Here is a 54839-nt window from a genome sequence, read left to right on the forward strand (position 1 = left end):
CGGTGTGTTCCTAGACAGCTCCACCACATCGGAGGTCTTCGCCATGTTCAAGACCCACCAGTGTCAACAACGCTCGTGATCAATACACCTAGGGCCTGTCGATGTGATCAGAACCGCCCGGCGATGTCCAGCGCCGCCGCATAGCCGAACGTCATGGCCGGGCCGATGGTCGAGCCCGCGCCCGCGTAGCTGTGGCCCATGACGGCGGAGCTGGCGTTTCCGGCCGCGTAGAGGCCCGGGATCACCGAGCCGTCGGGGCGCAGGACCCTGGCCCGGGCGTCCGTGATCAGGCCGCCCTTGGTGCCGAGGTCGCCGGGGACGATGCGGAAGGCGTAGTACGGCGGCAGCCACAGCGGGGCGAGACAGGAGCTGGGGAGGACGGCCGGGTCGGTGTAGTAGTGGTCGTAGGCGCTGTCGCCCCGGTGGAAGTCGGTGTCCTTGCCCTTGAGGGCGAGGGAGTTGAATCGGTCGACGGTGGACCGCAGGGCGGCGCCGGGTACGCCGATGGCGGAGGCGAGGGCGTCGAAGCTCCAGGCCTTGTGGACGGCGCCCGCGCGGTACCAGGCGTCGGGGAGGGGGAACGTCGGGGCGACGTCCCGGAACAGGTACCGGTTGCGGTAGTTCTGGTCGACGATCAGCCATGCCGGGATGTCGGGGTCGGTGGGGTCGCGGTCGTACATGATGTGGACGACATCGCTGTACGGCGCCGCCTCGTTGACGAAGCGGCGGCCGGCCGCGTTGACCATCAGACCGCCGGGCAGGGTCCGTTCGGAGAGGCAGAAGTACGGCTCGTCGGGCAGCGGGACGGCCGGGCCCCACCAGGCGTCGTCCATCAGACCGAGCGCGCCGCCGACCCGCTCCCCGGCCCGGATCCCGTCCCCGGTGTTGGAGGCGGCGCCGACGGTCCACCCGGTGCCGATCGGCTGGCGCTGGTACTGCGCCCGCATGGCCGCGTTGTGCTCGAACCCGCCGGACGCGACGACCACCCCGTGCCGCGCCCGGACGAGCCCCGCGCCGCCGTCCCTGCTGACGACGGCCCCCGTCACCACCCCGCCCTCCACCAGAAGGTCGGTGAGCGGGGTGGAGAGCCACACCGGCACCTGGGCGTCGATCAGTCCCTTGCGCAGCCCGGCGGCGAGCGACTGCCCCATGGTGAGCGGCTTCTGTCCGAGCAGGGCGGCCTTGGTGCCGCGGGCCAGCGCCTCGGCGGCGACGGCGGCGCCCTTGAGGTTGACCACGGCCAGGTTCAGCCACTTGTAGTCGGCGCTGAACACCACCATCCCGGCGGGCACCGGAATGTACGCCGGGTTGAGGTGGGCGAGCTCCGCGCCGAGCAGGTTGCCGTCGAGCTGGTCGGGCTCGATGGACCGGCCGCCCGGCAGCCCGCCCGGCAGCTCGGGGTAGTAGTCGCTGTAGCCCTCCATCCAGCGGAACCGCAGCGGGCTGTTGGCCATCACGAACGAGATCATCGCGGGTCCGTGGGCGAGGAACGCCTGTTGCCGTGCGGCGGGCACGTCGGTTCCCACCACGGCGGCGAGATAGGCGGCGGCCTTGGCCGGGGTGTCCGGCACTCCGGCGGCCAGGATGACGGGGTTGTTCGGGATCCAGATCCCGGCACCGGAGCGGGCCGCGGACCCGCCGAAGACGGCTGCCTTCTCCACCACCACACAGCTGAGGCCTTGCTTCGCCGCGGTCAGCGCGGCGGTCATCCCGGCCGCCCCCGCCCCGATGACCACGACGTCGTAGGTCCCGATGACGGGCACGTCGGCGGCGCTCGCGCGCTGCGGTATCCCGGCCGTCGCGAGCGCCACCCCGGCGCCCGCGGCGGTGCCGAGCACATGTCTGCGGGTGGGTGAACCGGTGTGTCTCGCGGGCATGGCGGGTCCCTCCGCAACGGGTTCCGGGGGACCGGAATGTCGCGCGAGGGTCTTGTGAAGTCAAGGGCTACGCGTCGGCCAGTACGGCACGGCAGTCCCGCCGGGCGGGTTCGCTCAGCAGCGCCCCGAACCGGGTGAACAGTTCCAGCAGACCGGAGCCGTGCTCCGCGCGGAAGGCGCGGTCCCGGCGGGCGAGGTCCAGTTCGTTGGCGGCGGTCAGCTCGGCGAAGTCCCGGAAGATACCCGGGTCCTGGGGGCCCGCGTCGCGGCCCGTGAAGCGGTCGCGGAACGGGGCGCCGGGGTCGGTGAGCGCCGGGTAGGTGGCGGCGCGGTCGCAGCTCGCGTAGAAGTACACGATCTCCTCGGCCTCGGCGCCGATCACCGAGCGGAGTTCGGCGCGGCGGTCGAGCGGGAGCAGGGCGGACGGGAAGCCGTCGGTGCCGTAGACGGCGTGGCACAGACCGGCGAGCCGGAGTGCGGGGCGGGCACCCCACTCCGCCAACTGGTCTCGTACGCGGCCGAGATGGGCGAGCAGGGTGCCGCCCGGATGCGGGACGTCGGCGGCGCCGAGTCGTCGCAGCAGTTCCGTCGCCTGTGTCGGTGCCGGTGCCGGTGCCGTGGCGCGGTCATCCATGGCAGAAGTCCCCTTGATGTCCGTATATCTGCATGTGTCCGTATGCCGAGGTAAGTCTGGGGTCGACACCCGCTCCCCTCCCCCCGGGGGGAGCGGGTTGCCGCCTGGGCCCGCGGAAAAGCTTCGTACGTGCCCTCGGCACAGTCAATCCTTGGGATTTGTCACCAACTCCAAGTGCTAGCTTGGGACTTGTGACCCTCGATGATCTCCGTGTGTTCGTTGCCGTGTGCCGGGCCGGCAGTCTCAGCGCGGTGGCCCGGGATCTCGGGTGCACCCAGTCGGCGGTGAGCCAGCATGTGAAGCGGCTGGAGCGGGAGACCGGCGTCGCGCTGCTGGAGCGGCAGCCGCGCGGGGTCGCGCCGACGCAGGCGGGGCGGGTGCTCGAAGGCGCGGCGGCCGAGGGGATATCGGGGCTGGACCTCGCGCTGCGGCAACTGCGTGACCTGGTCGACGGGCACAGCGGCTCGGTGCGGGTGGCCACCGGCGCGACGACGGTACGGCATTTCATGTCGGAGGCGGTGGTCACGTTCCGCCGCCGGCACCCCCGGGTCAACCTGGAGTTCCGGACCGTGAGTTCGGGCCGGGGCAGCTTCGACGCGCTGGCCGACGGCACCCTGGACCTCGTCTGGATCACGCTCGGGCCACCGGTGCGCGGGATCGAGCAGCGGGCGGTGGTGGAACTCCCCTGGGTTCTCGCGGTGCGCTCCGACGACCCGCTGGCCGACCGCACGTCCCTGACCCCGGGCGAGCTGACGGGCGTACGCCCCATCCGGCTGCCGCCGAACTCCACGTCCGCCGCCCAACTGGAGGCCGCCTGCGCCGAGTCGGACGTACGTCTCGGGTACGACACCAGCGTCGCCGACTGGGACACGGCCCTGCTGCTGGCGGAACTCGGTGTGGGACGGGCCGTCGTGCCCGCCCTGCCGGGCCTCACCGTCCCCAGTGGCACCCGGCTCAGGCTGATCCCGCTGCCCGGCCTGCGCCCGCTGTCCGTCGGCTGGGCGGTGCGCCGCTGGGAGGCCCTCAGCCCGCCGGCCCGGGCCTTCGCCGACACCGTCCTGGACAGCGCCGGCGCCCGGCCGGCCTGAGGGACCCGCCGCCGCGGACGGGCGCCCCGCACCCAAGCCGTCGGGTACGCCCGCGCCCAAGCCGCCGGGAGGAGCCGATGGGCCACCTCCCGGCGGTTGTCTCACCAGGCGACGGGGAGTTCGTGCGGGAACCTGCGGATCGTCTTCTGGTCCCAGGGAACCTGCTCCGGGGGTACCGCGAGGCGCAGGCCGGGGAAGCGCTCCAGCAGGCGGCCGATGGCCACCTCCAGTTCCGCCATGGCGAGCGGGACGGCGATACAGCGGTGGCCGCCCCAGCCGAAGGTCATGTGGGGGGCGCTGCGCCCGGGCAGGTCGGGGTCGATGATCTCGGGCTGCGGATAGCGCGCCGGGTCGCGGTTGGCGGCGAGGTAGGACACGTGGACGTACTCCCCGGCGCGGATCTTCATGCCGTCCAGCTCCACGTCCTCCATCGCAACCCGGGGGATGCCGACGCCCTTGCGGAAGGGGATGTAGCGGAGCATCTCGTGGATGCTGTTGGAGAGGTTCTCCGGGTGGCTGCGGACGTAGTCCATCAGCTCGGGCCGGGTCAGCAGCAGATAGACGATGTTGCTGATCTGGCAGGTCGCCGTGTCCTGACCGCTCAGCATCAGGGTGAGGCACATGACGGCCAGTTCCCTGTCGTCGAGCTGGTCCTGGCCGTCGCGGGCCGCGGCCATCGAGCTGATGATGTCGTTGCCGGGGGTGCGGCGGCGCTGCTCGACCACGGCGGTGAAGTAGTCGGTCAGGTCGGTCTTGACCCTGGCCGCCGCCTCCTTGCCGTCCGCGCCGGTGACCAGGAGCTTGTGGACCAGTTCGTGCATCCGGTCCCACTCGTCCCGGGGGATCCCGAGCAGATGGAGGATGGTGTGCTGCGGGAACGGGTCGGACAGGTGCCGTACCAGGTCGGCGGGCGAGCCGTGCTCGGCCATCTCGTCCAGCAGGGAGTCCGCGAGCAGGACGATCCGGTCCCGCATCCCGTCGACCTGCTGCTGGGTGAACGCCTGGGACGCGAGGCTGCGCACACGGGTGCTGTGCGGCGGGTCCATGACGTTGACGGACTCCGGCGAGACGATCGGCTCCGCGGTCAGCCGGGGGTAGTCCTCACCGATGATCCCGGCCCGGCTGAGCCGCTGGTCGATGGTGACCTGCTGGACCGAGCGGAAGCCGGTGACCAGCCAGGCGTCGGACTCGCCGTAGGGGAGCCGGATACGGGTGAGGGAGTCGCGTTCCATGATCGCCGCGAGTTCGGGGTCGAAGTCGAGGGCCACGCTGTAGTCGAAGGGACAGGTCTTCGGCTCGTCGAGCTGTCGGTCGTCAGTCATGTGATATGCCTCCTGGCGCGATGGAAGCACGGGAGCGGTCCCGGACCCGTGATCTCCACCGGCAGGTGGGGCCAGGTGGGCTAGGGCCTGAGCGTGTCAGGAGTACAGCTCCTCCACCCACGCCGCGAAGTCGTGCGTGATCGCCTCGCGGCGCAGCTTCATCGACGGGGTGAGATGCCCGGCCGCCTCCGTGAAGTCGGTCGGCAGCACCGCGAACCGCCTGATCGTCTCCGGGCGGGACACCAGCCGGTTCGCCTCGTCCACCGCCCGCTGCAGCACCGCCCGCAACTCGGCGTCGTCGGCGAGGAGCTCCGGCGGCACCGGGTGCTTGCCGTTCATCCGGCGCCAGTGGGTGAGGCCGTCGGGGTCGAGGGTGAACAGGGCGGTGACGTAGGGACGGGCGTCGCCGACGAGCATGCACTGGGATATCAGCGGGTGGGAGCGCAGCCAGTTCTCCAGCGGGGCGGGGGCCACCGACTTGCCGCCCGCGGTGATGATCAGTTCCTTCTTGCGGCCGGTGATCGTGAGGTAGCCCTCGTCGTCCAGTTCGCCGAGGTCGCCGGTCGGCAGCCAGCCGTCGCGGGTGGCGGGGACGACGCCGCCCGCCGCCGGGTCCCAGTAGCCGCGCAGTACGTGGTCGCCCGCGACGAGGATCTCGCCGTCGGCGGCGATGCGGACCTTCGTGCCGGGCAGCGGCCAGCCCACCGTGCCCAGGCGGGGCTTGAGGGGCGGGGTGACGGTGGTGGCGCCGGTGGTCTCCGTCAGGCCGTAGCCCTCGAAGACCCGGATGCCCGCGCCCGCGTAGAAGGCGGCCAGGGTGCGGCCCAGCGGGGAGCCGCCGCAGATGGCGTACTTGACGCGGCCGCCCATCGCCGCGCGGATACGGCGGTAGACCAGGGGGTCGTAGAAGGTGCGGGCGGTCTTCAGGGAGCGGCTCGGGCCGTTGCCGGTGCCGGTCTGCCGGGCCTCGACGGCCTCGCCGTAGCGGCGGGCGACCGAGGCCGCCCGGTCGAAGGTGCCCGCGCGGCCGTCGGCCTCGGCCCTGGCGCGGGCGCTGTTGTACACCTTCTCCAGCATGTAGGGGATGGTCAGCAGGCAGGTCGGCCGGAAGGCGGCGAGGTCCGGGAGCAGGTCCTCGGCCCTCAGGCTGGGGGCGTGGCCGAGTCTGACCCGGGCGCGGACGCAGGCGATGGCGACCATGCGGCCGAAGACGTGCGACATGGGCAGGAAGAGGAGCACGGACGCGTCCTCGTCCGGGCGCGCCCTGAAGACGGGGTGGAGGAGTTCGATCGCGTTGTCGACCTCGGCGAAGAAGTTGCCGTGCGAGAGCGCGCAGCCCTTGGGGCGGCCGGTGGTGCCGGAGGTGTAGATGAGGGTGGCGAGCGTGTCGGGGCCCAGCATGCCCCGGCGTACGTCGATCTCGGCGTCGGGTACCGGCGCGCCGAGTTCGGTGAGCCGTTCGACGTGCCCCTTCTCCATCACCCACAGATGGCGCAGCCCGGGGAGGTGTTCGAGTTCGGGGCCGATCGCGGCGACCTGCTCGGCGGTCTGGGTGACCAGGGCCTGCGCGCCCGAGTCATGGAGGATCCAGCGGGTCTGGAAGGCGGAGGAGGTGGGGTAGACGGGGACCGTGACGAGCCCGGCCGCCCATGCGGCGAAGTCGAGCAGGGTCCACTCGTAGGTGGTGTCGGCCATGATGGCGATGCGGTCGCCGGGCGCCAGCCCTTCCGCGATCAGCCCCTTGGCCACCTCCCGCACCTGTGCCGCGAAGTCGCCGGCCGTCACGTCCGTCCAGCGGCCGTCGGTGGTACGGCGGCTGAGGACCACGGCGCCGGGGTCCGTGTCCGCGTTCTCGAACGGCAGGTCCGCCAGCGAGCCGTGGGTCACCGGCACGGCGAACGGCGGTACGGCGGCCTCGCGCACGGCGCCGTCGAGGCGGCGCACGAGGGGTTCCACGAGGACGGGCGCACCGTCGTAGTCGGTCGCCGCGACCGTGGCACCCGAGGCTGCGGGGGCTTGGTTCGGGTACGGACTGGACACGGGCGGCTCCTCGGGCGTGCAGCGGCGGACTGCTTGCCGTATGTCGTACGTACCTCGCGCACCGAGGTGTTCAGCGGCGGCCGGTGGCGGACCCGCCGGGCGAGAGTACGGCGCCCGTGTGGGGGGCGTGTGCGGTTTCGGGGATGGTCCGGGGACGGGGCTGTGCAACCTCGCACATCAGGCTTACCTCCGGTAACTTTACTCCCGGGTAAGCAGACTCGGTAAGCAGACACGCTAAGCAGATCCGACCGGCCTCGCGGGAGTTGGAGACATGGCCGACCACCAGCACGCCCGCGCCGGCACCCCCGACGTGGTCCTCGCCCGCTCCCCCGCCCTGGGGCCACTGCTCGCCCGGGGCGCCCTGCGCTCGCCGTTCCGGCGGCCCCGCCCGGACGCCCGCGTCCCGCGCACCCGGCTGGTGCTGCCCGGCGTGCGCGTCGACCTGGCGCGGCTGGCCGCCTACGAGCGCGTGTGCGGCTTCGCCACCGGCGAGGACGCGCTCCCCGTCACCTATCCGCACGTCCTCGGTTTCCCCCTGGCCATGCGTCTGATGAGCGGCCGGCACTTCCCGTTGCCGCTGCTGGGGCTCGTCCACACGTCGATCGAGATCACCCGCCGCGCACCGCTGCCCGCCACCGGCACCTACGACCTCTCGGTACGGGTGGCCGGGACGGCGCCGCACCGCCGGGGCACCGAGGCGGCGTTGGTCACCGAGCTGCGCTGCGCGGGAGAGCTCACGGGACAACCCCTGTGGGAGTCCCGGAGCACCTACCTCGCCCGCCACCGCACCGGCGCAGCCGCACCGGCCGCGGCCCCGACGGCGGGGGAACCGCTGCCCGGTGTGGCCGAGTGGCGGCTCGCCGGGGACGTCGGGCGCCGCTACGGCGCCGTGTCCGGCGACCGCAACCCCATCCACCTGTACCCTCTGACCGCCCGCCTCTTCGGCTTCCGCCAGGCCATCGCCCACGGCATGTGGACCGCCGCCCGCTGTCTCGCCGCCCACGGCACACCCGACGCGGTGCGCGTACGGACCGAGTTCCGCTCCCCCGTCCCGCTGCCGGGCACGGTCCGGTACGCCGCCGACGGCACGGGCCGCTTCGAACTGCGCCGCGACGACGGGCCGGGAGCGCATCTGACCGGCGAGGTGCTGCCGCCCGCGACCTGAAGCAGGTCAGTCGGCGGCCGGCGGCTGGAGCCAGGGGCGGCCCTCCAGGAGGTTGCCCAGGCCCGCCCAGGCGAGGTTCATCAGGGTCGCCGCGGACTCCCGGGCCGTGACGCCCGGGGTGGTGTTGGCCCAGGTGGCGAGGGACTCGGCGGCGCCCACCAGGGCCTCGGCCACACCGGCCACCCCACGCTCGGGCAGGTCCGGGTCCTGGTGCGCCGCACGCGCGGCGACCACCAGCAGATGGGTCGCGAACGCCACGAGTTCCGCCCGCATCGCGGCGACCTCGGCGGCGAACGGCTCACCGTGGGTGCGGGCCTGGAGATGCAGCACGGACCAGCCGTCGGGATGCTCGGCGGTGTGCGCGAAGAACGCCCGTAGCCCGTCCCAGAGTTGCCGGTCGGCGGGCAGATCCGTCCGCACGGCGCCCCGCACCGCCCGGACCAGCGCCGCGGCCTCCCGCCGGATGCACGCGGTGAACAGGCTTTCCTTGGAGTTCAGGTACAGGTACACCAACGGCTTGGACACACCCGCCAGTTCGGCGATCTCGTCCATCGACGCGGCCATGTACCCCCGCCGGCCGAAGGTCCTCACGGCGGCATCGAGCATCTGCTGCTCCCGTACCGCCCGCGGCATCCGCTTGGTCTTCACGGCACCCATGGGGAAAGACTAGTTGGGCCACGGGTGCCCGAAGTCGCGGAAGGCTACAGGGAGGCGTCTTCCTGGGTGCGGTTGGCCTCCAGGTTCGCCTTGACCCGGTCGACCTTGCCGGCGACCTGGACGGCCGCCCGCTCCCGCTCCTTGCGCAGCACCACCCAGCTGATCGGCGCGGAGAGCACCATGGCGAGCAGCAGCACCCACAGGAAGTTGGAGTCGCCGAAGCCTCGCGGGAAGATGCCGGAGTAGACGGCGCCCCAGACGACCACGAGGCAGCCCGCGAAGATCCCGAGGCGCATCAGCGTGTAGCGGAGCATCTCAATCCAGTCTTCCGGTTCCGAACAGGGTCGACGTCCAGTGAAGCACGGTCCGGACCCGATCTTGGCGGCGGGGTCGGCGGGGTGGCCGGGCCACCGGTCACAGCAGCGGGAGCAGCATGCTGACGTCGTCCCGGTCGTCCCCGGGTGCCACCCGGATCGCGGCGGGCACCCGCCCGACCTCCTTGTAGCCGCAGGAGCCGTAGAACCGCTCGAGTCCGGCGCCGCCGCGGCAGGTGAGCCGTATCGCCTCGACGCCGTCGAGGGTGCGGGCCGCGTCGGCGGCCGCGTCGAGCAGGTCCCGGCCGTACCCCTTGCCCTGGTGGCGGGGGTGCACCATCACCGTGTACAGCCAGATCCAGTGCCGCATCAGCCGGTGGGTGTTGTGCGCGAGGAACGCGGCCGCGACGACCGTCCCCGAGCCGTCCCGGCCCACCAGCAGCCGGGTGCGGCCCTCGGCCATGGCGACGAGGTGCCGGACCAGCTCGGGGCGGACGTCCTCGACGGTGACCGGGGGCACGAAGCCGACCGAGCCGCCCGCGTTCGACACGTCCGCCCACAGGGCGAGCAGGTCGTCCCGCAGGGCGCGGGAGACGGCCGGGTCCAGCTGGAACGACAGGGTCACCGGCTCACACCCGCATGGGCTGCGGCGACTCGCGGAGCAGCGGGTCCGGGCCGTCGTACTCGCGGATGATCTCGTACCGCGTGTTCCGCTCCACCGGCCGGAAGCCCGCGTCACGGATCAGCTCCAGCAGGTCCTCGCGGGTCAGCTTGTTCGGCGTGCCGTAGTTGTCCGCGTCGTGCGTGATCTTGTACTCCACGACCGAGCCGTCCATGTCGTCCGCGCCGTGCTGGAGGGCGAGCTGGGCGGTCTGCACGCCGTGCATCACCCAGAACACCTTGACGTGCGGCACGTTGTCGAACAGCAGCCGGGAGACGGCGAAGGTCTTGAGCGCCTCGGCGCCGGTCGCCATCTGGGTACGGGCCTGGAGGGTGTTGCGTACCTTGCCGTCCTTCATGTCCACGAAGTCGTGCTGGTAGCGCAGCGGGATGAAGACCTGGAAGCCGCCCGTCTCGTCCTGGAGCTCACGCAGCCGCAGCACGTGGTCCACGCGGTGGCGGGGCTCCTCGATGTGGCCGTACAGCATGGTGCACGGGGTCTTCAGCCCCTTCTGGTGCGCCAGCCGGTGGATGCGCGACCAGTCCTCCCAGTGGGTGCGGTGGTCGACGATGTGCTGCCGGACCTCCCAGTCGAAGATCTCCGCGCCGCCGCCGGTGAGCGACTCCAGGCCCGCGTCGATCAGCTCGTCGAGGATCTCCGACGCCGACAGTCCGGAGATCGTCTCGAAGTGGTGGATCTCCGTCGCCGTGAACGCCTTGAGCGAGACGTCCGGGAGGGCCGCCTTCAGCTCGCGCAGGGAGCGCGGGTAGTAGCGCCACGGCAGGTTGGGGTGGAGCCCGTTGACGATGTGCAGCTCGGTGAGGTTCTCGCCCTCCATCGCCTTGGCGAGCTTCACCGCCTCCTCGATGCGCATCGTGTACGCGTCCTTCTCGCCCGGCTTGCGCTGGAACGAGCAGTAGGCGCAGGACGCGGTGCACACGTTGGTCATGTTGAGGTGACGGTTGACGTTGAAGTGCACGACGTCGCCGTTCTTGCGCGTCCGCACCTCGTGCGCGAGCCCGCCCAGCCAGGCCAGGTCGTCCGACTCGTACAGCGCGATGCCGTCCTCGCGGGTCAGCCGCTCACCGGAACGGACCTTCTCCTCCAGCTCGCGCTTGAGCCCGACGTCCATGCCCACACCTTTCTTAGACAGCCTCGCCCACGTTACTCCCCCACCCTTCGGGCGGCCGGTACCCCCATACGGCGCCGAAAGCGCCTACACCTCTTCGGGCAGCTCTCCGACCCGGTTCTCCCACTTCGTGGACAGCACGATCGTGGTACGGGTGCGTGAGACGCCCTTGGTGCCGCTGAGCCGACGGATGATCTTCTCCAGGCCGTCGACGTCCGTCGCCCGCACCTTGAGCATGTAGGAGTCGTCACCCGCGATGAACCAGCAGTCCTCGATCTCCGGCAGGTCCTTCATCCTGCGGGCCACGTCCTCGTGGTCGGCGGCGTCGGAGAGCGAGATGCCGATCAGGGCGATGACGCCGAGCCCGAGGGAGACGGCGTTCACGGTGGCGCGGTAGCCGGTGATGACACCGGCCGCCTCCAGCCGGTTGATGCGGTCGGTGACGCTGGGTCCCGACAGACCGACGAGGCGCCCCAGCTCCGCGTAGGAGGCCCGGCCGTTCTCCCTCAGGGCCTGGATGAGCTGCCTGTCCACGGCGTCCATGCGATCGAAGCCTTCCTGGAAATGTTCTGCGTGATGACGTTCAGAGGTGTGGGTTCACGAGGTGCGGGTTCCGCCGCCGAGTTCGCCCTCCCAGCGGCGATAGAGCCCGTGCCGGACGCCCGCCGCGTCGAGGACCCGTCCGGCGACGAAGTCCACGAGGTCCTGGATGTGGGTGGCGCCCGCGTAGAAGCCCGGTGAGGCGGGCACCACGCTGGCGCCCGCGTCGTCCAGGGCGACCAGGTGGCGCAGGGTCTGCCCGTTCAGCGGGGTCTCCCGCACGGCGACCACGAGTTTGCGGCGCTCCTTGAGGGTGACGCTCGCCGCCCGCTGGAGCAGGTCCTTCGACAGCCCGAGCGCGACACCGGCCACGCAGGCCGTGGAGGCGGGCACGATGAGCATCCCCCGGGCGCGGTACGACCCCGAGGACGGTCCGGCGGCGAGGTCGCCCGCGCTCCAGTACCGCACCCCTTCGAGGTCCCCGTCGGCCACGGCGAAGGTCCCCGGCTTGCCGTCAGCGCCTCGGGCCAGCCATTCCCGCAGGTCGTCCTGCCAGTGGGCGTCCCGGAAGGCGATCCCGGTCTCGTCCAGCAGCGTCAGCCGCGAGGCCCGCGACACCACCAGGTCGACGCGCTCACCGGCCTCCAGCAGTGCCCGCAGCACGGCGGCGGCGTATGGCGTACCCGATGCCCCGGACACCCCCACGATCCAAGGCTCGCGCTGCGTTTCTCCTGCGTTCACACCTTGAGCGTACCGGTGGGACGGGGAGTGTTCAGGACCGGTCGGCCGTCGCGGACGTACCAGGTCCTCACACGGTCAGACCACGCACCGCGAGATCGAGCAACGCGCACACGAACAGGGCAATACCGATGAACCCGTTGACGGAGAAGAACGCCCGGTTCACCCGGGACAGGTCGTGCGGCCGCACGATCGTGTGCTCGTAGACGAAGGCGCCCGCGACGATCACCAGGCCCAGCCAGAAGAGCGGGCCGGCACCGGTGCGGACCGCGTACCAGACCAGCAGGCCGGTGGTGATGGCGTGGCACACCCGCGCGCCCCGGATGGCCGCCGGGATGCCGAAGCGGGCCGGAACCGACTTCACGCCGATCTCCCGGTCGGTCTCCACGTCCTGGCAGGCGTAGATCAGGTCGAAGCCGCCGATCCAGACACCGACCGCGAGGCCGAGCACGACCGCGTCCCAGGACCACTCGCCGGTGACCGCGAGCCAGCCGCCGACCGGCCCCATGGCCTGGGCCACGCCCAGGATGGCCTGCGGGAAGTTCGTGAAGCGCTTGCCGTAGGGGTAGACCACCATCGGGATCACGGCGACCGGGGCGAGGGCGAGGCACAGCGGGTTGAGCAGCGCCGCCGAGCCGAGGAAGACCACGACCGCGATCAGCGCGCCCGTCCAGGCGTGCTTCACGGACATCGCGCCGGTCACCAGTTCACGCTGGGCGGTCCTCGGGTTCCGCGCGTCGATCTCCCGGTCGATGATCCGGTTGACCGCCATCGCGAAGGTCCGCAGGCCGACCATGCAGACGGTGACCAGCAGCAGCCGGCCCCAGTGGACGTTCCGGTCCAGCTGGAACATCGCGGTCAGCGCCGCGATGTAGGCGAAGGGCAGCGCGAACACGGAGTGCTCGATCATCACCAGGCGCAGGAAGGCCCGGGTGCGTCCCGGCTGCGGGAGCGCGGCGGAGGCTGAACTCACAGTCCGTATTCCTTCCAGCGGCGGTCGACCTTCGCCGCCGTATCCGGGTCCGGGAGGACCATGTCGGGCCAGCCGCCGTCGCGGGTGTAGCCCTCCTCGGGCCACTTCCGCGTCGCGTCGATGCCTGCCTTGCCGCCCCAGAACTGCTGGTAGGAGGCGTGGTCGAGATGGTCGACCGGGCCCTCGACCACGGTGAGGTCGCGGGCGTAGTCGGTGTTGCCGAGGGCCCGCCAGGCGACCTCGTGCAGGTCGTGGACGTCGCAGTCGGCGTCGACGACCACGATCAGCTTGGTCAGGGACATCATGTGGGCGCCCCAGACGGCGTGCATCACCTTCTGGGCGTGCTTCGGGTACTTCTTGTCGATCGAGACGATCGCGCAGTTGTGGAAGCCGCCGGCCTCGGGAAGGTGGTAGTCCACGATGTCCGGGACGATGATCTTCAGCAGGGGGAGGAAGAAGCGCTCGGTCGCGCGACCGAGGGGACCGTCCTCCGTCGGGGGGCGGCCCACGACGATCGACTGGAGCAGCGGCCGCTTCCGCATCGTCACGCAGTCGATCTTCAGGGCGGGGAAGGGCTCCTGCGGGGTGTAGAAGCCGGTGTGGTCGCCGAACGGGCCCTCGGGCAGCATCTCGCCGGGCTCCAGCCAGCCCTCCAGGACGACCTCGGCGTTCGCCGGGACCTGGAGCGGGACCGTCTTGCAGTCGACCATCTCGATGCGCTTGCCCGCGATGAACCCGGCGAACAGGTACTCGTCGATGTCGCCGGGCAGTGGGGCGGTGGAGGCGTAGGTCACGGCGGGCGGGCAGCCGAAGGCGATGGCGACCGGCAGCCGCTCGCCCCGGCGGGCGGCCACCTGGTAGTGGTTGCGGCTGTCCTTGTGGATCTGCCAGTGCATACCGATGGTGCGCCTGTCGTGGCGCTGGAGGCGGTAGAGCCCGAGGTTGCGGATCCCGGTCTCCGGGTCCTTGGTGTGGGTGAGCCCGAGGTTGAAGAAGGAGCCGCCGTCCTGCGGCCAGGTGAACAGCGCCGGGAGCCGGTCGAGGTCGACGTCGTCGCCGTGCAGGACGACCTCCTGCGCCGGGGCGTCCTTGACCTTCTTCGGCGGTACGTGGGTCATCGCGCCGAGTTTGCCGAAGGCCTCGCGCACGCCGACGAAGCCGTGCGGCAGCTCGGGGCGCAGCAGCCCGCCGATCTTGTCGCTGATCTCGCCGTACGACTTGAGGCCCAGCGCCTTGAGCAGACGCCGGTCGGTGCCGAAGACGTTCATCGCGAGGGGCATGGCGGAGCCCTTCACGTTCTCGAAGAGCAGCGCCGGGCCGTCGGCCTTCTGCACCCGGTCGACGATCTCGCCGACCTCCAGGTACGGGTCGACCTCGGCCTTGATGCGCTTGAGGTCGCCCTCGCGCTCCAGCGCCCTCAGCAGCGAGCGAAGATCGTCGTAAGCCATGCCCACCAGTATCGGCCACCCGGTGCCGGGGACCGGGCACCGGGTCACCCGATAGCCTGGCCCGGTCACCATGACCGTCCAAGAGCGCGGGGGGACCGCACCACCATGCTGAGGTATCTGCCTTTCCTGCTGATCCTGGCGCTCTGGATCTACGCCTTCGTGGACTGTCTGAACACTCCCGAGGACGAGGTGCGCCATCTGCCGAAGGTGGCGTGGGTGATCATCATCCTGCTCTTCGGCGAGGTGCTGGTCGGCCCGGTCGCGTGGCTGTTCGCCGGGAAGGTGCGCCGGCCGAGGCAGACCTGGGTCGCCCCCGACGACAACCCCGAGTTCCTGAAGTCCCTGGGCGAGGACGCCTGATGGAGCTGCGTCTGCTCGTGACGTTCGAGCGGGTGGCCACGCTGCTGAGCTTCACCCGGGCGGCGGCCGAGCTGACGTACTCGCAGTCCAGCGTGACCGGTCAGGTCCGCTCCCTTGAGACCTCCCTGGACGTGGCGCTGTTCGACCGGCTGGGCAGCCACATCCGGCTGACGGAGGCGGGCGAGCGGCTGCTGCCCTACGCGCGGCGGATGATCGAGCTGGCCGAGGAGGCCCGGGCGGCCGTGGGCCCGGCCGAGCAGCCGGCCGGGACTCTCGTGGTCGGCACCATGGAGTCGCTGAGCTCCTATCTGCTGCCGCCGCTCGTCGAGCTGTTCCGGCACCGCTATCCGAAGGTGCGTCTCTCGTTGCGCACCACCATCGGTGACGAGACCCGGCAGGCGCTGCGGCAGGGGACGTACGACCTGGGCTTCCTGATGGAGGAGGAGACCGAGCACAGCGGCCTCGAGGGCGTGGTGCTGGGCGAGGAGCGGCTGGTGCTGGTGGCCGCGCCCGGCCATGCCCTGGCGGACGGCCGGGTCGCCACCGTGGAGCTGGTACGGCAGACGCTGCTGGCGCCCGAGCCCGGCTGCGCCTACCGGGACCTGTTCGAGCGGGAGCTCACCGCGGTCGGCCCGGTGGAGTTCACCGAGTTCGGCACACTGGAGGCCACCAAGCGCGCGGCGGCGGCCGGTCTCGGGATCTCGCTGCTTCCCGAGGTGACGGTCGCCGCCGAACTCGCGGAGGGCTCCCTCGTGGTCCTGGCGTGGGAGCCGCCGTTCACGCTTCGGACCCAGCTCGCATGGCGGGCCGGGAAGCGGCTTTCGGCGCAGGCCCGGCTGCTTGTGGAGCAGGCCCGGCGGCTGACCGCCGAGCGAGGGTGACCTTCAGGCTCGCGGTCACGATGAGCGGTACGCCGAGGGCCTGCACGAGGCCGATGCGGTGGCCGTACACGGCCCAGTCCATGAGCATCGCGACGGCCGGGTAGACGAACGCGAGGACGGCGATCTTCGCGGTGGCCAGCCGGGCGTAGGCGGCGTACATCAGGACGTACATCAGCCCGGTGTGGATGAGCCCGAGCCCGGCCAGCCAGCCCCAGCCCCAGCCGGTCCCGCTCATCGCGCCGAGGTCCGCGAACGGGAGCAGCAACGGGATGCCGGTCAGGACCTGTACGAGGGCGATCAGATGCGGGCGGACTCCGGTGATCCGCTTGGTGACGAGGGTGGACAGGCCGTAGAGCAGGGCGGCGAGCAGGGCCTGGCCGATGCCGGTGAGGTAGGCGCCGCCGCCGGTGAAGTCCGCGGGCCGTACCCCGGAAACCAGGATCAGGCCCGCGAAGGCGACGGCGATCCAGCCGGTCCTCGCGGCGGTGAGCCGCTCCCGGAACAGCAGGGCGCCGAGCAGCACCACGTAGAACGGCTGGGTGTGGTAGACGACCGTCGCCACCGAGATGGACGTGTTCGCGTACGACTGGAACAACAGCACCCAGTTGAGGACGATGAGCACCCCGCCCAGTACGGCGAGTGAGAGGGTGCGCGGGGTGAAGCCGTGGTCGCGGAACAGGCCGCGCGCGGTGACGTACCCGCCGAGCGCCAGGGCGCCGAACAGGACGCGGAAGAAGACGGCGTTGAAGGGCGAGGCGCCCGACTCGGTGACGAAGACACCGAGGGTGCCGGAGAGCACCATCGCGGTCGTCAGCTGAAGTGTGCCCTTGTGGTCCGGGCGATCCGAGTGGTCCGAGGTCATGTCGACGACGCTACGAACGTGGCGCCGGGCCGGTCCACGCGCCAGTGGGGCATCCTGCCGATGGGGCCATCGGCAGGGCCGATGGGGCCGACGCTGTCCCTGCCGTGAGGAGACCGATGTCATGAAGTTCCTGGACGAGGCGACGGCCCGGGCGTGGCTCGGCATCGCGCTGGAGGAGGCGCGCGGCGGGCTCGCCGAGGGCGGTGTCCCCGTCGGCGCCGCGCTCTACGCCGCGGACGGCGCGCTGCTCGGCCGGGGCCGCAACCGGCGGGTGCAGGACGGGGACCCGTCCACGCACGCGGAGACCGCCGCCTTCCGCGCGGCGGGGCGGCAGCGGTCGTACCGGGGCACGACGATGGTGACCACGCTGTCGCCCTGCTGGTACTGCTCCGGTCTGGTCCGGCAGTTCGGGATCTCGCGGGTCGTGATCGGCGAGGCGGTCACCTTCCACGGCGGCCACGACTGGCTGGCCGAGCACGGTGTGGAGATCGTCGTGCTGGACGATCCCGAGTGTGCGGCGGTCATGCGTGAGTTCATGGACACGCACCCGGACCTGTGGAAGGAAGACATCGGTGAGTGAGCGTCCGCCCCGCATCCCGACCATTGATCTGCGGCCCTGGCTGGACGGCGGCGACGAGGAGCGGGCGGACGTCGCCCGGACCGTCGACCGGGCCCTGCGCACCGCCGGGTTCCTGCTCGTCACCGGGCACGGGGTCGACCCCGCGCTGCGCGCCGCCGTACGGGCCGCCGCCCGCCGGTTCTTCGCGCTGCCCGTCGCGGCCAAGCAGGCGTACGCGGCACGGGTCGGCGGGCGCGGGTGGCTCGGGCCGGGGGCGGAGGCGAACGGGTACTCGGAGGGGACCGAGACGCCGCCCGACCTGAAGGAGTCGCTGACCTTCGCGACGGACGAGCCGTTCGAGGACCCGGTCGTCAACGCCGAGTGGTACGCGCCCAATGTGTGGCCGAGCGAGGTTCCCGAGCTGCGGGCGCTGTGCGAGGAGTACCTCCGGGAGATGGCCCGGCTGGAGACGCTGCTGCTGTCGCTGCTCGGGCAGGCCCTCGGGCTCCGGCCCGACTTCTTCAGCCGGCACATGGGGCATCCGACCTACGGCTTCAACATCAACTGGTATCCGGGCACCGACGTGCTGGGCGAGCCCCGTCCGGGACAGTTCCGGATCGGGCCGCACACCGACTTCGGGACGGTCACCATCCTGGACCGGCAGGCCGGCAAGGGCGGACTCCAGGTACACACGGACGACGGAGGCTGGCAGGACGCACCCCACGATCCCGCCGCCCTCACCATCAACATCGGTGACCTGATGGCCCGTTGGACCGGGGACCGGTGGCGGTCGGGGCGCCACCGGGTGCTGCCGCCGCCGCTGGACGCGCCCGCCGAGGAACTCATGTCCCTCGTCTACTTCGGCGAGTGCACCCCGGGCACCCTGGTCGAGTCGGTTCCGGCGCCGGTGGGGCGAGTGGCGTATCCGCCCGTCGATTCCCATGTTTATCTGCGGGAGAAGCTCGACTCCATCACCGTCGAGTGACACCAGTGACTGCTGTGAACCGAGTGACGGAACCCGTTCAACACGCGCTCTAGTAAGGAGCAACTCCCCCTTCCTACACTGGGATCAAGGGGGGAATCGGTGCACAGACGTCTGCATGGACGCGGTGCCCTGTTCGACGCGGATCCGGCCGGGCTGGCTCCGCGACTCGTGGGCCTGCGTCCCTATCAGCACCGCGCGCATCCGTTCGAGCATCCGGCGGAGCCGCCCTTCGTCGTGCTCACCGGCGCGCGCGGACTGGGCAAGAGCGCGGTGCTCGCGGAGCTGCGCGAGGCCTACAAGGGGCACACTCCGGTCGCGCTGGTCGACTGCGCGGACGAGCAGTTCGCGGGGCCGCCCGCGGACCGGCCCGCCGAGTCCTGGTCCCCGGTGGCCCAGGCGCTGCTCGTCATCGCCGAGCAGCTCGCGGAGCCGGTGACCGGCGCCGGGCGGATCCAGTTCCCACGGCTGATGACGGGCCTGGTCGCGGTGGCCGCGGGCGGCTGGCGCGACGCGGACTCGGAGCGGATCCGGCGCGAGGTGGAACGGATCCTGCTGCTCAACGAGAGCGGTTCGTGGGTCGGCGGCCTCGCCGGGCGGTGGGCCGGGAAGGTGGCGGCGAAGGTGGTCGCCGCGGCGACCGGCAGCGGGCCGATCCTGTCGGGCGCGGTCGAGGCCACCCTGGAGTCCGTCGCGGAGGGGTTCGCGAACCGCCGGCACCACAAGGCGTCGGTCTGGTACCGGACCTACCCGAACGCGGGCGGGCACGCCCAGCGCGGGCTGATCCTGCTGTCCGGGCACTTCCGGGCGGGCGGCACCTCCCGGGAGCACGCCGAACGCCATCTGGTGCGGGCGCTGCTCGCCGACCTGACGGAGGCCTACGCGGGTGTGCTGCCGCGCATGAAACGGCTCGGCCGGCCGCTGGTGCTGCTCGACAACGCGCAGGACGCGCCCGGTCCCGGGCTGGTGGAAGCGGTGCTGCGGGACCGGTCGGAGGGGATCGCCGACCAGGTGGCGTTCATCGGCGCGCTGCGCGGCGACGGCCGGGAGGTCCTGCGCAACGCCGTGCGGCACGCGCTGCCCGAGGTGGCCCGGCGCAGCGGATGGGCGCCGGACGTCGCGGTGCCGTCCTCGCGGGCGCTGCTGGTCGCGCTGCCTGCGCTGTCTCCGGACGACACCCTGCACATCGTCGGCGCGGTCTGCGACGAGGTACCCGTCCCGCCCCAACTCCCGCACGCCACACACCGGCTGACCGGCGGCAACCCGCTGGGCATCGCGCTGCTCGCCGAGTCGGCCGCGCAGCACCTGCCGGAGGCGACCTCGCTCGGCGCGCTGCTCACCGCGGACGTGCGGCTGTACGAGGACCACGACGGCTCCCCCGCCTACCGTGAACTGCTGGACCGGCTGGTGCCCGCCGACCGGCTGGACGAACTGACCGTGCTGGCCGCCGCCCACGACCACGACTCGGCCTGTGCGCTGGCCGCGGCCCTGCTGCCGGACGACTTCGGTCCGTCGGACGTGCGGGCGTTGCAGACCCGGCTGGCCCGTGAGGGGCTGCCGGGCGCGCCCGGCCAGTTCGTGGGCGACCCGTTCGTACGGACGCTGCTGCTGCTCCGACTGCATGTGTCGGGCACCGACCACGACCGGTGGCGGGCGGCGCACGAGACGTTGATCGCGCACTACACGGGTTCCGCCGAGCACGCGGACGCCTATCGGCTGCACCACGAACTCTCCCTGGGGACCACGGAGTCGGCGGTCGCCCAGTTGCGTGACACCTTCCCCACCCTCGGCACCCGCGACTGGCTGCGCACGCTCCGCTTCGTCGCGTCGGCACCCTACTTCCACGCCCACAGCGCCGACGGGCGGGACTTCACCGGCCACGGCGACCGGCGCGCGGCCGTGGCGCTGGGCCGTACGGACGCCGCGCAGGTGGTGCCGGACGGTGTGGACGCCGTACTGCATCTGCGGATACGGCGGCTGCTGCACGCGGTGTGGCAGCTGGCCGACCCGCTGGTGCTGCCCGACCCGAGGGTGTGCGACCGGCTGCGGTTCGAGCTGGAGCAGCTGTCCAATCTGCGGCCCGCGGGCAACGCGCTGCTGTGGCGGGCGTCGCGGGACTGGCCGGCGGCCGCGCTCGCGGGACGCCCGCTGAGCGCCCCCGGCCGGGGGGACGACGAGGGCGACACGGACGACGGGGACGACGGGGACGACGCCGACGACCGGAGCGGGGTGGCGTGATGGCGTTCAGGGGGCTGGGCACTCGGCTGCGCGAGGGGATCTGGGAGATACCGCTGCGCCGCTATACGGCGCTGCTGGCCGTGGCGGCCCTGGTGGCCGGTCTGGTCTTCGCGGTGCGCGCGCTCGCACGGGACGACCGGTCGTGCGCGCCCGGGGTGACGCGGCCCGCGGGCAGCGACGAGTGCGTGGGTGTGGCGACGGGGGCGTACGACTTCGGCCATCCCCAGCTGCGGCAGACGGTGGCCGCGATCGAGCGGGAGAACAGCGGTCTGAAGTCCGGGAGTTATGTGACCGTCGCGCTCATGCTGCCGTACACGGCGACGGCCCGGTCCAGCGTGAGCGACATACTGCACGAGCTCCAGGGCGCGTATCTGGCGCAGTACGAGGCGAACCACAACGCCAACGGGGAGGCACCGGCGATCCGGCTGGTGCTGGCCAACCCGGGAGCGACCAGCACCCACTGGGAACTGACGATCGATCAGCTCGGGCGGATGGCGCGGGGTGCGGACCGGTTGCGGGCGGTCGTCGGGGTGGGGCAGAGCACCGACAGCAACAAGCGGGCGGTGCGTGAGCTGACCCGGCTGGGCGTTCCGGTGGTCGGCTCCTCCATCACCGCGGACGACCTGGCCAACGGGCAGGGCGGCAAGGACCCCTATCCGGGGCTCGCCCGGGTCGCGCCGACCAACACGGACGAGGCCCGCGCGCTGGCCTCGTTCGCCAGGGTCAGCGCGGGCCGGGCGCTGCTGGTGTACGACAAGCCCGGCGACCCGTACACACGGACGTTGCAGAACTCGTTCGCCGCGCTGATCAAGGGATCGCCGTACGAGCCGCAGCCGTTCACCCCGCCCGCGGACCGCAGCAAGGAGGGCACCACCGCCAACACCTTCCGGCAGATCACCCATCTGCTGTGCGACACCTCCGCGGAGACGGACACGATCCTGTTCGCGGGCCGGCACACCCAGCTGCGGCAGTTCATCAACGCGCTGGGCGGCCGCGGCTGCCAGGATCGGGCGTTCACGCTGCTGACCGGGGACGAGGGGTCGTATCTGACCGGCGAGAAGGACCTGGACCGCACCGCCCTGGAGCACCGTCTCACCGTCCGGTACACGGCTCTCGCGCACCCGGACGCGTGGGCGGGGACTCCCGCGAAGACGGGCGGTTCACCGGCGGACATGCGGACGCTGCGCACCCTGCTGGCGAGCGCCGGGCGGGAACCGGCCGGGCCGATCGGTCCGGTCGAGCTGGAGGACGGGCAGCTGATCATCGCGTACGACGCGGTCCGGCTGGCCGTGCACGGCATCCGCGAGGCGGTCCCGGACGGCGGCCGGATCCCGGCACTCGCGGACGTGGGCCTCCAGTGGCCCCAGGTCAAGGGCTCGCTGCGGGTGAACGGCGCGAGCGGCTGGATCTGCCTGGACGCCCACGGCAACCCGTACGACAAGGCCGTGCCGATCGTGCAGCTGGCCCCGGAGGGCGGCTCCCGCTTCGTCCGCATCGCCTGGCCGGAGGGGAAACCGCCGACGACGGAGTGCCTTCCGCCGTCCTAGGGCGGACACGCCCCAGTGGTGTCCGCGCCCCGGGTGAGCGCCGCGAGTTCCGTGTTGGCGCGCTCGGTCACCAGGGTGAGGACGCGGCCGGCGGCGGCCAGGTCCTCGGCGGGGATTCCGCCCCAGACGCGGGCGGTGACGGGGGCGGTCTCCGCGCCGACGGCGGCGAGCAGCTCGCGGCCCGCGTCCGTGGGGCGGATGTGTCCGCCGTCCGCCGTCAGCAGTTGCTTGGCGAGCAGTTCGTCGAGGGTGGCGCGGATGTCGGCCGGATCCTCCTTGAGGGAGTGCCGGACCTGGGTGACGAGGTCCTCCGGTGTCCGCGGGGTGTTGGCGGTGACGGCGGCGCGCAGGGCGACCTGCTGCGGGAACGTCATGCCGTGCCGGGCCAGGACGTGCAGCAGTACACCGCGCGCGGCGTAGTGGGCCAGGCCGAGGGCGCGGGCGTCGGCCACGGGTGCGGTGGAGGACGCGGTGGTGGACTCGGTGGTGGTCATGGTGTCTTCCCCTGTGTGCTCTCGTCGTTGTCCGGTACGGGTGGAGCGAGAGGTGCGTCGAGGAGGGTCGTCAACTCGTCGGTGAACGCGCGGGTGCGCGGGGCGTCGAGGCCGCCGAGCGGCTCCAGCAACTGCTGGAGCAGTTCCTGGACCAGCGTGATCGCCTGCCGCGTGACGTCCTGGCCCCGCTCGGTGAGGGCGAGTTGTACGGCGCGCGGGTCACGGGGATCGCGGGTGCGCTCGATCAGGCCGGCCGACTCCAGGGCGCGCGCCAGCTTGGAGACGTACAGCGCCTCCAGGCCGGTGTGGTCGGCGAGCCGGCGCTGACTGGGCCGTTCGCCCGCGCGCTGCATGGCGTGCAGTGACGCGACCAGTGAGTACTGCGCGTGGGTGAGCCCCAGCGGGGCCACCGCGCGGTCGACCGCGACACGCCATTTGTTGGCGAGCCGCCACACCAGGAAGCCGGGCGTGGGGCCCGGAGAACCCTTGCTCATGAAAAATAGAGTACATGGCGACTATGTACATGGCTACTATCTAGTAGGCACCACAAAGAGCCGCTATCCCGCAAGGATTTCGATCAGACGTTCGAAACGGGCCCGCCAGGCCGGCTCCGACTCGCCCTCGCCCTGGTACTCGTGGGTGAAGCGCAGCACGCAGCCCGCGTCCCCGTCCCGCTCCAGATGGAAGCGGAGGCGGCCGCTGCCGTCCACCGTGTACTCGGCGACCCGGTCCACGTCCCACGCGGTGACCTGCCCGCTGCCCAGCTCACCCAGGGTGACCGAACCGCCGAGCCGGGGCTCGAGGACGTCGGCGGAGGTGAACCAGCCCGCCAGCCCCATCGGCGTGGACACGGCCGCCCAGACCAGGCCCATGGACCTGGGCAGCCGCACCAGGAAGTGCAGGATCCGGGTGTTCCCGTGGGTCTGGCTCATGCCCTGTTCGATGGAACCGGTCATGCCTCCAGTGTCACCGATCGGGCCCCGGCCCGTGCGGTCAGACGCCCGCGTAGGAGTGCTTGCCGCTCACGAAGATGTTGACGCCGTAGTAGTTGAACAGCCAGCAGGCGAACGCGAGCATCGCGAGGTAGGCGGCCTTGCGGCCCTTCCAGCCGGCCGTGGCACGGGCGTGCAGATAGCAGGCGTAGCCGATCCAGGTGATGAAGGACCAGGTCTCCTTGGGGTCCCAGTTCCAGTAGCGGCCCCAGGCGTCGCCCGCCCAGATCGCGCCCGCGATGATCGTGAACGTCCACAGCGGGAAGACCGCCGCGTTGACCCGGTAGGCGAACTTGTCCAGCGAGGCCGAGGCGGGCAGTCGCTCCAGCACGGAGGTCGCGAACGCACCGGGCCTGCCGCCGCGCTCCAGCTTGTTCTCGTACGAGTCCTTGAACAGGTAGAGGATCGTCGAGACCGCGCCCACGTAGAAGACCGCGCCGCAGAAGATCGCGGTGGAGACGTGGATGTACAGCCAGTACGAGTGCAGCGCGGGGACCAGCTGGTCGCTCGCGGTGTAGAGGACGGTGACCGCGAGCCCGAGGTCGAGCAGCACCGAGGTGATGAGGAACAGGCCCATCCAGCGCACGTTCTTGCGCAGCGCCAGCAGCCCGAGGTACACGGCGACGGCGACCGTGGAGAACGTGATGTTGAACTCGTACATGTTGCCCCACGGCGCCCGACCCACGGAGGCCGCGCGGGCGACGACACCGGCGAGTTCCACCAGGAAGGCGAGCACGGTGAGGGACACGGCGACACGGCCGTACAGGTCGCCCTGCTCGTCACCGCCGTGGGCGCCAGGGCCGTCCGGTACGTCACGGGCGCCGACCGAGGACCGGACGACGACCTTGGGCCGCTCGAGAACGGCGGTGCCCCCGGCCGACTTCACGGTGACCGCGGGACCGGCCGCCTTCTTCGCGGCGGCGGCACCCGCGGTGAGCGCGGCGGCCGTGCGGCCGACCTTGCTGCGGCTGCCGAGGAGCCACTCCGCGATGTACGCGAAGAAGGCCAGGGTGTAGACGGCCATCGAGGAGTAGATCAGCGTGTTGCTGATGCTCGCGAGATGCTCGTTGGTCGCGACGGCGAGTGTCACTGGTCAGCCCCTTCGGCGGGTACGACTTCGGGGTCGGGGGTGGATTCGGGTTCGGCGTCGGGTGCCCCCGGCGCCTGGTCGTAGAGGAGCCCGGCGAGCGCGCCCAGCTCCTCGGGCACCTTGGCGGACTCGCTGCGGCCGAGCCCGGCCATCTCGACGACGGTCACGCCGTCGGCGCCGCGGACGGCCCGCACCCACACGCGGCGGCGCTGGATGAACAGGGAGGCGGCGAGACCGAAGATCGCGCCGAAGGCTCCGCCGAGCGCCCAGCCGCCACCGGGCTCCTGGACGACCTCGAAGCCGGCCCACTCCTTGACGTCCTTCTCGAAGGTCACCGAACCGGCGCCGTCGGGGAGGACCGTGGTCTGGCCGGGCCTCAGGTTCACCCTCAGCTGCTTGTGGCCCTTGGCGTCCTTGGGGTCCTTGAAGTCCTTCATGTCGGTCTTGTCGAGCTGGTACACGCTCTGCGACAGACCGGCGTTCACGCCGCCCAGGTCGCCGTGGTACGGCTCCAGGTTCAGCATGGGGCTCAGCAGCGCCGGGAACGCCGAGGCTGCCTCCCTGCCCGGTCCGGCGTAGGTCGGCAGCAGGGTGGCCCTGATGCCGAGCTGCTCCTTGACGCCCTTGGCGTTCCGGTAGCCGTCCATCACCTTGATCACGCCGATCGAGGTGACGTTCCCGTCCAGCGGGAGCAGCGGTACGGCGCCCTTGAAGACGACGTTGCCCTTGCCGTCCCGCACGGTCATGACCGGCGCGTAGCCGTGGCTGACGAGGTAGACCTTCGCGCCGCCGATCTCCAGCGGCTCGTTGACCTTGACGGTGGTCGACCGCGCCTTGCCGTAGGCGCCCTCGTTGTAGGTGAGCTTCGCCTGGAAGGTGCGCGGGGTGCCGCGGTTCGGGCCGGTCAGCTCGTAGGTGCCCTGGAAGTCCTTCAGGTCGAAGCTGAACGGCACCAGGTCGTCGGTGCTGAAGAGGCTGCCGGACTTGAAGTCGTCGTACTGGGTGATCGAGTTGGCGAACCCGCCCCCCTCGACGACCAGCTTGTTGCCGTCCGACTTGTACAGCTGGCCCCAGGCGAACGCGACCAGCAGCACGATCAGCGCGATGTGGAAGACCAGGTTGCCCAGCTCACGGACGTAGCCCTTCTCGGCGGCGACGGCGTCCCCGGCGACATGGGCGCGGAAGCGGCGCCGCTTCAGCAGCGCGAGCGCGGCCTCGCGGACCTCCTCCGGGGCGGCCTCGGTGCGCCAGGTGGTGTAGGCGGGCAGCCGGGTCAGCCGCTTGGGCGCGCCCGGCGGCCGGCCGCGCAGCTGACCGACGAACTGCCAGGTGCGCGGGATGATGCAGCCGATGAGGGAGACGAACAGCAGGATGTAGATCGCGGAGAACCACACCGAGCTGTAGACGTGGAAAAGGCCCAGTTTGTCGTAGATCGGCGCGAGGAACGTGTGCCGCTCACGGAAGTCGGCGACCTTGGTGATGTCGGCGCCGGTCTGCGGGATGAGCGAGCCGGGGATCGCGCCGAGCGACAGCAGCAGGAGCAGCAGCAGCGCGACCCGCATGGAGGTGAGCTGCCGCCAGAACCAGCGGATCCAGCCGATGACGCCCAGCGAGGGGAGGCCCGGCAGCTCTTCACTGGGGGCGGTGGACAGCTGGGAGCCCGCGGCGCCGAGGTCCTGGTCGTCGGCGCCGGCGGCGGAGTTGTCGGCGGTGGTCTTGCTCATCGGTCAGATCCCCACAGTGAAGCCGTTGGACCAGGTCTGCATCTCGTTCACGAGACTGTCCCACGCCCCGGTCAGCAGCAGCACACCGGTCACGATCATCATCGTGCCGCCGATCCGCATCACCCAGACGTAGTGGCGCTTGACCCAGCTGAAGGCGCCCAGGGCCTTGCGGAAGGCGACGGCCGTGAGGACGAAGGGCACACCGAGGCCGAGGCAGTAGGCGACGGTCAGTATGGCGCCGCGGCCGGCGCTGGCCTGCTGGGAGGACAGGGCGACGACGGAGGCGAGGGTGGGTCCGATGCACGGGGTCCAGCCGATGCCGAACAGCGCGCCGAGGACGGGTGCGCTCACCAGGCCCGCGGCCGGGCGCTTGTGGAACCGGAACTCACGCTGGGTCAGCCAGGGCATCAGCCCCATGAAGAAGATCCCCAGCAGAATCATGAACACGCCGAGCACCTTGGACAGGGTTTCCTTGTGTTCCTGGAGGCTCTGCCCGGCATACCCGAACAGCGCTCCGGTGGAGACGAACACGGCGGTGAAGCCGAGCACGAACAGCGCGGCGCCCGCCACCATCCGGCCGCGGCGGGCCTCACCCAGGTCGGTCCCGGTGACCCCGGTCACATAGGAGAGATAGCCGGGGACCAGCGGCAGCACACACGGCGAGAAGAACGAGACGAGACCGCCGAGCACCGCGACGGGCAGGGCGACCAGCAGCGCGCCGTTGAACACGGTCTCGTTGCGGCCCACCACCTCGGCGGCCAGCGGGACGAGCGCGCTCACGCTACTTCTCCGCCAGGACCGGCTTGATCATCTTGACCAGGCCCCCCTCGTCGAGCCCCTGGAGGGCTCGCGCGGCGATCTTCCCGTCCCGGTCGATGACGAGGGTGGAGGGGATCAGCTGCGGGTTGAGCGTGCCCCTCTTGAAGCGGAGCATCATCTTGCCGGACGGGTCGTACAGGCTCGGGTAGCCGATCGCTTGGTCCTTCTCGAAGGCGACCGCCTGCGTGAGGGCGGTGTCCCGGGTGTTGATGCCGACGAACTGCACACCCTTGTCCTGGTACTCCTTGGAGACCTTGGCGAAGTACTTGCCCTCGGAACGGCACGGCCCGCACCAGGAGCCCCACACGTTGACGACGACGACCTTGCCCTTGTAGTCGGCGACGTCGAGGTTCTTGCCGTCGATCGTCCTGCCGGACAGGTCGGGGGCCGCGGTCCGGTGGCCCCGGGCCACGGTGTCGATGCCGTTCTTGCCGGTGACGAAGTTGGTGTCGCCGCCTCCGCCGGAGGTGCCGCCCGGGCCACACGCGGACAGAGTGACCAGGGCGGCCGCGGCGGCCGCGGCGGCAGACAGAACGCGGCTACGGGTGCTCATGTGAAAAGTTTCGCATGCCCGTTCTGGGGATCTTGCCCACCCCCCTCGGGCACGGAAACCAGCACTTCACGCCGTATGTCGCGAGGGCGTGCGGGTGTGCGAGCGCGAGGGTGTGGGGCCGCGGGTCTGGGGCCGCCGGTGTGGGGCAGCGGTCAGCTGGTCTTCGGGGCGGCGGGCGACCCGGAGCGGGTGCCGGCGGGCGTGCCGCCGAGGAAGGTCTTCCAGCCGCCGCTCGGCTGCTGCCCGACGTTCAGCGTGCGCAGCTTTTCGAGCGCCTCGGGCCGCTGGACGTCCATCCAGTCGGTGAACTGCCGGAAGGAGACGATGCGTACGTCGGCGCCCTTCTCCTTCTCCTGCGCGATGTGCTTGAACGCCGCCTCCACGGCGTCCATGTAGATGCCGCCGTTCCACTTCTCGAAGTGGTTGCCGATGAAGAAGGGGGCGCGGTTCGTCTCGTATGCCCGCCGGAATCCCTTGATGTACGCCTGCGTGGCCTGCTGCTTCCAGCCCGGGTAGTTGTGGGCGGGCGCGTTCGTCGAGTTGCCCGACTGGTTGGCGAGGATGTTGTAGTCCATCGACAGGACCTCGAAGCTGTGGCCGGGGAAGGGTATCTGCTGAAGCGGGAAGTCCCAGATGCCCTTCTTCTTCCGCGGCCATGTCTGGGTGCCGCCGGGCGAGGAGGCGTCGTAGCGCCAGCCGAGTTCGCGGGCGGTGGGCAACAGGTTGTCCTGGCCCTTCAGACAGGGCGTGCGACCGCCGACGAGTTCCTTGTCGTAGTCGAACGGCAGGGAAGGCAGGTCGGTCCACCCGGAGTTGGTCCGCCACTTCTTGACGAAGTCCTTGGCCTGCTGGATCTCGCTGCGCCACTGCTGCGGGGTCCAGTGCTCGACGGAGCCGGAGCCGCCGCAGAAGTGCCCGTTGAAGTGCGTTCCGATCTCGTGGCCCTCGAGCCAGGCCCGGCGCACGTTCGTCAGGGTGGCCTTGACGTGGTCGTCGGTGAGGTAGCCGATGTCGGAGGCGCCGCGCGGGTTGTTGGGCGGGTCGTAGAGCCGCTTCTTCGCCTCGGGGAGCAGATACAGCCCCGAGAGGAAGAAGGTCATGGCCGCGCCGTGCTCCTTGGCGAGGTCGAGGAAGCGCGGGAAGAGGCCGTTTCCGACCTCGCCCGCGCCGTCCCAGGAGAAGATCACGAACTGCGGCGGCGCCTGCCCGGCCTCCAACGGCACCGGCTTGGCCGGCTGGTGGGGCTGCTTTCCGGTGAAGGAGGTGGAGCCGTCGCCGATGGGCTTGGCGGCCGGCGCGGCATCGCCGCCCTTGCCGTCACCCTTGCCGTCGCCGTTCTTGCCGTCGTCGGAACCGGAACCGTGCCCGCCACCGTCCGATGACGACAGGGCTCCGCATCCCGCGAGTCCGGCGGCAGCCGCCGCACCCGCGCCGAGCCCGATTAGTCCCCTGCGCGTGCGAATGCGCATCGCGTCCCCGATCGTCGCGTCCTCCGGTTGTCACTCAGTCAGAGGGCGCGACGAACGGCCGGGTTCCTAAAATCATATGATTTAACAGAAATTGAACAGGATGCTGACAGGATCCCTACAGGCAGCCGCCGGTGAGGGAACTGGTCCGGGCTAGGCGCCGAAGGCCTTCCCGCCGCCCTGCCCGCCCTTGACCGGCTTGGCACCGGCGAGGAGATGGGCCGGGACCAGGTCACGCGCGGGCTCGGAGTACCCGACGGAGACGATCCGGTCGCCCCGGAACGTGAACGACGTCAACGAGGCCAGCGTGCACTGCCGCTTGCGCGGGTCGTGCCACAGCCGCCGCTTCTCGACGTACGAGCGGACGATCCAGATCGGCAGCTGGTGGCTGACGAGCACGGCCTCGTGCCCGCGCGCCCGGTCCTTGGCCGCGTTCAGCGCGCCCATCATCCGCACGACCTGGTCCACGTACGGCTCGCCCCAGGACGGCCGGAACGGGTTGACGAGGTGCTTCCAGTTGCCGGGCTTGCGCAGGGCGCCGTCGCCGACCCCGAAGGTCTTGCCCTGGAAGACGTTCTCCGCCTCGATGAGCCGCGCGTCGGTGTCGAGGTCGAGACCGTGCGCCTTGGCGATCGGCGTGGCGGTCTCCTGCGCCCGCTCCAGCGGGGAGGCGACGACATGGGTCACGTCCCGGGAGGCGAGGTGCTCGGCGACCCGCTCGGCCATCTGCCGCCCGAGCGCGGAGAGGTGGTAACCGGGCAGGCGACCGTAGAGCACCCCGTCCGGGTTCTCGACCTCGCCGTGCCGCATGAGGTGGACGACGGTGATGTCGCCGTTGTCGGCGCGGTCGGCGCTGTCAGGGGTGGGGGCGGTGTTGGCGGTCACGCGGTGGCCTCCGCGGCGGCTCGGGCCGCCGCCGGAAGGGCGTCGGCGATCTTCTGGATGGCCCGCTCGTCGTGGGCCGTGGACACGAACCATGACTCGAAGGACGACGGCGGCAGATAGACGCCGTTCGCCAGCATCGAGTGGAAGAAGGCGGTGTAGCGGAAGGACTCCTGCGCCTTGGCGTCCTCGTAGTCGCGCACCGGGCGGCCGGTGAAGAAGACGGAGAACATGTTGGAGGCGGTCTGCACCTGGTGCGCGACACCCTCCTTGTTCAGGGCCTCGTGGACGAGCCCCTGGATCTGCGCGGACACGCTGTCGACGGTGCCGTACGCCGCGTCGTCGAGGAGCCGCAGCTGGGCGAGTCCCGCGGCGGTGGCGACCGGGTTCCCGGAGAGGGTGCCGGCCTGGTAGACGGGCCCGGCGGGCGCGAGACGCTCCATGACGTCGGCCCGGCCGCCGAAGGCCGCGGCCGGGAACCCGCCGCCCATGACCTTGCCGAAGGTCATCAGGTCGGGCGTGACCCCGTCGACCCCAAACCATCCGGCACGGCTGGTACGGAACCCGGTCATCACCTCGTCGGAGATGAACAGCGCGCCGTTGCGGCGGCAGGCGTCCTTGAGTCCCTGGTTGAACCCGGGCGCGGGCGGCACGACGCCCATGTTGCCGGGCGAGGCCTCGGTGATCACGCAGGCGATCTCGCCGGGATGCCGGTGGAAGGCCTCCTGCACGGCCTCGAGATCGTTGTACGGCAGCACGATGGTGTCGCCGGCCTGCGCACCGGTGACACCGGGCGTGTCGGGCAGCGCGAAGGTGGCCACCCCGGAGCCGGCGGCGGCCAGCAGCGAGTCGACGTGACCGTGGTAACACCCGGCGAACTTGATCACCTTGGTGCGCTGGGTGAAGCCGCGGGCGAGCCGGATCGCGGACATGGTGGCCTCGGTGCCGCTGGAGACGAGACGCACCTGTTCCACGGGCTCGACCCGGGCGACGATCTCCTCGGCGAGTGCCACCTCGCCCTCACCGGGCGTACCGAAGGACGTACCGCGCGCGACCGCCTCCTGGACGGCGGCGATGACCTCGGGGTGCGAGTGCCCGAGGATCATGGGACCCCACGAACAGACGAGATCGACGTACTCCCGCCCGTCCGCGTCGGTCAGATACGGGCCGGCGCCGGACACCATGAACCGGGGCGTGCCGCCCACGGCGCGGAAGGCGCGCACCGGGGAGTTCACGCCGCCGGGTGTGACGACGGCCGCACGGTCGAACAGAGCCTGCGAGGAGGGCGCTTCGTATGGATAGGGCGTATGAGGGATTTCGCTCATGACGTGCGACTTCTCCGACTTCTCGGACTCCGGATGCTGCGTGGTTGACCTCCTCAGGGTAGGCCGCCCCGGTCACCCCTCCGGCAAACACGTGGTCGATCTCGCGTCCGACACCCCTGGCCGATCCGGTGCCATCTGCGAGACTGGGGGCCGTATGGCTCCCCGCACGTTTCGGCGGGCGGTCGTGGGGGAGGTCACTGTCACGATGATCGGGTTGCGTGGCGGGGGCCACGCGTCCTAGAAAAGCAGTCGGGTGGAGATATGCATCGCGGTGGCGGACCGGGCGAGGGGACTGACGACCTCGGTCCTCGACGTGCCCGGCGGGGAAGGCACCGACGCGACGCGGAGGAGACGACCGAGGCACGTCAGGCACATGGCACACCGGGCGGGACGCCGGGAAGCGCGTCGAGCGGCACCCCGAGTGGCACCCCGGGCGGGGCACCGCCCGGCACACCGAGTGGCACTCCGGCTGAGTCGGAGCGGGACGACCGACGTATCGACCGTCGGATCGATCGGCTGAGGACGGGGAGCAGAAATGGTGGTCGGGTGGGGGTGACGTACAAATACTTCGGCGCGCCGAACGGCGCCGCCGCGGCCCGCGTGCCGATCTCGATGCGCCCCGAGGAGCTCGGCGGCGACGAGCTCGGCATGAACGGCATGTTCACCAAGATCAAGCCGGAGACGGTGGCCGCGATGGTGCTGACCGGCATCGAGGGCGTCCCCCTGCACAAGGTCCCGCCCCTGGAACTGGTCGTCCTGCACCCCGACTACGCGGTGGTCAAACTCCCGATGACCGTCGTGGACCCCCTCCGCGGCATCGGCGAGGAAGCGGTCGGCGCGGCGGCGTTCATCTGGTCCACGGTCCCGGACCGGGGCGGCCCCCGGGACGCGTTCAACGTGTACCAACTGCTGCACGAGTGGCAGGACTTCTCCAAGCGACTGCATGAGGCGGGGCATCAACCCTATTGCCTGGTGTGGCCGTGACCTGCGGTTTCTTACAGATCGGGCGGGGTCTTCGGGCCTCGCCCGTTTTGCTGCCGGAAAGGGACCGTCGGGCGGTCAGGAGAGTTCGTGCCGAGTGCCGTCCGCGACGGCGTGGAGCTTGTCCGGGTTGGCCACGTTGTGGATGGTCGAGATGCGGCCTTCCTGGTCGAAGTCGAAGGTCAGCGTGGCGATCACGCGGTCCGGCCCGCGGAAGACCACGCCCGGGCCGTGGTTGATCCAGGTGAGTTCTGCACGCATCTGCCCGGGCTCGATGCCCTGGTAGGTCACCGTGCCGAGGGTCGCGAACCACTTCGCCACCGTTTCCAGGCCGACGACCGGCTTGAGGGCCTGGCGGACCTTCCCGCCGCCATCGGTCCACAGTGTCACGTCCGGGGAGAGCAGTTCCATGAGGGTGTTGATGTCGCCGCCCGTCGCCGCCGCGAAGAAGCGCTCGGTGACGTCGCGTTGGCGGGCGCGGTCCGCGGTGAAACGGGGTCTGCGGGCCTGGACGTGCTCGCGGGCGCGGTGCGCGGCCTGCCGGACCGCACTCTCCGAGCGTTCCACCGACTGTGCGATCTCCGCGTAGCTGAAGGCGAAGACCTCGTGCAGCACGAAGATCGCGCGTTCCAGGGGGCTCAGTGTCTCTAGGACGACCAGCAGAGCCATGGAGACGGAGTCCGCCGTGGCGACGCTGTCGGTGGTGTCCGGGCCGGTGAGGATCGGCTCGGGAAGCCATGGCCCGATGTAGGTCTCGCGCTGGTGGCGGGTCGAACGAAGCCGGTCCATCGCCAGGTTGGAGACGATCCGGGTCAGGTAGGCCTTGGGGTCGGCGACCTGGGAACGGTCGGCCGCCGACCACTTGAGCCAGGCGTCCTGGACCGCGTCCTCGGCGTCGGCGGCGGTGCCGAGGATGCGGTAGGCGACGGAGAAGAGCAGGGCGCGGTACTGCTGGAAGGCGAGTTGGTCGGGTCCGGCCTGCTGCGGCTGGGTCACTTGGCGCTCCGTATCCGGGTGTAGCGGCCGCCGTGCGGCCAGAGGGCGCCCGAGGCGGGCGTCTTCTTCATGCGGTCGAAGGTCGGCCACGGCGCGGCCGTGACCGTCTCCTTGTACCTGACGGCCAGCTTGCCGGTCAGCACGAGTCGGCGCGGGCTGTCGTCAGGGCGGGTGAACTGCACGACGGCGTCGTTTCGGCCCAGGCTGACGGGTGTGTGGTAGTAGCCGAAGCGGAAGGGCTTGGGCTCCTTTCCGGCCAGTACCCGCAGAATCGAGAGGGCGGCGTGCACCCCGGTGGGCATACCGCTCTGGCAGGTCCCGTGCATCATGCCGTAGCCCTGGCGGATCGCCGCCGCGTCGCCCACGGCGTAGACGTCCGGGTGGGAGACCGAGCGCAGCGCGCTGTCGGTGACCACCCGGCCGCGCTCGTCGACGGCCAGGCCCGCTGCCGCGGCCAGCGGCGAGACCCGGGTGCCGCTGGTCCACAGCACCGCGGCCGCCGGGATGCCGGATCCGTCCGCGAGCTCGACGCCGTCCGGTAGCACCTTGACCACCTCGACGCCGCAGCGCACCCGCACGCCGAGCCGGGCGAGCGCCGAATCCAGGTGGGACCTGGCCTTCGGGTGCATGCTCGCGCCCGGCTCCTGCCGACCCAGCAGCACCACCTGGAGCTCCGGGTGCCGCTCGGCGATCTCCGCGGCGGCCTCGACTCCGGTGAGGCCGCCGCCGCCGACCACGACGGTCCCGCCGTCGAGCCGGGTCAGCCGGTCGGCGAGGAGCGCGGCGTCCTCCGGGCTGTTGAGGGTGTAGGCGTGGTCGTCCACACCGGGGACGGTGACGGTGTCAGCGAGGCTGCCCAGGCCGTAGACCAGGGTGTCGTAGCGCAGGACCCGGGCATCGTCGATCCGGACGGCCTTCGCCGCGGCGTCCACGGCGGTGACCCAGCCACGGACGAAACCGGCCCCGGTGCCGTCCAGCAGCTCCGGGATGTTCATCTCGGCCGTCTCCTGGCCGGTGGCGGTCATGTGCAGTCGGAGCCGCTCGGTGAAGGTGTCGTAGGGGTTGACCAGCGTCACACGCAGGTTCCCCCGCTTCCTGGTGCGAGCCGCGAGCTGGATCGCGGCCGAGAGCCCGGCGTAGCCGGCGCCCAGGACCAGGACCTCGTGCTGCTGTGCTGCTGTCGCGTTCATCGCTCTGCTGCCTCTCGTGCCGGTCGTTCCCGCCGTGCGGACGACCACCAGACGCAAGCTGCCCCTGTGTTCGTGACACGGAAACGATGTGGCTCGTGTCACATCGCGGCACGCCGCCTTCAACCATGATCAAACTGGCCCCTGCACGGGAACCGACGGGGACAGCAGGAGCCCCAAGGTGCCGACGCGCACGTCAAATCCGTGTGCAAGCCGGCCGGCCGACAGCGGCACTTTCCGCTTTCCGTAAAGACGTGTGGGGCCTTCCCGGACGCTTTCCGGGAGGGCCCCACGCTGAATACGGGACGTCAGTGCCTGAAGGCGTCCTTCGTCTTTTCCTTCGCTTCCCGCGCATCGCCCTTGGCCTGGGCGGCCTGCCCCTCGGCGACCATGCGCTCGTTGCCGACGACACGCCCGACGGTCTCCTTGGCCTTGCCCTCGGCCTGCTCGGTCTTCGCCTTGGCCTTCTCGCCGGCACTCATCGAACGCCTCCTTGTCGTTTGGGGTCCGCTGTCGCGGTACACCCACCGGTGCCCCAGCACCCCCTTCATAAACAAGGCACATCCAGCGAATGCCACTTAATAGCCGGGGCATACGGCGGTCAGGAGGTTGATAACTATGGTTCCCCTGCTTCTTGTTCTTCTGCTCGCGTTGGTTCTGTTCGGTGCCGGTTTCGCTCTGAAGGCCCTGTGGTGGGTCGCGGTCATCGTTTTGGCGGTCTGGCTTCTCGGGTTCGTGATGCGTTCCACCCATGCCGGCGGCGGCCGTGGCCGCTGGTACCGGTGGTGACCTGACCACACAGCAGCCTGCAGAAAGAGGGGGCCCGGCCCGGCCCCCTCTGTGGGTGGTGTCGTGAACTGGGCGTCGGTCCAGACGCCACCGGGCGGTCGGTGTTCGGCGTCATCGCCTCCGGCGGCGTTCCGTCGTCAGGTGCCAGGCCAGGTTTCCGGCTGCCGCGCCCGCCGCCACCGTCGCGACGATCACGCCGGCCGTGGCCAGGCCGTCGCTGAAGAGGTGGGGGCGGCGGTCGAGGCTGTGGAGGCCGAAGCCGCACAGTTCGTAGACACCGGTGGCGGCGATCACGAGGCTCACGACGAGCACGGTGAGTGTGGGCGCCATCTGGCGGAGCCGTTCCTCTTCCCGCGTTCGGGTCCCTGTACTCGTCCCGGCACTCTGCATGTTTCCCCCGTGAACAGACTCATCGCCTTCGGCAGTTGGGAAACTACAGTACGTAGGGGCCCGCGGGTGTCAGCCGAAGCGGCCCGCCACGTAGTCCGCGGTGCGCTGGTCGACCGGCGAGCCGAACATCTGCTCCGTCGAGCCGTGCTCGACGATGCCCGCCCGGCGTGCCCTGTTCGGCCAGGAAGAACGCGCACTGCTGGGACACCCGCGCCGCCTGCTGCATGTTGTGGGTGACGATCACGACCGCCTGCCCGGCCAGCTCGTGGATCGTCTCTTCGACGCGGCGCGTGGACGTGGGGTCGAGCGCCGAGCAGGGCTCGTCCATCAGCAGTACCCGGGGCCGTACCGCCAGCGCGCGAGCGATTCACAGGCGCTGTTGCTGTCCGCCGGAGAGCGCGCCGCCGGGCTGGCGCAGCGCACCTCCTTCCACAGGCCCGCGCGGGTCAGCGACTCCTCGACCAGCTCGTCCCTCTCGCGGCGGCTCGCCCGCGTGCCCGTCAGCTTCAGGCCCGCCACCACGTTGTCGTAGATCGACATCGCCGGGAACGGGTTGGGCTTCTGGAAGACCACGCCGATCCGATGATGCCGCCCTTGCCGTAGGGCAGGACCACCGCGCGGATCATGCCCCAGCGGGTGGTCCCGAGGGCGTACGCTCCCTCGCGCTCACCGGCCGGCGCCTGGGTGAACACCTCGCGCATCACCGAGCACTGGATCGGCGCGACCATCAGCGCGACGACGATCCCGGCGATGAACGTGGACGCCGTGTAGACCCTCTCGGAGGCCAGCGGCTCGCCCGGCTGGGTGCCGTCCACCTTGAGGAACGGGATCCACCCGAACCAGTCGGACAGCCAGCGCGACAGCCCGATCACGTGCTGCTGGAGGAAGAACAGCCCCCACAGGCCGTACACCAGTGGTGCCGCGCGGAGAGAGTCAATAGCGGGTTTCTTGCGACGCGGCCCGACGCATGTGGCGATTTCGTGAACGGTCATGCCATTTCGGTGGGGACAATGTGTGTGACCCCGTCAGGACGCCTCGCTCAGGACCCGCTCAGGACGCCCCGCGCCCGCCGTCCACCATGAAGCCGATGGTGAAGCCGATGACCGAACCGCCCCCCTCCCGCCGGTAGGCGAACGGCGCCCCGCCGTGCGCCATGGCCACCTCCCGGACGATGGAAAGGCCGAGGCCGGAGCCGGGCAGGGAACGGGCGTCGGCGGCCCGGTAGAAGCGGTCGAAGATGCGGATCAGGTCCCCGTCGGTGATTCCGGGCCCCCGGTCGAGGACCTCCACCCGCACCGGGCCGTGCCGCGCGGGCCCGGCGACGTTGACCTCGATGGGCCCCGTGCCGTCGCGGTCGAACTTGGCCGCGTTCTCCACGAGGTTGGAGATGGCTCGCTGGAGCATGCCGGGCCGCCCGTCGGTGCTCGTGTCACCGCTCGCCCGCAGCACGATCGCGCGCCCGGTGCGCCGCCGGGCCAGCCCCACGACGTCCTCCGCGAGGTCCGCGAGGTCGACCCGCTGCGACGGCTCGCTGTCCGACTGCCCGGCCGCGAGGTCGACCAGTTCATTGACCAGGTCGGTCAGTTCGCGCGCCTCCTGGGTCAGGTCGGCGACCAGTTCCTCCCGGGTGGCGGGCGGCAGCTCGTCGATCCGGCGCAGCAGCGAGATGTTGGTGCGCAGCGAGGTCAGCGGGGTGCGCAGTTCGTGCCCCGCGTCCTGGACCAGCCGGCGCTGGTCCTCCTCCGACTGGGCGAGCCGCCCCAGCATCCGGTCGAAGGCCCGGCCGAGCCGCCCGACCTCGTCCATCCCGGCGACCGGCACCTCGATGCCCAGCCGGCGGGTGCGGGCGACGTTCTCGGCGGCCGAGGTGAGCACGACCAGCCGCCGAGTGATACGGCGGGCCAGCCACCAGCCGAACAGCCCCGCGGCGACGACGACGGCCGCCATCAGCGAGAGCGTGCGCTGCTGGAGCGCCCGCAGCAGGTCCTCGGTGTCGCTGAACTCCTGCGCGACCTGCACCGCGCCCCGCCCCTCGCCGAGCGACACGGTGGCGACGCGGAACAGGTCCTCGCCGACCCGGACGTCCTTGTGCTGGGCCGTCCGGCCGGCCGCGCCCGTGGTTGCCATGGCCCGGTCGCGGGAGGTGACGGGCAGCACCGGGTTGCCGTGGTCCACGATCTGCCCCCGTGCCCCGAGCACCTGTACGTCGGTCCGGGCCGGGCGTACCAGGTCGTGCCCCGGCCGGGAGGAACTGAAGTCCTCGGGGACCATCCTCTGCTGCCGTACCTCGCCCTGGACGTCCTGCACGACCTCGGTGAACACCGACTGCTGGTCGACGCGTACCAGCCGGGCGGCGGCGCTGTAGGACAGGATGCCGACGAGGACGGTGACGGCGGCGGTGACGGCCGCGAAGGACACCGCGAAGGTGGTGCGCAGCGACGCCAGCCCCGGCCGCCGCCGGGCCAGCAGCCGTCGCGTCCGCCCCAGGCGGCTCACTAGTCCTCCCGCAGCACGTATCCGACGCCGCGCACGGTGTGGATGAGCTGCGGAGCGCCGGGCTGGTCGAGCTTGCGGCGCAGGTAGCCGACGTAGACGGCGAGGTTCTTGGAGCCGGGCCCGAAGTCGTAGCCCCAGATCCGGTCGTAGATGGTGGAGTGGTCGAGCACGATCTCCGCGTTGCGCACGAGCAGTTCCAGCAGCTCGAACTCGGTGCGGGTCAGCTCCAGCTCCCGCCCACCGCGCCAGGCGCGGCGCGCCTGGAGGTCCATGCGCAGCCCCGCCGCCTCCAGCTGCCGACCGGGGATCTGCGGCTCCCTGACCGGCTCGGCACCACCACCGGCAGCGCCACCGCCGCCATTGCCGCCGCCATTGGTGCCGGTACCGCCGTCGGCACCGGCCGGGCTGGTGCGGCGCAGCAGCGCGCGCAGCCGGGCGAAGACCTCCTCGACGTCGAACGGCTTGACCACGTAGTCGTCGGCGCCCGCGTCGAGTCCCGCGATGCGGTCGGCGGTCTCGACCAGCGCGGTGAGCATCAGGATCGGCGTGCGGTCACCCTCGGCACGCAGCACCCGGCACACCTGGAGCCCGTCGATGCCGGGCATCATGACGTCGAGGACGAGCACGTCGGGCGGGGTGCGATGGACCTGCGCCAGCGCCTCGACGCCGTCGGCGACCGCGGTCACCCGATAGCCCTCCAGGGTCAGGGCACGCTCCAGGGCATGACGGATGGCACGGTCGTCCTCGGCGAGCAGCACAGTCTGGGGCACGCTTCCAGTCTGCCAAGACGCCAGGCCGCCGGGCCCGGCCGAACGGGCCCGCGGCCACCCTTTTTACCCGGCTCTCACCGTCGCCGACCCGTCGCCGACCCGTCACCGAGGGGCTGCGGCTCAGGAGCCGCCCAGCCGCGCCAGCTGCGCCTCGAACGGCAGGACCTCGACGGCGGCCCGCGGCCGTGTCACCGAGAGTCCCTCGGTCAGCGCGACGAGCTCCCCCGCCGCCCGTTCGATCCGCTCCGGCAGTCCTTGTGCTCCCCAGTCCTCCGAGGCGGCGTACACCCCGGTCGGCACGATCACCGCCCGCAGGTGGGCGAAGAGCGGACGCAGCGCGTGTTCCAGCACCAGGGAGTGCCGGGCGGTACCGCCGGTGGCGGCGATCAGCACGGGTTTGCCGGTCAGCGCGTCCTCGTCCAGGACGTCGAAGAAGGACTTGAACAGCCCGCTGTACGACGCCGAGAACACCGGGGTGACGACGATCAGCCCGTCGGCGTCCGTGACGGCGTCCAGGGCCGCGGTGAGGGCGCGTCCCGCGAAGCCGTTGGTGAAGTTGTGGGCGATCTCCACGGCGAGTTCGCGCACCTCGATGACCTGCACTTCCGCCGGGGTCTGCCGTCCCACGGCGGCGGTCAGCCGGTCGGCGAGCAGCCGCGTGGACGACGGGACCCCCAGTCCGGCCGAGACGACGACGAGCTTCATGCTCCGGTCACCCCACTCTTCTCGGTGCTGTTCTCAGTGCTGTTCCCGGTGTTGATCTCGGCGTTCTTCAGCCGGAGCAGGGACTCGTGGGTGGGCGCGTCGGGAACGTCCGCCGGGCGGCCCTTCGCGAACTCCGCCCGCAGGACCGGCACGACTTCCTCGCCGAGGAGGTCGAGCTGTTCGAGGACGGTCTTCAGTGGCAGCCCGGCGTGGTCCATCAGGAACAGCTGGCGCTGGTAGTCGCCGGCGTACTCGCGGAAGCCGAGGGTCCGCTCGATCACCTGCTGCGGCGAGCCGACGGTGAGCGGGGTCTGCTCGGTGAAGTCCTCCAGGGAGGGGCCATGGCCGTAGACGGGCGCGTTGTCGAAGTAGGGCCGGAACTCGCGCACGGCGTCCTGCGAGTTCCTCCGCATGAACACCTGGCCGCCGAGGCCGACGATCGCCTGCTCGGGGGTGCCGTGGCCGTAGTGCGCGAACCGCTTCCGGTAGAAGTCGACCATCCGCTTGGTGTGCTCGGCCGGCCAGAAGATGTTGTTGTGGAAGAAGCCGTCTCCGTAGTACGCGGCCTGCTCGGCGATCTCCGGGGAGCGGATGGAGCCGTGCCAGACGAACGGCGGTACGTCGTCCATGGGCCGGGGGGTGGACGTGAAGCCCTGGAGCGGCGTGCGGAACTTGCCCTCCCAGTCGACGACGTCCTCGCGCCACAGGCGACGCAGCAGGGCGTAGTTCTCGACGGCGAGGTTGATTCCCTCCCGGATGTCCTGCCCGAACCAGGGGTAGACCGGGCCGGTGTTGCCTCGGCCCATCATCAGGTCGACGCGGCCGTCGGCCAGGTGCTGGAGCATCGCGTAGTCCTCGGCGATCTTCACCGGGTCGTTGGTGGTGATCAGCGTCGTGGACGTGGAGAGGATCAGCTTCTCCGTCCGCGCGGCCATGTAGCCGAGCATCGTGGTCGGGGACGACGGCACGAACGGCGGGTTGTGGTGCTCACCGGTCGCGAAGACGTCCAGGCCGACCTCCTCGGCCTTCAGCGCGATGGCGACCATGGCCTTGATGCGCTCACGCTCGGTCGGCGTGCGGCCCGTGGTGGGGTCCGGGGTGACGTCTCCGACGCTGAATATCCCGAACTGCATGATCGCCTCATCCTCCAGTGATTGACGATTCAACTATACCGTTGGAACCGTCGCCCACTCCCCCGTATTCCACGCGCTGAGGCGGGCCGGGTCACCCGGCCCGCCTCAGAAGGATCATCAGGCATCAGAAGGAGTACGAGTCCCCCGTGTTCAGCACCATCACCCGCGCCTGATCGTTGCTCCGGTCACGGTCCACGGTGCCGTCGCTCCACACCGTGTCGACCTCCATCGTCACCTCCGCCCCGCTCTCCCTCAGCACCACCGACAGCTCCACCGGGCTCCCCGAGCCGTTCGCGGGCAGCGCTCCCGTCCTGCACATCACCACCCGCTCACCCGTACGGACGCACCCGACCGGCAGCGCCTGCCGGTCCGCGAGCGGCGCCGACCAGCGCAGCTCCACGCTCGCGTCCGAAACGGCGACCGGACCGTGGTTGCCCGCGACGAGCCGGACATCCATCCGGTCCCCGGACATGACGGCCGAACCGTGGTACTCCAGGTCGGCCTCCGGCGCGCCACTCGCCCACACGGGCCCGGCGACGGCGACAGCCGTCACGAGTGGCAGCGCACTGCACACAGCAAGCACTCTCGTCCTCGACATGTACGGATGTATCCCACGCACGACCGGGGACAGGCGCCACCCAACAGGTGACACATCCGGCAGGTGGCCCATCAGGCAGGCGGCCCGACAGGCGCCCGATCCGGCAGGCGCCCCATCCGGCGAAGGGCCTGGGCCAGGGCCGGCACCTCCGTCAGGCGGCCCGGCAGGCGCCCCATCCGGCAGGTGCTCCGTCCGGCGAGGAGCCGAGGCCGCCGTGCGAAGCTGCCCGTATGCCGATCATCCGCTCCGCCGCGCTCTTCGTCGTCGCCGCGCTCTTCGAGATCGGCGGGGCGTGGCTCGTCTGGCAGGGTCTGCGTGAGCACCGGGGCTGGCTGTGGGTCACCGGCGGGGTCCTCGCCCTCGGCGCGTACGGCTTCGTGGCCACCTTCCAGCCGGACGCGAACTTCGGTCGCATCCTCGCCGCGTACGGCGGGATCTTCGTGGGCGGTTCGATCCTCTGGGGCGTGGTCGCGGACGGCTTCCGGCCGGACCGCTGGGACATCACCGGCGCGCTGATCTGCCTGGCCGGCATGGCTGTGATCATGTGGATGCCGAGGAGCGGAGGCTGACGGCGACGGCCTAGGCTGGTCGGGAAAGCGACCGCACACACGCCCGAGGAGCTTCCCATGGCTGCCGCCGCCCCGTCCGCCGCGTCCCGCATCGCCGTCGTCACCGGTGCGAGCAGTGGCATCGGCGCCGCCACCGCACGGGCGCTCGCCGAAGCCGGCTACCGCGTCGTACTCACCGCCCGCCGCAAGGACCGTATCGAGGCGGTGGCGGAGGAGATCAACGCGGCCGGGCACTCGGCGACGGCGTACCCGCTGGACGTGACGGACCGCGCGGCGGTGGACGAGTTCGCCTCCGCCTTCAAGACCATCGGCGTCCTGGTCAACAACGCGGGGGGCGCGCTCGGTGCCGACCCGGTGGCCACCGGTGACCCGGCACACTGGCGCACGATGTACGAGACGAACGTCATCGGCACCCTCAACCTGACCCAGGCCCTGCTCCCGGGCCTGGAGGCGAGCGGCGACGGCACGGTGGTCGTCGTGTCCTCCACCGCCGGTCACGGCACCTACGAGGGCGGCGCGGGCTATGTCGCCGCCAAGCACGGCGCCCACATCCTGGCCGAGACCCTGCGCCTGGAGCTCGTCGGCAAGCCGCTCCGGGTCGTCGAGATCGCCCCCGGCCTGGTCAAGACCGAGGAGTTCGCGCTGACCCGCTTCGACGGCGACGCCGAAAGGGCGGCGAAGGTGTACGCGGGTGTCCCCGACCCGCTCACCGCCGAGGACGTCGCCGAGACCATCACCTGGGCGGTGACCCGCCCCAGCCACGTCAACGTGGACCTCATGATCGTGCGCCCCCGCGCCCAGGCGTCGAACACGAAGATCCACCGGGAGCAGTGAGGGACCGCAACGGTCCGTGAACCGGGTGAAGATCCGCTTCGGCCAGAATCAGGGCCATGGATCGACACATCCCGTTCGAGAAGCTGCACAACTTCCGTGACCTGGGCGGCTATCCGACCGCCGACGGCCGTCACCGCGTCCGCCCCGGCCTCCTCTACCGGTCCGACTCCCTGGGCAAGCTGACCGAGGGCACCTCGGACTGGGACCGCTTCCTCTCCCTGGGCGTCGGCGCGGTGCTGGACCTGCGCCACCCCTGGGAGGCCGACACCGCCGGCCGCGTCCCCGCGCATCCCTCCCTCGCCTACCACAACCTCAGCATCGAGCACCGCCCGTACGACCAGGCGTCGCTGGGCCCCGACGTCGACCCGGGCCCCTATCTCTCCGAGCGCTTCATGGAGGTGGCGGAGGACGGTACGAAGGAGATGGCCAGGGCCCTGGAACTGATCGCGGACTCGGCGGCCGCCGCCACTCCGCTGGTCTTCCACTGCGCCTCGGGCAAGGACCGGACGGGCCAACTGGCCGCCGTCGTCCTGACGTTGCTGGGCATCGCGGAAACGACGGTCGTCGAGGACTTCACCCTCACGGAACTCGCGACCCCGGCGTTGCTGGCCGACTGGCGTCGGCGCAACGACGGCCGCAGCCCGGCGTGGCCCGCCTTCGGCCGGACCCCGGCCCCGGTGATGCGCCTGTTCCTGGCGGCGATGAGATCCCGCTACGGCTCGATAGAGGCCTACGTCACCCACACCCTGGGGCTGGACGCACCGGCCCTCACCGAGTCCCTCCGCGCGAACCTGCTGGAACCGGCCCCCACCGCCCACCCGCCGCTGACCTACCGCAGGGCGACCGCGTCCGACGCGGCCCTCCTGGTCCGCCTCCACGGCACGGCGGCCCTCTGGCAGCTGGCCCGGGGCATCGACCAGTGGAAGCCGGGCGAGAAGGACGAGGCCCACTTCCGCACCCGCATGCGCGAGGGCGAGGTCTGGCTGGCCCACGCCGACGGACGCCCGGCGGGCGCCTTCGAACTGTGGTGGGACGACCCGGCCGCCTGGGGCCCGCGCCCCGCCGACGCCGGCTACATCCACCGCCTGATGATCACCCCGCACACCGCCCCGCCCGCCGCCGGCCGCCGCATGCTCACCGAGGCCGAGTCCCGCATAGCGGCCACGGGCCGCCGCTACGCCCGCCTCGACTGCCTGTCCACCAACCCCCGCCTGCGCGCCTACTACGAGTCGGCGGGCTACACGGTGGTCGGCGAACAGAAGTCCAAGGACGGCGGCACGGGTGCCCCGTACGCGGTGACACTCCTGGAGAAGCGGCTCCGCGACTAGGGCCTGTCGCGTACTAGCCCTTCACACAGATGAACTGCTTCAGCTTCGCCACGACCTCGACCAGGTCGCGCTGCTGCTCCATCACCTGCTCGATCGGCTTGTAGGCGCCCGGGATCTCGTCCACGACGCCGGAGTCCTTGCGGCACTCCACGCCTCGCGTCTGCTCCTCCAGGTCCTTCGTCGTGAAGCGGCGCTTGGCCGCGTTGCGGCTCATGCGCCGCCCGGCGCCGTGCGAGGCCGAGTTGAACGACTTCTCGTTGCCGAGGCCCTTCACGATGTACGAGCCGGTGCCCATCGAGCCGGGGATGATCCCGTACTCGCCGGAGCCCGCGCGGATGGCGCCCTTGCGGGTGACGAGCAGGTCCATGCCCTCGTAACGCTCCTCCGCCACGTAGTTGTGGTGGCAGGAGATCTCCGGCTCGAAGGTCGGCTTCGCCTTCTTGAACTCCTTGCGGACCACGTCCTTCAGGAGCGCCATCATGAGCGTGCGGTTGTACTTGGCGTACTCCTGCGCCCAGAAAAGGTCGTTGCGGTAGGCCGCCATCTGCGGGGTGTCCGAGACGAAGACCGCGAGGTCGCGGTCGACCAGGTCCTGGTTGTGCGGCAGCTTCTGCGCCACGCCGATGTGGTGGTCGGCGAGTTCCTTGCCGATGTTGCGGGATCCGGAGTGCAGCATGAGCCACACGGAGTCGGACGTGTCGAGGCAGAACTCGACGAAGTGGTTTCCGCTGCCCAGCGTCCCGATCTGCTTGCGCGCCCGCTCCTCCCGGAACCTCACCTCCTCGGCGATCCCGTCGAACCGGCCCCAGAACCCGTCCCACCCACCGGTGGCGAGCCCGTGCAGCCGCTCCGGGTCCACCGGGTCGTCGTGCATCCCCCGGCCCACCGGAATCGCCTGCTCGACCTTCGAGCGCAGCCCGGACAGGTCGCCCGGCAGGTCGTTGGCGGTCAGGGACGTCTTCACCGCCGACATTCCGCAGCCGATGTCCACACCCACCGCCGCGGGGCACACGGCCCCCCGCATCGCGATCACCGAACCGACGGTCGCGCCCTTGCCGAAGTGGACGTCCGGCATCACGGCCAGGCCCTTGATCCACGGCAGGGTCGCCACGTTCTGGAGCTGGCGCAGGGCCACGTCCTCGACCGACGCGGGGTCGGTCCACATCCGGATCGGGACCTTCGCGCCCGGCATCTCCACGTACGACATACGTTCCTCGCTCCCCGACATACACAACAAAAGTCTGAATAACTGCAAAACGCAAAAGCGGGACCAAAGTCGGCGAAATGGGACAGGGGACCGGCATCCACAGCAGTGCGTGCGATACACATTGTCTGCGGGTGCCACCCCGCACCGGCAAGCGAATATCCAGCGGCTGGCCGACGAGACGAGAGGACCTGCCCGTGCAGCGGAAGGCGTACGCAACCGGCGTCACCACCGGCATCGCCGCCCTTCTCGCGGCCCTGCTGGCGGGCTGCTCCGGAGGCTCGCAGGACCACGGTCCGACGGACAACGCCAACCCCGGCGACACCGCCAGGGCCACCTCCGCCGCCCAGCCCGGCAAGTACCGCACCCTTCCCGAGGCGTGCGCCGCGGTGCAGCACGACTCCCTCGACGACCTGCTGCCCGGGATCCGCGAGATCACCGACCCGGAGCAGCGGGACCGCGCCTACCAGGGCGACGCGACACTGACGTACGACACCGACCGCAAGGTGGGCTGCCGCTGGAAGGTGGAGTCCACCGGGAAGACCGACCATCTGCTGGTCGACTTCGAGCGGGTCGTGTCCTATGACAGCACGGTCAGTGACGACAGCCAGGCCGGGCAGCTCTACGCCACCCGGCAGACCGCGGCCGACCTGCCCGCCCCCGCGCCCACCACCGCGGCGCCGACGTCTTCCGGCGCGCCCTCCGCCACCTCCTCCCCCACGGGCACCGCCTCGGCACCCCCGCCCGCCTCCTCTTCTGCTTCCTCGTCCGGTTCCTCCCCCGGTTCCCCCGGCACCGCCCCGGTCGACCTCCAGCCGCGCGTCCTGGACGATCTGGGCGACGAGGCGTACATCGACGACAAGCTGAGCAGCTCGGGTTCGACGGCGGAACAGCGCACCGTGACTGTGGTCTTCCGCACGTCCAACGTGATCGTCACGATCCAGTACGACGAGCAGCCGACGACCGTGGGCATGGTCCCGGACAGCGAGGAAATGCAGGACAGGGCCAGGAAACTGGCCGGAGCCCTGGACGACACCCTGGCCGGTTAGCGGCCCCGCGGGCCGCCTCGGGGGCCGTGGGCAAAGGCCGTGAACCGGAGCCGCACCACCCGGTCACCGCGTACGGTGGCCCCTCGGACCCCGATCCGACCGCAGGAAACCAGAGCGTCGTGAGTGAAGGAACCATGCAGCGAGCAGCCCAGCGAGACGACCGAGACGACCAGCGTGCCCAGCGTGACCGGCGAGCGGGACGGCTGCGCCGCGCCCTCGTCTGCGCGGCCGCCGTCCCCGTGGTGTTCGCGGCGGCCGCCTGTTCCTCGGACTCCGGCTCGGACGCCAAGGACAGCACCGGCGCCGGGCAGACGGTGGACAACAGCTCCGGCGACTCGTCGGTGAACGCGTCACCCAGCGTGGCCGCGGCGGCCTTCAAGAAGCTGCCGGAGCCCTGCGCGGCCCTGACCGCGAAGACGCTCGACGAACTGGCGCCCGGAGCGGCGAAGAAGGGCAAGGCGTCCCGCTCGGACGACACCGCCTCCCGGGCCGGCTGCTCCTGGAGCAGCCTGGACAACAACGGCGTGAAGGGCTCCCAGTTCCGCTGGCTGAACGTGTCCCTGAACCGCTTCGACTCCTCCGCCGGGCGCGGCTCGGGCGAGGAGCAGGCGAAGGCGTACTACGCGAAGCAGGTGAGCAGCGCCAAGGCGGTGCCCGGCGCCAAGAACACCAAGTCGGAGTCGGTCGCCGGGGCGGGCGACGAGGCGACGGCGGTGCGTTACGACCTGAAGAAGAAGGAAGGCGCCTTCAAGCAGCAGACGGTCGTGGTGCGCGTCGAGAACGCCGTCGTCACCCTCGACTACAACGGCGCGGGCCTGGCGGGCGAGAAGGCCCCGGACGCCGTCGCCCTGACGAAGTCCGCGGAGAAGGCGGCCAAGGAGGCCGCGGCCTCGGTGGCGGCGGCGAACGGCCGTGGCACGGCCCCCGGCTCCGGCTCGGATTCGGGCAAGGCTTCGCCCACGCCGTCCAAGTCGGCGTCCAAGTCGGCGAAGCCGTCCCCTTCCACGTCCGCGAAGGCCTCCCCCTCCAAGTCTGCGTCCAAGAAGAGCTGACCGTCACACCCGACGGACAACACCCGGTTCAACCAGGACATTTAGCGGAGTCCGGCCCTCCGGGGGGCCGGACTCCTGCCGTACCGGCGCCACACTCTCCGCACACGTGTGCCACTCTGTTGCGCGCACCAACAGGCAAGGGGAGGGGAGTGACGCGTGTCCGCGCCACCACCACAGCTGACTCGCATGCACCGCGTTCTCATCGGCGTGGTCGTCTCCGGAGCCCTGATCATCGCCGGGATCGGTTTCGCCGGCTCGTATGCGGCGGTCCGTGAGCTGGCGATCAAGAAGGGCTTCGGGAACTTCTCCTACGTCTTCCCGATCGGCATCGACGCGGGCATCTGTGTCCTGCTCTCCCTCGATCTGCTGCTGACCTGGATCCGTATCCCCTTCCCGCTGCTGCGCCAGACGGCCTGGCTGCTGACGGCGGCCACGATCGCCTTCAACGGCGCGGCCGCCTGGCCGGACCCGCTGGGTGTGGGCATGCACGCGGTGATCCCGGTGCTGTTCGTGGTCTCCGTGGAGGCGGCCCGGCACGCGATCGGCCGTATCGCCGACATCACCGCCGACAAGCACATGGAGGGCGTCCGGCTCACCCGCTGGCTGCTCTCGCCGGTGCCGACGTTCCTGCTGTGGCGCCGGATGAAGCTGTGGGAGCTGCGCTCCTACGAGCAGGTGATCAAGCTGGAGCAGGAACGTCTCGTCTACCAGGCCCGCCTCCGCTCCCGCTTCGGCCGGGCCTGGCGGCGCAAGGCGCCGGTGGAGTCCCTGATGCCGCTGCGTCTGGCCCGCTACGGCCTCCCGCTCGCGGAGACGGCCCCGGCGGGCCTGGCCGCGGCGGGCATAGAACCCGCGGTGCTGCCCCCGGCGACGCCCACCGCACCGGAACCGGACGCCGCCGCGGCGCCGTCCGGTGCGAACCGCCCCGAGCTGACCGGCCGGAGCGCCGTACCGCCGCAGGGCGCGCAGGCCCAGCAGGCACCGCAGACTCAGCAGGTTCAGCAGGTCCCGGACGAGCAGAGCCCGTGGTTCCAGGCCCCGCGGTACGCCGACTACCACGGCGGCTACGACCCCGCCTACGACCCGGACCAGGCCTGGTACGCCGAACAGCAGCAGGCCGAGCAGTACGCCGAGCCGTACTACGACGACCGGGAACAGGAACAGGGCCGGGAACAGGAGCAGGAGCCCTCTCCGGAGGAGACGGGCAGCTTTCCCATTCCGGTGAGTCCGGGCCGTACCCGGGAGCTGGGAGAGGGCGGCGGCACCCCGCCGTTCGAGCCGGACGAGGAGGCCTACTACCAGGTCTTCAAGCAGTCGATCAACGGCAGTTACCCGACCCCGCGCGAGTTCGGCGAGAACGTCGACGCCGAGTTCAGCATCGCCCTCGCCGCGGAGGACGCCAAGCGCATGGTCAACCGTTTCACCAACCGCTACAACGCGGAGCTGGAGGACGACCACATCGCCTGAGGCGACAGGCCGGAGAATCAAGGCGAATGAGAGGGGCCCTCGGCGAATGCCGAGGGCCCCTCTCATTCATGCCTACTCCCCGAGCAGCACCCGCACCCGCTCCTGCCCCACCGCCAGCAGCAGCGTGGGCAGCCGGGGACCGGTGTCACGGCCGACGAGCAGGTGGTAGAGCAGGGCGAAGAACGTCCGCTGGGCGGTCTTGATCTCCGGCGGGAGCTCCTTGGGCGTGGCGTCGGCGGAGAAGCCGGCCTGGACCTTCGGCACGCCGTAGACGAGGTGGGTCAGACCGTCCAGGGACCAGTGCTCGGCGAGCCCGTCGAGCAGCAGCCGTACGGACTGCTGGGACGCCTCGTCCAGCGACTTCAGCAGTTCGGCGTCGGGCTCCGCGCGGACGATGGTCCGCTGGTCGGCGGGCACCTGTGTGTTGATCCACGCCTCGGCCCGGTCGAACCGGGGCCGCACCTCGTCCAGCGATACCGGCGCCTCGGCCGGGTCCAGCTCGGTGAGGATGCGCAGGGCCTGGTTCTGGTTGCCGGCGGTGATGTCGGCGACCGAGGCCAGCGTGCGGTACGGCATCGGGCGGGGCGTGCTCGGCAGTTCGCCGCCCGCCGTGCCCACCGCGCGCGAGTACGCGGCGACATCGCCCGGCAGCGCGGAGCCGTCGGCGACCTTGGCCGCCAGCTTGTCCCACTCGTCGTAGAGCCGCTGGATCTCCTGGTCGAAGGCGATCTTGAAGGACTGGTTGGGCCGACGGCGGGCGTACAGCCAGCGCAGCAGCTGCGGCTCCATGATCTTCAGCGCGTCCGCGGGCGTCGGCACGCCACCCCGGGACGACGACATCTTGGCCATGCCGCTGATGCCGACGAACGCGTACATCGGGCCGATGGGCTGCTCGCCGCCGAAGATGCCGACGATCTGGCCGCCGACCTGGAAACTGGAGCCCGGGGAGGAGTGGTCGACACCGCTCGGCTCGAAGACGACGCCCTCGAAGGCCCACCGCATCGGCCAGTCGACCTTCCAGACCAGCTTGCCGCGGTTGAACTCGCTCAGCCGGACCGTCTCGGCGAAGCCGCACTCGGCGCAGGTGTAGGCGAGTTCGGTGGTGTCGTCGTCGTACGAGGTGACGGTGGTGAGGTCCTTGCCGCAGCCGCCGCAGTACGGCTTGTACGGGAAGTACCCGGCGGAGCCCGTGCTGCCGTCGTCCTCGCCGGCCGCGCCGGAACCCTCCGCGGCCTCCAGCTCGGCCTCGTCCACCGGCTTCTGGCCCTGCTGCTTCTTGGCCTTCGGCTTGGTGCGGTACTGGGCGAGGATCGCGTCGATGTCGCCGCGGTGCTTCATGGCGTGCAGGATCTGCTCGCGGTAGGCACCGGAGGTGTACTGCTCGGTCTGGCTGATCCCGTCGAACTCCACGCCCAGCTCGGCGAGGGACTCGATCATGGCGGCCTTGAAGTGCTCGGCCCAGGTCGCGTACGGCGAACCCGCCGGGGCGGGCACCGAGGTCAGCGGCTTGCCGATGTGCTCGGCCCACGACGCGTCCACACCGGCGATGCCCGCGGGCACCTTGCGGTAGCGGTCGTAGTCGTCCCAGGAGATGAGGTGCCGGACCTCGTACCCACGGCGGCGGACCTCGTCGGCGACGAGGTGCGGGGTCATGACCTCACGCAGGTTGCCCAGGTGGATCGGCCCCGACGGGGACAGGCCGGACGCGACCACAACGGGTTTGCCCGGGGCCCGACGCTCCGACTCCTCGATGACCTCATCCGCGAAACGGGAGACCCAGTCGGTGGTCTCGGTGCTCTGAGCCACGTTCGGCACGTCCTCTTGATCCAGGAACTGTTGAGATGGTCCCGCTCATTCTCCCAGACCGACCCGCGACCAGGAAAACGGCTTTACCCCGCGTGGGATACTGGCCGGGTCTATCCATCCCCACGAGGAGAACGGCACCCCTTCCTATGGCCTCGGTCACGTCCCTCAGCGACTCCGTCCACCAGCACCTCGCGACCGCGCTCTCGGCAGCCCTGCCGGACGCCGGCTCCGCGGACCCGCTGCTGCGACGAAGCGACCGGGCCGACTTCCAGGCCAACGGCATCCTGGCGCTGGCCAAGAAGGCGAAGGCGAACCCGAGGGAGCTGGCCGCGCAGGTGGTCTCCGGGATCGCCACCGACGGTGTGATCAAGGACATCGAGGTCTCCGGCCCCGGCTTCCTGAACATCACGATCGCGGACCGGGCGATCACCGAGAACCTGGCCGCGCGGTACGCGGACGACACCGGCCGCCTCGGCGTGCCGTTCGCCGCGCAGCCGGGCACGACGGTGATCGACTACGCCCAGCCGAACGTGGCGAAGGAGATGCACGTCGGCCATCTGCGGTCCGCCGTGATCGGCGACGCGGTGGTCCAGATCCTGGAGTTCACCGGCGAGACCGTGGTCCGCAGGCACCACATCGGCGACTGGGGAACCCAGTTCGGCATGCTCATCCAGTATCTGATCGAGCACCCGCACGAGCTGGACCACAAGGGCGCGGCGGAGGTCTCCGGTGAGGAGGCCATGTCGAACCTGAACCGGCTCTACAAGGCGGCGCGGACGCTCTTCGACTCCGACGAGGAGTTCAAGACGCGGGCGCGGCGCCGGGTGGTCGACCTCCAGGCGGGCGAGCCCGAGACCCTCGCCATGTGGCAGAAGTTCGTGGACGAGTCGAAGATCTACTTCTACTCGGTCTTCGACAAGCTGGACATGGAGATCCGGGACCCGGACGTGGTCGGCGAGTCGGGCTACAACGACATGCTGGACGAGACCTGCCGCCTCCTGGAGGAATCGGGGGTGGCGGTCCGCTCCGACGGTGCGCTCTGTGTGTTCTTCGACGATGTGAAGGGCCCGGACGGCAACCCGGTCCCGCTGATCGTGAAGAAGTCGGACGGTGGCTACGGCTACGCGGCGACCGACCTCTCGGCGATCAGGGACCGTGTCTTCAACCTCAAGGCGAACACCCTCGTCTACGTGGTCGACGCCCGTCAGTCCCTGCACTTCAAGATGGTCTTCGAGACCGCGCGCAGGGCGGGCTGGCTGGGCGACAACGTGCAGGCGCAGCAACTGGCCTTCGGCACGGTGCTGGGCAAGGACGGCAAGCCGTTCAAGACGCGTGAGGGCGAGACGGTCCGGCTGGTGGATCTTCTGGACGAGGCGATCGAGCGGGCCACCGCCGTAGTGCGGGAGAAGGCCGAGAAGGTGGGCCTGAGCGAGCAGGAGATCGAGGAGAACGGCCGGTACGTCGGCATCGGCGCCGTGAAGTACGCGGACCTCTCGACCTCCGCCGTCCGGGACTACAAGTTCGACCTGGACCAGATGGTCTCGCTGAACGGCGACACGTCGGTGTACCTCCAGTACGCGTACGCCCGTATCCGGTCGATCTTCGGCAAGGCCGGCGATCGTGCGCCGCTGGCCCACCCGGAGCTCGAACTGGCCCCGGCGGAGCGGACGTTGGGTCTGCACCTGGACCGGTTCGGGGAGACGCTGGACGAGGCGGCCGGCGAGTACGCGCCGCACAAGCTGGCGGCGTATCTGTACCAGCTGGCGTCGCTCTACACGACGTTCTACGACCAGTGCCCGGTCATCAAGCCGGCGCCGGCGCAGGAGGTCGCGGAGAACCGCCTCTTCCTGTGCGATCTCACGGCCCGCACGCTCCACCGGGGCATGGCCCTGCTGGGCATCAGGACCCCTGACCGCCTCTGACCACAACCGCTCACCACAGTCGCTGACGCCGGCGGGTGAACTTCCCGCGCCGCCGTGCCTCCGGGCATCGCGGCACGGGGAGCGACCGGTAGATACGACAAAACCGGTCGAACCGCAACAGAAGCAGGCAAAGCGCTGATGGCGAGCCAGAAGGCCCGGCGGACCCGTGCCCAGCGACGCTGGGCCGGGTGCACGGGTGCACGGGTGCACAGGGCTCGCGGCGGTGGCGGCCGTGGTGCTCCCTTCCGCGCCCGCCCGCGCGGCGGACGTCGACTGCGACACCGGCGACACCATCACCGGCAACACCCCCACCAACTGCCTCCGCAGCCCGGTCGTCGTCACCGGCTGCGTCGGCTGAACCGGTCCCGCTCCCCGGCCGCCACGAACTCCGCCCACACCGACTTGCCCGGGGCCCGCTCCCCCACGCCCCACTTGTCGGCCAGCAACGACACCAGCAGCAGGCCACGGCCGCCCTCGTCCGCCTCGTCCGGGATCCTCGGCACGCCGGATCCACTGTCGTGCACCTCCACGCGCACCACCTCACCGTCGTAACGGATCCTCAGCAGGAAACCCCGGCCGGGCGGCACGCCGTGCAGCAGCGCGTTCGTCGCCAGCTCGCTCACGCACAGCGACACGTCTCCGGCGCGGTCCCACGCGTCCAGCCCCCAGTACGTCAGCGACCACCGCGCGAAGTGCCTGGCCGCGGGTACGGAGCGGCGGGACCGGCCGTAGAACTGATCCCGCTGGTAGGGGAGTTCTGTTTCTGCGTTCACGGGGCGAATATCGCTCAGAGTCAATAGCGTGGAGCAGTGCGTGAGCCCGTACAAAAAGGTTGTACGGCTCCGCATGCGATCGAACCGGGGCACGCACGGGGAGTTGAGCCACCATGACATCCAAGAAGCCTGCACGGAAGAACCAGTCGGCCTTGAAGATGCTGGGCGCCCAACTCGCGGCAGCGCGCCGTACGGCCGGTCTCACCCAACAACTCCTGTCCACCGAAGCCAAGATCACCATGGACACGCTGGCGTCGATCGAGCAGGGCCGCCGCGTACTGAAGCTGGACCACGCTCAGTCGATGGACAGGATCCTGGACACCAAGGGGACCCTGACCGCCGGGGTGCAGAACCTGCCGGAGATCGACCAGTTCCCGCTGTTCGCCGAGGAGTACATGGCGCAGGAGCGGGAGGCCATCTCGCTCTGCTGGTTCGACGCGATGGTCATGCCGGGTCTGCTCCAGACCCCGGAGTACGCGGAAGCGGTGCTGCGCGAGCGGGTACCGGCCTACGACTCGGACGAACTCGCCACCAAGCTGGAAGCGCGGCTCGACCGCCAGGAGATCCTCCAGCGCAAGAAGCCACCGACGATGAGCTTCGTCATCTGGGAACCGGTGCTACAACTCGCCCTTGTGGGCGAGGAGGCACGGCGCAGGCAGTTGCGGCGGCTGCGGGAGTGCGCCGACCTGCCGGAGCTCACCCTTCAGATCCTGCCCATGCGGACACCTTCGCACGCGGGCCTCGACGGCCCCTTCACCCTGCTGGAGACGCCCGATCACCAGCACCTCGCCTACACCGAAGGCCAGCGCGGCAGTCAGTGGGTGGCCGACCTCGACGAGGTGTCCATCCTGGCCCGCAAATATGCGATGCTGCGATCGCAGGCCGATTCTCCGCAGAGGACCAAGAGCCTGCTCGACGGCCTGCTAGGAGAGCAATGAGCACCGCAGCACTTCAGTGGTTCAAATCGAGTTACAGCGGCAGCGAGGGCGGCCAGTGCCTCGAAACCGCCTACACCTGGCGGAAGTCGAGCTACAGCAGCGACGAAGGTGGCCAGTGCCTCGAAGTGGCCGACTGCCCCCGCACCATCCACATCCGCGACTCCAAGCACACCCCCGGCGACGGACCGACCCTCCAGGTGGCTCCGGCCAGTTGGGCCGCCTTCACCGCGTCGGTCAAGTAGTCGCGGAGTCCCGTCGGGCGTCCACGAAATCATGGGCATGCCATGCCGAGTGATTGTCGGTGGTGGCCTCTAGAGTCACGGGTATGGCGACTCTTCCCAACCCGCTGCCCACACTGGCGACCGACCCGAGCGGTCGCTCGCTGGGGCTTCAACTCCCGCCCGGACGCGTCATAGACGAGCTGCTGTGGTGCGCGGACGGACCCGCGTCGGCCAGCGGCTGGACCGCGCTCCAGCGCGTCCGGCAGACGGC

At 70.8% G+C, this 54839-nt stretch carries 56 protein-coding genes and 1 pseudogene (1 of these 57 running past the window's edge); 21 read left to right on the top strand and 36 right to left on the bottom strand.

Going from position 1 to position 54839, the window contains the following annotated elements; all coding sequences use genetic code 11:
- Window positions 1-107: 107 nt before the first annotated feature.
- Window positions 108-1877, bottom strand: a complete 1770-nt coding sequence (gene kstD, locus ACIPK3_RS31505) for a 3-oxosteroid 1-dehydrogenase (protein WP_402575207.1) — start codon at window positions 1875-1877, stop codon at window positions 108-110.
- Between the two features lie 67 nt (window positions 1878-1944).
- Entirely contained in the window at window positions 1945-2511 is a 567-nt protein-coding gene (locus ACIPK3_RS31510) for a DUF6817 domain-containing protein (protein WP_402575209.1), read from the bottom strand.
- 191 nt (window positions 2512-2702) lie between these two features.
- On the opposite strand from ACIPK3_RS31510, the gene ACIPK3_RS31515 reads away from it, so the two are divergent.
- The gene (locus tag ACIPK3_RS31515; protein WP_402575211.1) at window positions 2703-3599 is read left to right on the top strand and encodes a LysR family transcriptional regulator; all 897 of its coding nucleotides are present in this window, start codon (window positions 2703-2705) and stop codon (window positions 3597-3599) included.
- A 101-nt stretch (window positions 3600-3700) separates the two neighbouring features.
- On the opposite strand, the gene ACIPK3_RS31520 is transcribed toward ACIPK3_RS31515, so the two are convergent.
- Both ACIPK3_RS31520 and ACIPK3_RS31525 read right to left on the bottom strand, forming a co-directional pair.
- The gene (locus ACIPK3_RS31520; protein WP_402575213.1) at window positions 3701-4921 is read right to left on the bottom strand and encodes a cytochrome P450; all 1221 of its coding nucleotides are present in this window, start codon (window positions 4919-4921) and stop codon (window positions 3701-3703) included.
- A 96-nt stretch (window positions 4922-5017) separates the two neighbouring features.
- A complete protein-coding gene (locus tag ACIPK3_RS31525) occupies window positions 5018-6961 on the bottom strand; it encodes an AMP-dependent synthetase/ligase (protein WP_402575215.1) in 1944 nt (647 codons plus the stop codon).
- A 271-nt stretch (window positions 6962-7232) separates the two neighbouring features.
- On the opposite strand from ACIPK3_RS31525, the gene ACIPK3_RS31530 reads away from it, so the two are divergent.
- Window positions 7233-8126: a MaoC family dehydratase gene (locus ACIPK3_RS31530; RefSeq protein WP_402575216.1), complete on the top strand. Its 894-nt coding sequence runs from the start codon at window positions 7233-7235 to the stop codon at window positions 8124-8126.
- A gap of 6 nt (window positions 8127-8132) precedes the next feature.
- Here the strand turns inward: ACIPK3_RS31530 and ACIPK3_RS31535 are convergent, their stop codons facing one another.
- From ACIPK3_RS31535 to ACIPK3_RS31570, 8 genes are all read right to left on the bottom strand, one after another.
- A complete protein-coding gene (locus ACIPK3_RS31535) occupies window positions 8133-8783 on the bottom strand; it encodes a TetR/AcrR family transcriptional regulator (RefSeq protein ID WP_402575218.1) in 651 nt (216 codons plus the stop codon).
- 44 nt (window positions 8784-8827) lie between these two features.
- On the bottom strand, window positions 8828-9097 hold the full coding sequence (locus tag ACIPK3_RS31540) for a DUF4229 domain-containing protein (RefSeq protein ID WP_402575220.1): 270 nt from the start codon (window positions 9095-9097) through the stop codon (window positions 8828-8830).
- Window positions 9098-9197: 100 nt separating this feature from the next.
- A complete protein-coding gene (locus ACIPK3_RS31545) occupies window positions 9198-9722 on the bottom strand; it encodes a GNAT family N-acetyltransferase (RefSeq protein ID WP_402575222.1) in 525 nt (174 codons plus the stop codon).
- A gap of 4 nt (window positions 9723-9726) precedes the next feature.
- Complete coding sequence (gene mqnE / locus ACIPK3_RS31550; protein ID WP_402575223.1) at window positions 9727-10890, bottom strand: aminofutalosine synthase MqnE; 1164 nt, start codon at window positions 10888-10890, stop codon at window positions 9727-9729.
- 84 nt (window positions 10891-10974) lie between these two features.
- Complete coding sequence (locus ACIPK3_RS31555; protein ID WP_402575224.1) at window positions 10975-11430, bottom strand: Lrp/AsnC family transcriptional regulator; 456 nt, start codon at window positions 11428-11430, stop codon at window positions 10975-10977.
- A gap of 54 nt (window positions 11431-11484) precedes the next feature.
- Entirely contained in the window at window positions 11485-12168 is a 684-nt protein-coding gene (locus ACIPK3_RS31560) for a UbiX family flavin prenyltransferase (RefSeq protein WP_402575226.1), read from the bottom strand.
- A gap of 67 nt (window positions 12169-12235) precedes the next feature.
- Entirely contained in the window at window positions 12236-13138 is a 903-nt protein-coding gene (gene mqnP / locus ACIPK3_RS31565; RefSeq protein ID WP_402575228.1) for a menaquinone biosynthesis prenyltransferase MqnP, read from the bottom strand.
- Window positions 13135-14586, bottom strand: a complete 1452-nt coding sequence (locus ACIPK3_RS31570) for a menaquinone biosynthesis decarboxylase (protein WP_402575229.1) — start codon at window positions 14584-14586, stop codon at window positions 13135-13137. The genes mqnP and ACIPK3_RS31570 overlap by 4 nt, the downstream gene beginning before the upstream one ends.
- Window positions 14587-14691: 105 nt before the next feature.
- On the opposite strand from ACIPK3_RS31570, the gene ACIPK3_RS31575 reads away from it, so the two are divergent.
- Both ACIPK3_RS31575 and ACIPK3_RS31580 read left to right on the top strand, forming a co-directional pair.
- Complete coding sequence (locus ACIPK3_RS31575) at window positions 14692-14946, top strand: PLD nuclease N-terminal domain-containing protein (RefSeq protein WP_402575231.1); 255 nt, start codon at window positions 14692-14694, stop codon at window positions 14944-14946.
- Entirely contained in the window at window positions 14946-15827 is an 882-nt protein-coding gene (locus tag ACIPK3_RS31580) for a LysR family transcriptional regulator (RefSeq protein ID WP_402575233.1), read from the top strand. The genes ACIPK3_RS31575 and ACIPK3_RS31580 overlap by 1 nt, the downstream gene beginning before the upstream one ends.
- Here the strand turns inward: ACIPK3_RS31580 and ACIPK3_RS31585 are convergent.
- Complete coding sequence (locus ACIPK3_RS31585) at window positions 15724-16689, bottom strand: DMT family transporter (RefSeq protein ID WP_402575235.1); 966 nt, start codon at window positions 16687-16689, stop codon at window positions 15724-15726. The genes ACIPK3_RS31580 and ACIPK3_RS31585 overlap by 104 nt on opposite strands.
- 121 nt (window positions 16690-16810) lie before the next feature.
- Between ACIPK3_RS31585 and ACIPK3_RS31590 the strand changes: the two genes are divergently transcribed.
- The 4 genes from ACIPK3_RS31590 to ACIPK3_RS31605 all read left to right on the top strand — a co-directional run bounded on the left by ACIPK3_RS31590 (window position 16811) and on the right by ACIPK3_RS31605 (window position 22015).
- Complete coding sequence (locus ACIPK3_RS31590) at window positions 16811-17269, top strand: nucleoside deaminase (protein ID WP_402575237.1); 459 nt, start codon at window positions 16811-16813, stop codon at window positions 17267-17269.
- Window positions 17262-18233, top strand: coding sequence for an isopenicillin N synthase family dioxygenase (locus ACIPK3_RS31595; protein WP_402575238.1), 972 nt, complete (start codon window positions 17262-17264; stop codon window positions 18231-18233). The genes ACIPK3_RS31590 and ACIPK3_RS31595 overlap by 8 nt, the downstream gene beginning before the upstream one ends.
- Window positions 18234-18332: 99 nt before the next feature.
- On the top strand, window positions 18333-20468 hold the full coding sequence (locus ACIPK3_RS31600; RefSeq protein ID WP_402575240.1) for a hypothetical protein: 2136 nt from the start codon (window positions 18333-18335) through the stop codon (window positions 20466-20468).
- Complete coding sequence (locus ACIPK3_RS31605; RefSeq protein ID WP_402575242.1) at window positions 20468-22015, top strand: ABC transporter substrate-binding protein; 1548 nt, start codon at window positions 20468-20470, stop codon at window positions 22013-22015. Before ACIPK3_RS31600 ends, ACIPK3_RS31605 begins: the two co-directional genes overlap by 1 nt.
- Here the strand turns inward: ACIPK3_RS31605 and ACIPK3_RS31610 are convergent.
- From ACIPK3_RS31610 to hemL, 10 genes are all read right to left on the bottom strand, one after another.
- Window positions 22012-22509, bottom strand: a complete 498-nt coding sequence (locus tag ACIPK3_RS31610) for a MarR family transcriptional regulator (RefSeq protein ID WP_402575244.1) — start codon at window positions 22507-22509, stop codon at window positions 22012-22014. The two genes, ACIPK3_RS31605 and ACIPK3_RS31610, sit on opposite strands and share 4 nt — an antisense overlap.
- Window positions 22506-23003 carry a MarR family winged helix-turn-helix transcriptional regulator gene (locus ACIPK3_RS31615; protein ID WP_402575245.1) on the bottom strand — a complete coding sequence of 166 codons (498 nt, stop codon included), beginning with the start codon at window positions 23001-23003 and terminating at the stop codon, window positions 22506-22508. Before ACIPK3_RS31615 ends, ACIPK3_RS31610 begins: the two co-directional genes overlap by 4 nt.
- Before the next feature lie 63 nt (window positions 23004-23066).
- Window positions 23067-23465 carry a hypothetical protein gene (locus ACIPK3_RS31620; protein WP_402575247.1) on the bottom strand — a complete coding sequence of 133 codons (399 nt, stop codon included), beginning with the start codon at window positions 23463-23465 and terminating at the stop codon, window positions 23067-23069.
- Window positions 23466-23502: 37 nt separating this feature from the next.
- Window positions 23503-24591: a c-type cytochrome biogenesis protein CcsB gene (gene ccsB, locus ACIPK3_RS31625; protein WP_402575249.1), complete on the bottom strand. Its 1089-nt coding sequence runs from the start codon at window positions 24589-24591 to the stop codon at window positions 23503-23505.
- Window positions 24588-26315 carry a cytochrome c biogenesis protein ResB gene (locus ACIPK3_RS31630; RefSeq protein ID WP_402575251.1) on the bottom strand — a complete coding sequence of 576 codons (1728 nt, stop codon included), beginning with the start codon at window positions 26313-26315 and terminating at the stop codon, window positions 24588-24590. Before ACIPK3_RS31630 ends, ccsB begins: the two co-directional genes overlap by 4 nt.
- A 3-nt stretch (window positions 26316-26318) precedes the next feature.
- Window positions 26319-27095: a cytochrome c biogenesis CcdA family protein gene (locus ACIPK3_RS31635; RefSeq protein ID WP_402575253.1), complete on the bottom strand. Its 777-nt coding sequence runs from the start codon at window positions 27093-27095 to the stop codon at window positions 26319-26321.
- A gap of 1 nt (window position 27096) precedes the next feature.
- A complete protein-coding gene (locus ACIPK3_RS31640; protein WP_402575254.1) occupies window positions 27097-27687 on the bottom strand; it encodes a TlpA family protein disulfide reductase in 591 nt (196 codons plus the stop codon).
- A 152-nt stretch (window positions 27688-27839) separates the two neighbouring features.
- Complete coding sequence (locus tag ACIPK3_RS31645) at window positions 27840-29156, bottom strand: hypothetical protein (protein ID WP_402575256.1); 1317 nt, start codon at window positions 29154-29156, stop codon at window positions 27840-27842.
- A 150-nt stretch (window positions 29157-29306) separates the two neighbouring features.
- Complete coding sequence (locus tag ACIPK3_RS31650; protein WP_402575334.1) at window positions 29307-29963, bottom strand: histidine phosphatase family protein; 657 nt, start codon at window positions 29961-29963, stop codon at window positions 29307-29309.
- 71 nt (window positions 29964-30034) lie between these two features.
- Complete coding sequence (gene hemL / locus ACIPK3_RS31655) at window positions 30035-31360, bottom strand: glutamate-1-semialdehyde 2,1-aminomutase (RefSeq protein ID WP_402575257.1); 1326 nt, start codon at window positions 31358-31360, stop codon at window positions 30035-30037.
- A gap of 261 nt (window positions 31361-31621) precedes the next feature.
- Here hemL and ACIPK3_RS31660 point away from each other — a divergent pair, with 261 nt between their 5' ends.
- On the top strand, window positions 31622-32344 hold the full coding sequence (locus ACIPK3_RS31660; RefSeq protein ID WP_402575259.1) for a hypothetical protein: 723 nt from the start codon (window positions 31622-31624) through the stop codon (window positions 32342-32344).
- A 75-nt stretch (window positions 32345-32419) separates the two neighbouring features.
- Here the strand turns inward: ACIPK3_RS31660 and ACIPK3_RS31665 are convergent, their stop codons facing one another.
- The 3 genes from ACIPK3_RS31665 to ACIPK3_RS31675 all read right to left on the bottom strand — a co-directional run bounded on the left by ACIPK3_RS31665 (window position 32420) and on the right by ACIPK3_RS31675 (window position 35006).
- A complete protein-coding gene (locus ACIPK3_RS31665) occupies window positions 32420-33337 on the bottom strand; it encodes an RNA polymerase sigma-70 factor (protein ID WP_402575261.1) in 918 nt (305 codons plus the stop codon).
- Window positions 33334-34527 carry an NAD(P)/FAD-dependent oxidoreductase gene (locus ACIPK3_RS31670; protein WP_402575263.1) on the bottom strand — a complete coding sequence of 398 codons (1194 nt, stop codon included), beginning with the start codon at window positions 34525-34527 and terminating at the stop codon, window positions 33334-33336. The genes ACIPK3_RS31665 and ACIPK3_RS31670 overlap by 4 nt, the downstream gene beginning before the upstream one ends.
- A gap of 305 nt (window positions 34528-34832) precedes the next feature.
- Complete coding sequence (locus ACIPK3_RS31675) at window positions 34833-35006, bottom strand: CsbD family protein (protein WP_402575265.1); 174 nt, start codon at window positions 35004-35006, stop codon at window positions 34833-34835.
- Window positions 35007-35142: 136 nt separating this feature from the next.
- Here ACIPK3_RS31675 and ACIPK3_RS31680 point away from each other — a divergent pair, with 136 nt between their 5' ends.
- Window positions 35143-35313, top strand: coding sequence for a hydrophobic protein (locus ACIPK3_RS31680; RefSeq protein ID WP_402575267.1), 171 nt, complete (start codon window positions 35143-35145; stop codon window positions 35311-35313).
- A gap of 111 nt (window positions 35314-35424) precedes the next feature.
- On the opposite strand, the gene ACIPK3_RS31685 is transcribed toward ACIPK3_RS31680, so the two are convergent.
- The 7 genes and pseudogenes from ACIPK3_RS31685 to ACIPK3_RS31715 form a co-directional block, all read right to left on the bottom strand.
- Window positions 35425-35643 carry a hypothetical protein gene (locus ACIPK3_RS31685; RefSeq protein WP_402575269.1) on the bottom strand — a complete coding sequence of 73 codons (219 nt, stop codon included), beginning with the start codon at window positions 35641-35643 and terminating at the stop codon, window positions 35425-35427.
- A 129-nt stretch (window positions 35644-35772) separates the two neighbouring features.
- Window positions 35773-36333 (bottom strand): annotated as a pseudogene (locus ACIPK3_RS31690) (phosphate ABC transporter ATP-binding protein); the annotation flags it as partial.
- A 420-nt stretch (window positions 36334-36753) separates the two neighbouring features.
- Window positions 36754-38190 (bottom strand): ATP-binding protein, encoded by a 1437-nt coding sequence (locus tag ACIPK3_RS31695; RefSeq protein ID WP_402575336.1) that lies wholly within the window; start codon window positions 38188-38190, stop codon window positions 36754-36756.
- Between the two features lie 8 nt (window positions 38191-38198).
- Window positions 38199-38957, bottom strand: coding sequence for a response regulator transcription factor (locus tag ACIPK3_RS31700; protein ID WP_402575338.1), 759 nt, complete (start codon window positions 38955-38957; stop codon window positions 38199-38201).
- Window positions 38958-39089: 132 nt separating this feature from the next.
- Entirely contained in the window at window positions 39090-39674 is a 585-nt protein-coding gene (locus ACIPK3_RS31705) for an FMN reductase (RefSeq protein WP_402575270.1), read from the bottom strand.
- Window positions 39671-40807, bottom strand: a complete 1137-nt coding sequence (locus tag ACIPK3_RS31710) for an LLM class flavin-dependent oxidoreductase (protein WP_402575272.1) — start codon at window positions 40805-40807, stop codon at window positions 39671-39673. The genes ACIPK3_RS31705 and ACIPK3_RS31710 overlap by 4 nt, the downstream gene beginning before the upstream one ends.
- Window positions 40808-40931: 124 nt before the next feature.
- The gene (locus ACIPK3_RS31715; protein ID WP_402575274.1) at window positions 40932-41360 is read right to left on the bottom strand and encodes a hypothetical protein; all 429 of its coding nucleotides are present in this window, start codon (window positions 41358-41360) and stop codon (window positions 40932-40934) included.
- Window positions 41361-41635: 275 nt separating this feature from the next.
- Here ACIPK3_RS31715 and ACIPK3_RS31720 point away from each other — a divergent pair, with 275 nt between their 5' ends.
- The 3 genes from ACIPK3_RS31720 to ACIPK3_RS31730 are packed head-to-tail and all read left to right on the top strand — an operon-like array spanning window position 41636 to window position 44136.
- The gene (locus ACIPK3_RS31720) at window positions 41636-41974 is read left to right on the top strand and encodes a YnfA family protein (protein WP_402575276.1); all 339 of its coding nucleotides are present in this window, start codon (window positions 41636-41638) and stop codon (window positions 41972-41974) included.
- A gap of 57 nt (window positions 41975-42031) precedes the next feature.
- Window positions 42032-42808, top strand: coding sequence for an SDR family NAD(P)-dependent oxidoreductase (locus ACIPK3_RS31725; protein WP_402575278.1), 777 nt, complete (start codon window positions 42032-42034; stop codon window positions 42806-42808).
- A gap of 56 nt (window positions 42809-42864) precedes the next feature.
- Window positions 42865-44136 carry a GNAT family N-acetyltransferase gene (locus tag ACIPK3_RS31730; protein WP_402575280.1) on the top strand — a complete coding sequence of 424 codons (1272 nt, stop codon included), beginning with the start codon at window positions 42865-42867 and terminating at the stop codon, window positions 44134-44136.
- A 13-nt stretch (window positions 44137-44149) separates the two neighbouring features.
- Here ACIPK3_RS31730 and ACIPK3_RS31735 read toward each other — a convergent pair whose 3' ends face one another.
- Window positions 44150-45343, bottom strand: a complete 1194-nt coding sequence (locus ACIPK3_RS31735; protein WP_402575281.1) for an RtcB family protein — start codon at window positions 45341-45343, stop codon at window positions 44150-44152.
- A 194-nt stretch (window positions 45344-45537) separates the two neighbouring features.
- Here ACIPK3_RS31735 and ACIPK3_RS31740 point away from each other — a divergent pair, with 194 nt between their 5' ends.
- The 3 genes from ACIPK3_RS31740 (at window position 45538) to ACIPK3_RS31750 (ending at window position 48908) form a co-directional block, all read left to right on the top strand.
- Complete coding sequence (locus ACIPK3_RS31740; RefSeq protein WP_402575282.1) at window positions 45538-46389, top strand: DUF3558 domain-containing protein; 852 nt, start codon at window positions 45538-45540, stop codon at window positions 46387-46389.
- Between the two features lie 134 nt (window positions 46390-46523).
- The gene (locus tag ACIPK3_RS31745; protein ID WP_402575284.1) at window positions 46524-47441 is read left to right on the top strand and encodes a DUF3558 domain-containing protein; all 918 of its coding nucleotides are present in this window, start codon (window positions 46524-46526) and stop codon (window positions 47439-47441) included.
- Window positions 47442-47627: 186 nt separating this feature from the next.
- A complete protein-coding gene (locus tag ACIPK3_RS31750; protein ID WP_402575285.1) occupies window positions 47628-48908 on the top strand; it encodes a DUF2637 domain-containing protein in 1281 nt (426 codons plus the stop codon).
- A 72-nt stretch (window positions 48909-48980) separates the two neighbouring features.
- Here ACIPK3_RS31750 and lysS read toward each other — a convergent pair whose 3' ends face one another.
- Window positions 48981-50723 carry a lysine--tRNA ligase gene (gene lysS / locus ACIPK3_RS31755; RefSeq protein ID WP_402575287.1) on the bottom strand — a complete coding sequence of 581 codons (1743 nt, stop codon included), beginning with the start codon at window positions 50721-50723 and terminating at the stop codon, window positions 48981-48983.
- A gap of 137 nt (window positions 50724-50860) precedes the next feature.
- On the opposite strand from lysS, the gene argS reads away from it, so the two are divergent.
- Together argS and ACIPK3_RS31765 are read left to right on the top strand one after the other, a co-directional pair.
- Complete coding sequence (argS, locus tag ACIPK3_RS31760) at window positions 50861-52636, top strand: arginine--tRNA ligase (protein WP_402575289.1); 1776 nt, start codon at window positions 50861-50863, stop codon at window positions 52634-52636.
- Between the two features lie 232 nt (window positions 52637-52868).
- A complete protein-coding gene (locus ACIPK3_RS31765) occupies window positions 52869-52994 on the top strand; it encodes a hypothetical protein (protein ID WP_402575291.1) in 126 nt (41 codons plus the stop codon).
- On the opposite strand, the gene ACIPK3_RS31770 is transcribed toward ACIPK3_RS31765, so the two are convergent.
- Complete coding sequence (locus ACIPK3_RS31770) at window positions 52975-53409, bottom strand: ATP-binding protein (RefSeq protein WP_402575292.1); 435 nt, start codon at window positions 53407-53409, stop codon at window positions 52975-52977. The genes ACIPK3_RS31765 and ACIPK3_RS31770 overlap by 20 nt on opposite strands.
- 113 nt (window positions 53410-53522) lie before the next feature.
- Between ACIPK3_RS31770 and ACIPK3_RS31775 the strand changes: the two genes are divergently transcribed.
- The 3 genes from ACIPK3_RS31775 to ACIPK3_RS31785 all read left to right on the top strand — a co-directional run.
- Complete coding sequence (locus tag ACIPK3_RS31775; protein WP_402575294.1) at window positions 53523-54347, top strand: Scr1 family TA system antitoxin-like transcriptional regulator; 825 nt, start codon at window positions 53523-53525, stop codon at window positions 54345-54347.
- On the top strand, window positions 54344-54589 hold the full coding sequence (locus ACIPK3_RS31780; protein ID WP_402575296.1) for a DUF397 domain-containing protein: 246 nt from the start codon (window positions 54344-54346) through the stop codon (window positions 54587-54589). Before ACIPK3_RS31775 ends, ACIPK3_RS31780 begins: the two co-directional genes overlap by 4 nt.
- An 83-nt stretch (window positions 54590-54672) precedes the next feature.
- On the top strand, window positions 54673-54839 hold the start of the coding sequence (locus ACIPK3_RS31785; RefSeq protein ID WP_402575298.1) for a DUF4253 domain-containing protein. Its footprint extends 568 nt past the window's final position; the window shows 167 of its 735 coding nt (coding positions 1-167); the start codon lies at window positions 54673-54675; its stop codon lies beyond the right edge, outside the window.

Source organism: Streptomyces sp. NPDC086787, from assembly GCF_044745865.1.
Lineage (GTDB): Bacteria > Actinomycetota > Actinomycetes > Streptomycetales > Streptomycetaceae > Streptomyces.

What these genes read in the sequence shown, in the direction of transcription:
- ACIPK3_RS31745 (WP_402575284.1), top strand. Translation starts at nt 46,524, where the DNA reads ATGCAGCGAGCAGCCCAGCGAGACGACCGAGACGACCAGCGTGCCCAG.
- ACIPK3_RS31575 (WP_402575231.1), top strand. Translation starts at nt 14,692, where the DNA reads ATGCTGAGGTATCTGCCTTTCCTGCTGATCCTGGCGCTCTGGATCTAC.
- ACIPK3_RS31615 (WP_402575245.1), bottom strand. Translation starts at nt 23,003, where the DNA reads ATGAGCAAGGGTTCTCCGGGCCCCACGCCCGGCTTCCTGGTGTGGCGG.
- ACIPK3_RS31780 (WP_402575296.1), top strand. Translation starts at nt 54,344, where the DNA reads ATGAGCACCGCAGCACTTCAGTGGTTCAAATCGAGTTACAGCGGCAGC.
- ACIPK3_RS31680 (WP_402575267.1), top strand. Translation starts at nt 35,143, where the DNA reads ATGGTTCCCCTGCTTCTTGTTCTTCTGCTCGCGTTGGTTCTGTTCGGT.
- ACIPK3_RS31630 (WP_402575251.1), bottom strand. Translation starts at nt 26,315, where the DNA reads ATGAGCAAGACCACCGCCGACAACTCCGCCGCCGGCGCCGACGACCAG.
- ACIPK3_RS31675 (WP_402575265.1), bottom strand. Translation starts at nt 35,006, where the DNA reads ATGAGTGCCGGCGAGAAGGCCAAGGCGAAGACCGAGCAGGCCGAGGGC.
- argS (WP_402575289.1), top strand. Translation starts at nt 50,861, where the DNA reads ATGGCCTCGGTCACGTCCCTCAGCGACTCCGTCCACCAGCACCTCGCG.
- ACIPK3_RS31730 (WP_402575280.1), top strand. Translation starts at nt 42,865, where the DNA reads ATGGATCGACACATCCCGTTCGAGAAGCTGCACAACTTCCGTGACCTG.
- ACIPK3_RS31570 (WP_402575229.1), bottom strand. Translation starts at nt 14,586, where the DNA reads ATGGCTTACGACGATCTTCGCTCGCTGCTGAGGGCGCTGGAGCGCGAG.
- ACIPK3_RS31585 (WP_402575235.1), bottom strand. Translation starts at nt 16,689, where the DNA reads ATGACCTCGGACCACTCGGATCGCCCGGACCACAAGGGCACACTTCAG.
- ACIPK3_RS31775 (WP_402575294.1), top strand. Translation starts at nt 53,523, where the DNA reads ATGACATCCAAGAAGCCTGCACGGAAGAACCAGTCGGCCTTGAAGATG.
- ACIPK3_RS31640 (WP_402575254.1), bottom strand. Translation starts at nt 27,687, where the DNA reads ATGAGCACCCGTAGCCGCGTTCTGTCTGCCGCCGCGGCCGCCGCGGCC.
- ACIPK3_RS31650 (WP_402575334.1), bottom strand. Translation starts at nt 29,963, where the DNA reads ATGCGGCACGGCGAGGTCGAGAACCCGGACGGGGTGCTCTACGGTCGC.
- ACIPK3_RS31710 (WP_402575272.1), bottom strand. Translation starts at nt 40,807, where the DNA reads ATGCAGTTCGGGATATTCAGCGTCGGAGACGTCACCCCGGACCCCACC.
- ACIPK3_RS31750 (WP_402575285.1), top strand. Translation starts at nt 47,628, where the DNA reads ATGCACCGCGTTCTCATCGGCGTGGTCGTCTCCGGAGCCCTGATCATC.
- ACIPK3_RS31530 (WP_402575216.1), top strand. Translation starts at nt 7,233, where the DNA reads ATGGCCGACCACCAGCACGCCCGCGCCGGCACCCCCGACGTGGTCCTC.
- ACIPK3_RS31660 (WP_402575259.1), top strand. Translation starts at nt 31,622, where the DNA reads ATGCATCGCGGTGGCGGACCGGGCGAGGGGACTGACGACCTCGGTCCT.
- kstD (WP_402575207.1), bottom strand. Translation starts at nt 1,877, where the DNA reads ATGCCCGCGAGACACACCGGTTCACCCACCCGCAGACATGTGCTCGGC.
- ACIPK3_RS31580 (WP_402575233.1), top strand. Translation starts at nt 14,946, where the DNA reads ATGGAGCTGCGTCTGCTCGTGACGTTCGAGCGGGTGGCCACGCTGCTG.
- ACIPK3_RS31720 (WP_402575276.1), top strand. Translation starts at nt 41,636, where the DNA reads ATGCCGATCATCCGCTCCGCCGCGCTCTTCGTCGTCGCCGCGCTCTTC.
- ACIPK3_RS31540 (WP_402575220.1), bottom strand. Translation starts at nt 9,097, where the DNA reads ATGCTCCGCTACACGCTGATGCGCCTCGGGATCTTCGCGGGCTGCCTC.
- mqnE (WP_402575223.1), bottom strand. Translation starts at nt 10,890, where the DNA reads ATGGACGTCGGGCTCAAGCGCGAGCTGGAGGAGAAGGTCCGTTCCGGT.
- hemL (WP_402575257.1), bottom strand. Translation starts at nt 31,360, where the DNA reads ATGAGCGAAATCCCTCATACGCCCTATCCATACGAAGCGCCCTCCTCG.
- ACIPK3_RS31520 (WP_402575213.1), bottom strand. Translation starts at nt 4,921, where the DNA reads ATGACTGACGACCGACAGCTCGACGAGCCGAAGACCTGTCCCTTCGAC.
- ACIPK3_RS31510 (WP_402575209.1), bottom strand. Translation starts at nt 2,511, where the DNA reads ATGGATGACCGCGCCACGGCACCGGCACCGGCACCGACACAGGCGACG.
- ACIPK3_RS31620 (WP_402575247.1), bottom strand. Translation starts at nt 23,465, where the DNA reads ATGACCGGTTCCATCGAACAGGGCATGAGCCAGACCCACGGGAACACC.
- ACIPK3_RS31555 (WP_402575224.1), bottom strand. Translation starts at nt 11,430, where the DNA reads ATGGACGCCGTGGACAGGCAGCTCATCCAGGCCCTGAGGGAGAACGGC.
- ACIPK3_RS31605 (WP_402575242.1), top strand. Translation starts at nt 20,468, where the DNA reads ATGGCGTTCAGGGGGCTGGGCACTCGGCTGCGCGAGGGGATCTGGGAG.
- ACIPK3_RS31670 (WP_402575263.1), bottom strand. Translation starts at nt 34,527, where the DNA reads ATGAACGCGACAGCAGCACAGCAGCACGAGGTCCTGGTCCTGGGCGCC.
- ACIPK3_RS31645 (WP_402575256.1), bottom strand. Translation starts at nt 29,156, where the DNA reads ATGCGCATTCGCACGCGCAGGGGACTAATCGGGCTCGGCGCGGGTGCG.
- ACIPK3_RS31535 (WP_402575218.1), bottom strand. Translation starts at nt 8,783, where the DNA reads ATGGGTGCCGTGAAGACCAAGCGGATGCCGCGGGCGGTACGGGAGCAG.
- ACIPK3_RS31735 (WP_402575281.1), bottom strand. Translation starts at nt 45,343, where the DNA reads ATGTCGTACGTGGAGATGCCGGGCGCGAAGGTCCCGATCCGGATGTGG.
- ACIPK3_RS31610 (WP_402575244.1), bottom strand. Translation starts at nt 22,509, where the DNA reads ATGACCACCACCGAGTCCACCACCGCGTCCTCCACCGCACCCGTGGCC.
- ACIPK3_RS31685 (WP_402575269.1), bottom strand. Translation starts at nt 35,643, where the DNA reads ATGGCGCCCACACTCACCGTGCTCGTCGTGAGCCTCGTGATCGCCGCC.
- ACIPK3_RS31725 (WP_402575278.1), top strand. Translation starts at nt 42,032, where the DNA reads ATGGCTGCCGCCGCCCCGTCCGCCGCGTCCCGCATCGCCGTCGTCACC.
- ACIPK3_RS31590 (WP_402575237.1), top strand. Translation starts at nt 16,811, where the DNA reads ATGAAGTTCCTGGACGAGGCGACGGCCCGGGCGTGGCTCGGCATCGCG.
- ACIPK3_RS31705 (WP_402575270.1), bottom strand. Translation starts at nt 39,674, where the DNA reads ATGAAGCTCGTCGTCGTCTCGGCCGGACTGGGGGTCCCGTCGTCCACG.